General features: G+C 55.2%; 52 protein-coding genes and 1 pseudogene (1 of these 53 only partly in view). 28 read left to right on the plus strand and 25 right to left on the minus strand.

Annotation, left to right across the window (positions count from 1 at the left end; all coding sequences use genetic code 11):
- The first annotated feature begins 99 nt into the window (after positions 1-99).
- Together ACCW71_RS08205 and ACCW71_RS08210 are read left to right on the plus strand one after the other, a co-directional pair.
- Positions 100-1,164: an SDR family oxidoreductase gene (locus ACCW71_RS08205; protein ID WP_436370692.1), complete on the plus strand. Its 1,065-nt coding sequence runs from the start codon at positions 100-102 to the stop codon at positions 1,162-1,164.
- A gap of 92 nt (positions 1,165-1,256) precedes the next feature.
- Entirely contained in the window at positions 1,257-1,916 is a 660-nt protein-coding gene (locus ACCW71_RS08210; protein WP_436370693.1) for an SDR family oxidoreductase, read from the plus strand.
- A gap of 188 nt (positions 1,917-2,104) precedes the next feature.
- Here the strand turns inward: ACCW71_RS08210 and ACCW71_RS08215 are convergent, their stop codons facing one another.
- The 4 genes and pseudogenes from ACCW71_RS08215 to ACCW71_RS08230 all read right to left on the minus strand — a co-directional run bounded on the left by ACCW71_RS08215 (position 2,105) and on the right by ACCW71_RS08230 (position 6,519).
- Positions 2,105-2,596 (minus strand): hypothetical protein, encoded by a 492-nt coding sequence (locus ACCW71_RS08215; RefSeq protein ID WP_436370694.1) that lies wholly within the window; start codon positions 2,594-2,596, stop codon positions 2,105-2,107.
- Positions 2,593-2,856: pseudogene (locus ACCW71_RS08220) on the minus strand (tlde1 domain-containing protein); the annotation flags it as partial. The pseudogene ACCW71_RS08220 and the gene ACCW71_RS08215, both read right to left, overlap by 4 nt.
- A gap of 352 nt (positions 2,857-3,208) precedes the next feature.
- Positions 3,209-4,855, minus strand: a complete 1,647-nt coding sequence (gene fumA, locus ACCW71_RS08225; RefSeq protein WP_436370695.1) for a class I fumarate hydratase FumA — start codon at positions 4,853-4,855, stop codon at positions 3,209-3,211.
- A gap of 155 nt (positions 4,856-5,010) precedes the next feature.
- Positions 5,011-6,519, minus strand: coding sequence for a DASS family sodium-coupled anion symporter (locus ACCW71_RS08230; RefSeq protein ID WP_436370696.1), 1,509 nt, complete (start codon positions 6,517-6,519; stop codon positions 5,011-5,013).
- 589 nt (positions 6,520-7,108) lie between these two features.
- Here ACCW71_RS08230 and ACCW71_RS08235 point away from each other — a divergent pair.
- Positions 7,109-9,886 carry a flavocytochrome c gene (locus tag ACCW71_RS08235; RefSeq protein ID WP_436370697.1) on the plus strand — a complete coding sequence of 926 codons (2,778 nt, stop codon included), beginning with the start codon at positions 7,109-7,111 and terminating at the stop codon, positions 9,884-9,886.
- Positions 9,887-9,951: 65 nt separating this feature from the next.
- Positions 9,952-10,926 carry an FAD:protein FMN transferase gene (locus ACCW71_RS08240; RefSeq protein WP_436370698.1) on the plus strand — a complete coding sequence of 325 codons (975 nt, stop codon included), beginning with the start codon at positions 9,952-9,954 and terminating at the stop codon, positions 10,924-10,926.
- Here ACCW71_RS08240 and dcuR read toward each other — a convergent pair.
- Both dcuR and ACCW71_RS08250 read right to left on the minus strand, forming a co-directional pair.
- Positions 10,907-11,626, minus strand: a complete 720-nt coding sequence (gene dcuR, locus ACCW71_RS08245) for a two-component system response regulator DcuR (RefSeq protein WP_436370699.1) — start codon at positions 11,624-11,626, stop codon at positions 10,907-10,909. The genes ACCW71_RS08240 and dcuR overlap by 20 nt on opposite strands.
- The gene (locus ACCW71_RS08250; RefSeq protein ID WP_436370700.1) at positions 11,623-13,257 is read right to left on the minus strand and encodes a sensor histidine kinase; all 1,635 of its coding nucleotides are present in this window, start codon (positions 13,255-13,257) and stop codon (positions 11,623-11,625) included. Before ACCW71_RS08250 ends, dcuR begins: the two co-directional genes overlap by 4 nt.
- 308 nt (positions 13,258-13,565) lie before the next feature.
- Between ACCW71_RS08250 and mqo the strand changes: the two genes are divergently transcribed.
- Entirely contained in the window at positions 13,566-15,209 is a 1,644-nt protein-coding gene (mqo, locus tag ACCW71_RS08255; RefSeq protein WP_436370701.1) for a malate dehydrogenase (quinone), read from the plus strand.
- Between the two features lie 73 nt (positions 15,210-15,282).
- On the opposite strand, the gene ACCW71_RS08260 is transcribed toward mqo, so the two are convergent.
- The gene (locus ACCW71_RS08260) at positions 15,283-15,582 is read right to left on the minus strand and encodes a VF530 family DNA-binding protein (RefSeq protein ID WP_436370794.1); all 300 of its coding nucleotides are present in this window, start codon (positions 15,580-15,582) and stop codon (positions 15,283-15,285) included.
- Positions 15,583-15,767: 185 nt separating this feature from the next.
- Here ACCW71_RS08260 and ACCW71_RS08265 point away from each other — a divergent pair, with 185 nt between their 5' ends.
- Positions 15,768-17,084: an MFS transporter gene (locus ACCW71_RS08265; protein ID WP_436370702.1), complete on the plus strand. Its 1,317-nt coding sequence runs from the start codon at positions 15,768-15,770 to the stop codon at positions 17,082-17,084.
- 90 nt (positions 17,085-17,174) lie between these two features.
- Here the strand turns inward: ACCW71_RS08265 and ACCW71_RS08270 are convergent, their stop codons facing one another.
- From ACCW71_RS08270 to ACCW71_RS08280, 3 genes are all read right to left on the minus strand, one after another.
- Positions 17,175-18,641 carry a pyridoxal phosphate-dependent decarboxylase family protein gene (locus ACCW71_RS08270; RefSeq protein WP_436370703.1) on the minus strand — a complete coding sequence of 489 codons (1,467 nt, stop codon included), beginning with the start codon at positions 18,639-18,641 and terminating at the stop codon, positions 17,175-17,177.
- Between the two features lie 14 nt (positions 18,642-18,655).
- Positions 18,656-20,041, minus strand: a complete 1,386-nt coding sequence (locus ACCW71_RS08275) for a diaminobutyrate--2-oxoglutarate transaminase (RefSeq protein ID WP_436370704.1) — start codon at positions 20,039-20,041, stop codon at positions 18,656-18,658.
- Between the two features lie 472 nt (positions 20,042-20,513).
- Positions 20,514-21,089, minus strand: coding sequence for a TetR/AcrR family transcriptional regulator (locus ACCW71_RS08280; RefSeq protein ID WP_436370705.1), 576 nt, complete (start codon positions 21,087-21,089; stop codon positions 20,514-20,516).
- A 94-nt stretch (positions 21,090-21,183) separates the two neighbouring features.
- On the opposite strand from ACCW71_RS08280, the gene ACCW71_RS08285 reads away from it, so the two are divergent.
- From ACCW71_RS08285 to cspE, 4 genes are all read left to right on the plus strand, one after another.
- Positions 21,184-22,077 carry an ABC transporter six-transmembrane domain-containing protein gene (locus ACCW71_RS08285; RefSeq protein ID WP_436370706.1) on the plus strand — a complete coding sequence of 298 codons (894 nt, stop codon included), beginning with the start codon at positions 21,184-21,186 and terminating at the stop codon, positions 22,075-22,077.
- Positions 22,078-22,332: 255 nt separating this feature from the next.
- Positions 22,333-23,880 carry a UbiD family decarboxylase gene (locus ACCW71_RS08290; RefSeq protein ID WP_436370707.1) on the plus strand — a complete coding sequence of 516 codons (1,548 nt, stop codon included), beginning with the start codon at positions 22,333-22,335 and terminating at the stop codon, positions 23,878-23,880.
- Between the two features lie 205 nt (positions 23,881-24,085).
- Positions 24,086-25,285: an MFS transporter gene (locus ACCW71_RS08295; RefSeq protein WP_436370708.1), complete on the plus strand. Its 1,200-nt coding sequence runs from the start codon at positions 24,086-24,088 to the stop codon at positions 25,283-25,285.
- A 435-nt stretch (positions 25,286-25,720) separates the two neighbouring features.
- Positions 25,721-25,933, plus strand: coding sequence for a transcription antiterminator/RNA stability regulator CspE (gene cspE, locus ACCW71_RS08300; RefSeq protein ID WP_031374430.1), 213 nt, complete (start codon positions 25,721-25,723; stop codon positions 25,931-25,933).
- A 201-nt stretch (positions 25,934-26,134) separates the two neighbouring features.
- On the opposite strand, the gene ACCW71_RS08305 is transcribed toward cspE, so the two are convergent.
- Positions 26,135-27,151, minus strand: coding sequence for a lipoate--protein ligase A (locus tag ACCW71_RS08305; protein WP_436370709.1), 1,017 nt, complete (start codon positions 27,149-27,151; stop codon positions 26,135-26,137).
- A 356-nt stretch (positions 27,152-27,507) separates the two neighbouring features.
- Here ACCW71_RS08305 and ACCW71_RS08310 point away from each other — a divergent pair, with 356 nt between their 5' ends.
- Together ACCW71_RS08310 and ACCW71_RS08315 are read left to right on the plus strand one after the other, a co-directional pair.
- Positions 27,508-28,413 (plus strand): DMT family transporter, encoded by a 906-nt coding sequence (locus ACCW71_RS08310; protein WP_436370710.1) that lies wholly within the window; start codon positions 27,508-27,510, stop codon positions 28,411-28,413.
- 216 nt (positions 28,414-28,629) lie between these two features.
- Positions 28,630-29,355 (plus strand): pirin family protein, encoded by a 726-nt coding sequence (locus tag ACCW71_RS08315; RefSeq protein WP_436370711.1) that lies wholly within the window; start codon positions 28,630-28,632, stop codon positions 29,353-29,355.
- Between the two features lie 39 nt (positions 29,356-29,394).
- Here the strand turns inward: ACCW71_RS08315 and ACCW71_RS08320 are convergent, their stop codons facing one another.
- A complete protein-coding gene (locus tag ACCW71_RS08320) occupies positions 29,395-30,216 on the minus strand; it encodes an alpha/beta fold hydrolase (RefSeq protein WP_436370712.1) in 822 nt (273 codons plus the stop codon).
- Between the two features lie 50 nt (positions 30,217-30,266).
- A complete protein-coding gene (locus ACCW71_RS08325; protein ID WP_436370713.1) occupies positions 30,267-30,395 on the minus strand; it encodes a hypothetical protein in 129 nt (42 codons plus the stop codon).
- 509 nt (positions 30,396-30,904) lie between these two features.
- On the opposite strand from ACCW71_RS08325, the gene fdhF reads away from it, so the two are divergent.
- Together fdhF and ACCW71_RS08335 are read left to right on the plus strand one after the other, a co-directional pair.
- The gene (gene fdhF / locus ACCW71_RS08330) at positions 30,905-33,877 is read left to right on the plus strand and encodes a formate dehydrogenase subunit alpha (RefSeq protein WP_436370714.1); all 2,973 of its coding nucleotides are present in this window, start codon (positions 30,905-30,907) and stop codon (positions 33,875-33,877) included.
- The gene (locus tag ACCW71_RS08335) at positions 33,877-34,362 is read left to right on the plus strand and encodes a DUF1641 domain-containing protein (RefSeq protein ID WP_436370715.1); all 486 of its coding nucleotides are present in this window, start codon (positions 33,877-33,879) and stop codon (positions 34,360-34,362) included. The genes fdhF and ACCW71_RS08335 overlap by 1 nt, the downstream gene beginning before the upstream one ends.
- A 5-nt stretch (positions 34,363-34,367) precedes the next feature.
- Here ACCW71_RS08335 and ACCW71_RS08340 read toward each other — a convergent pair whose 3' ends face one another.
- The 5 genes from ACCW71_RS08340 to ACCW71_RS08360 all read right to left on the minus strand — a co-directional run bounded on the left by ACCW71_RS08340 (position 34,368) and on the right by ACCW71_RS08360 (position 37,947).
- Positions 34,368-34,775 (minus strand): GFA family protein, encoded by a 408-nt coding sequence (locus tag ACCW71_RS08340; protein WP_436370716.1) that lies wholly within the window; start codon positions 34,773-34,775, stop codon positions 34,368-34,370.
- A gap of 108 nt (positions 34,776-34,883) precedes the next feature.
- Entirely contained in the window at positions 34,884-35,522 is a 639-nt protein-coding gene (locus ACCW71_RS08345) for a DUF1109 domain-containing protein (RefSeq protein WP_436370717.1), read from the minus strand.
- Positions 35,509-36,060, minus strand: coding sequence for a sigma-70 family RNA polymerase sigma factor (locus tag ACCW71_RS08350; protein WP_436370718.1), 552 nt, complete (start codon positions 36,058-36,060; stop codon positions 35,509-35,511). The genes ACCW71_RS08345 and ACCW71_RS08350 overlap by 14 nt, the downstream gene beginning before the upstream one ends.
- Before the next feature lie 63 nt (positions 36,061-36,123).
- Positions 36,124-37,365, minus strand: coding sequence for a protein-disulfide reductase DsbD family protein (locus ACCW71_RS08355; protein ID WP_436370719.1), 1,242 nt, complete (start codon positions 37,363-37,365; stop codon positions 36,124-36,126).
- A gap of 24 nt (positions 37,366-37,389) precedes the next feature.
- Positions 37,390-37,947 (minus strand): peroxiredoxin, encoded by a 558-nt coding sequence (locus ACCW71_RS08360; protein ID WP_436370720.1) that lies wholly within the window; start codon positions 37,945-37,947, stop codon positions 37,390-37,392.
- 366 nt (positions 37,948-38,313) lie between these two features.
- Between ACCW71_RS08360 and ACCW71_RS08365 the strand changes: the two genes are divergently transcribed.
- The 4 genes from ACCW71_RS08365 (at position 38,314) to ACCW71_RS08380 (ending at position 40,866) form a co-directional block, all read left to right on the plus strand.
- The gene (locus tag ACCW71_RS08365) at positions 38,314-39,522 is read left to right on the plus strand and encodes an aldose 1-epimerase family protein (protein ID WP_436370721.1); all 1,209 of its coding nucleotides are present in this window, start codon (positions 38,314-38,316) and stop codon (positions 39,520-39,522) included.
- Positions 39,523-39,619: 97 nt separating this feature from the next.
- On the plus strand, positions 39,620-39,961 hold the full coding sequence (locus ACCW71_RS08370; protein WP_436370722.1) for a cupin domain-containing protein: 342 nt from the start codon (positions 39,620-39,622) through the stop codon (positions 39,959-39,961).
- Between the two features lie 121 nt (positions 39,962-40,082).
- Positions 40,083-40,394: an antibiotic biosynthesis monooxygenase gene (locus ACCW71_RS08375; RefSeq protein WP_436370723.1), complete on the plus strand. Its 312-nt coding sequence runs from the start codon at positions 40,083-40,085 to the stop codon at positions 40,392-40,394.
- Positions 40,395-40,491: 97 nt separating this feature from the next.
- Positions 40,492-40,866 carry a VOC family protein gene (locus tag ACCW71_RS08380; protein ID WP_436370724.1) on the plus strand — a complete coding sequence of 125 codons (375 nt, stop codon included), beginning with the start codon at positions 40,492-40,494 and terminating at the stop codon, positions 40,864-40,866.
- 141 nt (positions 40,867-41,007) lie between these two features.
- On the opposite strand, the gene ACCW71_RS08385 is transcribed toward ACCW71_RS08380, so the two are convergent.
- The 3 genes from ACCW71_RS08385 to fetA form a co-directional block, all read right to left on the minus strand.
- On the minus strand, positions 41,008-41,757 hold the full coding sequence (locus ACCW71_RS08385; RefSeq protein ID WP_436370725.1) for a 2-phosphosulfolactate phosphatase: 750 nt from the start codon (positions 41,755-41,757) through the stop codon (positions 41,008-41,010).
- A 101-nt stretch (positions 41,758-41,858) separates the two neighbouring features.
- Complete coding sequence (gene fetB, locus ACCW71_RS08390; RefSeq protein WP_436370726.1) at positions 41,859-42,623, minus strand: iron efflux ABC transporter permease subunit FetB; 765 nt, start codon at positions 42,621-42,623, stop codon at positions 41,859-41,861.
- Positions 42,610-43,278 carry an iron efflux ABC transporter ATP-binding subunit FetA gene (fetA, locus tag ACCW71_RS08395; protein ID WP_436370727.1) on the minus strand — a complete coding sequence of 223 codons (669 nt, stop codon included), beginning with the start codon at positions 43,276-43,278 and terminating at the stop codon, positions 42,610-42,612. The genes fetB and fetA overlap by 14 nt, the downstream gene beginning before the upstream one ends.
- 251 nt (positions 43,279-43,529) lie before the next feature.
- On the opposite strand from fetA, the gene ACCW71_RS08400 reads away from it, so the two are divergent.
- Both ACCW71_RS08400 and ACCW71_RS08405 read left to right on the plus strand, forming a co-directional pair.
- Complete coding sequence (locus ACCW71_RS08400; protein WP_436370728.1) at positions 43,530-44,582, plus strand: ABC transporter substrate-binding protein; 1,053 nt, start codon at positions 43,530-43,532, stop codon at positions 44,580-44,582.
- A complete protein-coding gene (locus tag ACCW71_RS08405) occupies positions 44,582-45,265 on the plus strand; it encodes a molybdate ABC transporter substrate-binding protein (RefSeq protein WP_436370729.1) in 684 nt (227 codons plus the stop codon). Before ACCW71_RS08400 ends, ACCW71_RS08405 begins: the two co-directional genes overlap by 1 nt.
- Positions 45,266-45,309: 44 nt before the next feature.
- Here the strand turns inward: ACCW71_RS08405 and ACCW71_RS08410 are convergent, their stop codons facing one another.
- On the minus strand, positions 45,310-45,696 hold the full coding sequence (locus tag ACCW71_RS08410) for a cupin domain-containing protein (RefSeq protein WP_436370730.1): 387 nt from the start codon (positions 45,694-45,696) through the stop codon (positions 45,310-45,312).
- Positions 45,697-45,945: 249 nt separating this feature from the next.
- Between ACCW71_RS08410 and ACCW71_RS08415 the strand changes: the two genes are divergently transcribed.
- A complete protein-coding gene (locus ACCW71_RS08415) occupies positions 45,946-46,743 on the plus strand; it encodes a MetQ/NlpA family ABC transporter substrate-binding protein (RefSeq protein ID WP_436370731.1) in 798 nt (265 codons plus the stop codon).
- A gap of 99 nt (positions 46,744-46,842) precedes the next feature.
- Here the strand turns inward: ACCW71_RS08415 and ACCW71_RS08420 are convergent, their stop codons facing one another.
- Positions 46,843-47,550, minus strand: a complete 708-nt coding sequence (locus tag ACCW71_RS08420; RefSeq protein WP_436370732.1) for a phage antirepressor KilAC domain-containing protein — start codon at positions 47,548-47,550, stop codon at positions 46,843-46,845.
- A gap of 360 nt (positions 47,551-47,910) precedes the next feature.
- On the opposite strand from ACCW71_RS08420, the gene ACCW71_RS08425 reads away from it, so the two are divergent.
- Together ACCW71_RS08425 and ACCW71_RS08430 are read left to right on the plus strand one after the other, a co-directional pair.
- Positions 47,911-48,345, plus strand: a complete 435-nt coding sequence (locus ACCW71_RS08425; RefSeq protein ID WP_436370733.1) for a 6,7-dimethyl-8-ribityllumazine synthase — start codon at positions 47,911-47,913, stop codon at positions 48,343-48,345.
- 86 nt (positions 48,346-48,431) lie between these two features.
- Entirely contained in the window at positions 48,432-48,905 is a 474-nt protein-coding gene (locus tag ACCW71_RS08430; protein ID WP_436370734.1) for a DUF1348 family protein, read from the plus strand.
- A gap of 37 nt (positions 48,906-48,942) precedes the next feature.
- On the opposite strand, the gene ACCW71_RS08435 is transcribed toward ACCW71_RS08430, so the two are convergent.
- The gene (locus ACCW71_RS08435) at positions 48,943-49,338 is read right to left on the minus strand and encodes a hypothetical protein (protein WP_436370735.1); all 396 of its coding nucleotides are present in this window, start codon (positions 49,336-49,338) and stop codon (positions 48,943-48,945) included.
- A 362-nt stretch (positions 49,339-49,700) separates the two neighbouring features.
- Here ACCW71_RS08435 and ACCW71_RS08440 point away from each other — a divergent pair, with 362 nt between their 5' ends.
- The 3 genes from ACCW71_RS08440 (at position 49,701) to ACCW71_RS08450 (ending at position 52,718) form a co-directional block, all read left to right on the plus strand.
- A complete protein-coding gene (locus tag ACCW71_RS08440) occupies positions 49,701-50,471 on the plus strand; it encodes a MerR family transcriptional regulator (protein WP_436370736.1) in 771 nt (256 codons plus the stop codon).
- 118 nt (positions 50,472-50,589) lie between these two features.
- A complete protein-coding gene (locus ACCW71_RS08445; RefSeq protein WP_436370737.1) occupies positions 50,590-50,979 on the plus strand; it encodes a DUF1090 domain-containing protein in 390 nt (129 codons plus the stop codon).
- Positions 50,980-51,443: 464 nt separating this feature from the next.
- Positions 51,444-52,718 (plus strand): Glu/Leu/Phe/Val family dehydrogenase, encoded by a 1,275-nt coding sequence (locus ACCW71_RS08450; RefSeq protein ID WP_436370738.1) that lies wholly within the window; start codon positions 51,444-51,446, stop codon positions 52,716-52,718.
- A 42-nt stretch (positions 52,719-52,760) separates the two neighbouring features.
- Here ACCW71_RS08450 and ACCW71_RS08455 read toward each other — a convergent pair whose 3' ends face one another.
- Positions 52,761-53,930, minus strand: coding sequence for an ROK family transcriptional regulator (locus tag ACCW71_RS08455; protein WP_436370739.1), 1,170 nt, complete (start codon positions 53,928-53,930; stop codon positions 52,761-52,763).
- Between the two features lie 298 nt (positions 53,931-54,228).
- On the opposite strand from ACCW71_RS08455, the gene ACCW71_RS08460 reads away from it, so the two are divergent.
- Together ACCW71_RS08460 and ACCW71_RS08465 are read left to right on the plus strand one after the other, a co-directional pair.
- Positions 54,229-55,476, plus strand: coding sequence for an extracellular solute-binding protein (locus ACCW71_RS08460; RefSeq protein WP_436370740.1), 1,248 nt, complete (start codon positions 54,229-54,231; stop codon positions 55,474-55,476).
- A 9-nt stretch (positions 55,477-55,485) separates the two neighbouring features.
- Positions 55,486-56,352, plus strand: partial view of a carbohydrate ABC transporter permease gene (locus ACCW71_RS08465; protein ID WP_436370741.1) — the 5' portion only. Its footprint extends 42 nt past the window's final position; 867 of the gene's 909 nt are visible here — the first part of the coding sequence; it begins with the start codon at positions 55,486-55,488; the stop codon falls past the right edge of the window.

A 56,352-nucleotide genomic window follows, 5' to 3' on the forward strand; every position in this document is an offset into this window, starting at 1 on the left:
GATTGATGAACTCAGGTTGAGAATGCTGTGAATTAATGCCAGAGATAAGAACTGAATTCTCTATTAGGCTTAGCATTACGCAAATCGAGGAGAAATCAAATGAAAAAGCAGGCTTTGATTGTAGGCATCAGCGGCGTTATTGGTCGTGCACTGGCGGATAAATTACAGCAGGAGGGCTGGCAGGTCACCGGTCTGTCACGCGGACGCGGCGCGGTGCCGGAGGGGGCAACCAGCCTGACCGCCGATCTTACCGACGCCGACGCCGTGCGTGACGCGCTGCAAACGGTAAAACCGGATGCGCTGTTCTTCAGCGTCTGGGCGCGTCAGGAAACTGAAAAAGAGAACATCCGCGTCAACGGCAACATGGTGCGCAATGTGATCGAAGCGCTCGGCGACCGTTTACAGGGTTCGCACGTGGCGCTGGTGACCGGGCTGAAGCACTACCTGGGGCCGTTCGAAGCCTACGGTAAAGGTGCCGTACTGGTCACGCCGTTCCGTGAAGAGCAGGGGCGTCAGCCGGTCGATAACTTCTACTATGCGCAGGAAGATGAAATCTTTGCGGGTGCAGAGAAATATGACTATCGCTGGAGCGTGCACCGCCCTCACACCATCATCGGCTATGCGGTTGGCAATGCGATGAATATGGGACAGACGCTGGCGGTCTACGCCACCTTGTGTAAAGCACAGGGCTGGCCATTTATTTTCCCTGGCTCCCCTGAGCAGTGGAACGGCGTGGCTGATATGACCGATGCGGGTCTGCTGGCCGAACAGCTGCACTGGGCGGCGACGTCACCGAATGCCGCGAATCAGGATTTCAATGCGGTAAACGGCGACGTGTTCCGCTGGAACTGGATGTGGCCGAAGCTGGCGGAATATTTTGGCATTGAAGCGGCGGACTACCCGGCACAGATGATGCCGCTGGAAGATCGGATGCAGGACGCGGCCAGCGCATGGCGGGAGATTGCTGAGCAGCACCAGCTGCGTGAGGCGGATATTACCCGACTGGCCTCATGGTGGCACACCGATGCCGACCTGGGACGTCCGATGGAAGCCTTTACCGATATGAGTAAAAGCCGTAAGGCGGGCTTCACCGGCTATCGCAGCACGCTCGACTCCTTTACGCAGCTGTTCGATAAGCTGAAAGCGGAAAAGGTCATTCCGTAATCAGTTAACCAGGCGCCGCATCAGGCGCCTGGTCTGTTATGGGCTGATGGCTATACTCTGGCACTCGCGCTTTTTACAGAGGATCTCAATCTATGGCGACATGTTTTATTATCGGGGCGGCGGGCAAAGTTGGCCTGCATCTGACCCGTCAGCTGAGCAACAAAGCACACGCGGTGACGGCGCTGCATCGTAAACCGGAGCAGGCCGCAACGTTGCAGGCTGCCGGGGCGCAGCCGCTGGCAGGGGATATTCAGCAACTCAGCGTAGCGACGCTGGCGCAGATGATGGCCGGGCATGATGTCGTCGTTTTTAGCGCTGGCGCGGGCGGGGCCGGTATCGAACTGACCAACGCCATCGACGGTGAAGGGCTGAAACTGGCGGTCGCGGCGGCGGAGCAGGCGGGCGTGTCGCGTTTTATGCTGGTCTCCGCGTTCCCGGATGCGGGGCGCGGCAAAATCTCCCCCTCTGAAGGATTTGAGAACTACATGCGGGTTAAACGGCTGGCGGATGCCGCGCTGGTGGCGAGCAAACTGGAGTGGGTGATCCTGCGTCCGGGGACGCTGACCGATGAACCCGGCACCGGTCTGATTCATGCCGATCTGGCGATTCCCTATGGTGTCATACCGCGTGAAGATGTGGCGGCTACCCTGGCTGGCCTGATCGAGAACCCGGCGATCAAATATCAGATCATCGAACTGACCCAGGGTGAGGATCAGGTTGATGCGGCTCTGCGGCGGTTGCAGCGCGGCTAGAAACGATGATGAACTGCACCTGAAAAGCTGAATAGTCAGCTAAGTAGGGCGCAGTCCAATGGGCAGTACGGATTTTAACCGGAAATATGTAGGGTAGTCTTTTGCTTACCTTATCCGGCAATGATTACTAAGTCATTGAAAGGACGTGAAAGATGACTAATCTGTTTAATTAAATCATCCCGATTACATTACGGCAGATTTTCAGCTGAAAAACGCCGGTTCAGGAGATTGATGCATTGCACTTTCCAGTAGCCTCCGGTCTTTACTTTACCTATCGCTACTATTGTTTTTTGAATATAGTTTCTGATTTCATCCGGGGCAGGTTCGATGAAGGGTAAACCACATATCTCATTAACGTTCTCTCCATCAACAAACTTTAATACAGCAACCGGATTTTCAGGTAACGCATAAGCCATAGCGATATTAAGTCCTTCCTGAAAAAAGGTAACGCCGCGAAAAGGATCTTTATGCAATATGGGATAAAGTTCTATCCAGCGTGACTTGCCCTGAGAGAGGTATTCAGAGACGCGCGCGTAATCCTTATCTGACAACCCCCTGCGATTACTGCTTTTTGACGCTTCGATAACCTTATTAAAAAGGATTTCTTCAGCAGATATGCCGTTATATGACAGGCAGGAAGAAGAAAGAGCTATAAATGCGATAGCAATGATCCATTTCATTTAACGATGAGTTCCCTGTCGTTACTGTCGGCTATTTTTTTGCGGCTATCGAAAGAGGCGACAATACAACCGTTCGACGCTGTTCCATGGCCATTATCACTGTGAATAAGAAAGCCATCGCGACCACACATGTTATTGCCTGCATAGGCTGTCAAACGCAGAACAAATCTTCCGGCGGTGGGATGTTTTGCTATAGGGTTTCCGATCTTATACTTCCCTCGCGGTAGCGGGCCTTTGTCTATCTCACATTCCGGTTCAGGGTCGTCTTTGTATTAACTATATAGATAAACTTTCCTATAGCGTTAAGAGTGTGATTCTGACGGGGTCGACATTTATGTGACTTGATTTAAATCAAGACTGAATACTTTTTCAGCATCAGGTGGTAATGAAAGAGTATTTCTTCGGTGATGTAAAGTGAAACTGAGGATTTATGTTGAGTTAAATTGATAAATGACGAAAGGAAAAAGCTGATTTTGATGGAGCCTTTGCGGGAGAGTGTTTTTTACGATTGGATAATTATTGCTCCTGCCATTAAAGCCTGGCAGGAGCAATTTTAATGGATATGAACCCGGTACAGAATAATATTCAGTTCATTTCCATTAAATGTTCCATTTACTTAACGCATTTCGCGCAGTGCGCGCGCTCAATGTGCTGGAAGAAGTCATTGCCTTTGTCATCGACCAGGATAAAGGCAGGGAAGTTCTCCACCTCAATTTTCCAGATCGCTTCCATTCCCAGCTCGGCATACTCCACGCATTCCAGACTCTTAATGCTCTGCTGCGCCAGAACCGCCGCCGGTCCCCCGATGCTGCCGAGATAGAAGCCGCCATGTTTATGACAGGCATCCGTCACCTGCTGGCTGCGGTTGCCTTTCGCCAGCATGATCTTACTGCCGCCATGCGCCTGCAACAGATCCACGTAGGAATCCATCCGGCCTGCGGTCGTCGGGCCGAGCGAACCAGAGGCATAACCCTCTGGTGTTTTAGCCGGACCCGCATAGTAGATCGGATGATCTTTGACGTATTGCGGTAATCCTTCACCGTTATCGATGCGCTCTTTGAGTTTGGCATGGGCAATGTCGCGCGCCACAATAATGGTGCCGGTCAGCGACAGACGGGTTGAGACCGGATGCGCGGAGAGCTGGGCCAGAATCTGCTCCATCGGACGGTTCAGATCGACCTGCAAAACCTCACCTTCACCCTGCTGACGCAGCGCTTCCGGGATCAGACGGCCTGGGTTGCTCTCCAGCTTCTCAATCCAGATCCCTTCACGGTTGATCTTCGCCTTGATGTTACGGTCAGCCGAGCAGGAGACGCCCATGCCGATTGGGCAGGAAGCACCGTGACGCGGCAGACGCACCACGCGAATGTCATGCGCGAAATATTTACCGCCAAACTGAGCGCCGAGACCGAGCTGCTGCGCCGCCTCCAGCAGTTCCTGCTCCAGCGCAACATCGCGGAACGCCTGGCCGTGCTCGTTGCCTTCGGTCGGCAGTCCATCGTAATAGTGGGTCGAGGCCAGCTTAACCGTTTTCAGGGTGCTTTCTGCTGAGGTGCCGCCAATCACAAAGGCGATATGGTAGGGCGGGCAGGCCGCGGTGCCGAGGGTACGCATCTTATCCACCAGGTAATTTTTCAGCTTGCCTGGACTGAGCAGCGCTTTGGTTTCCTGATAGAGATAGGTTTTGTTGGCGGAGCCGCCGCCTTTGGCGATGCAGAGGAATTTGTACTCATCGCCATCCACGCTGTAGAGGTCAATCTGCGCCGGCAGGTTGGTGCCGGTATTCACCTCTTTATACATATCCAGCGCGGCGTTCTGGGAATAGCGCAGGTTATCTTCGATGTAAGTGTTATAGACACCCTGTGACAGCGCGGCTTCATCACCGCCGCCGGTCCAGACGCGCTGGCCCTTTTTGCCCATGATGATGGCGGTGCCGGTATCCTGGCAGGTTGGCAGTACGCCTTTGGCGGCAATCTCAGAGTTTCTTAAAAATTGCAGGGCGACATATTTGTCGTTGTCGCTGGCTTCCGGGTCCTCAAGGATTGAGGCCACCTGCTGCTGATGCGCGGTACGCAGCATGAACGAGGCGTCATGAAATGCCTGCTGCGCCAGCAGGGTCAGCGCCTGCGGAGCGACTTTCAGGATCTCCTGACCCTCAAATTCCGCCACCGAGACGTGGTCACGGCTCAGCAGATAGTATTCAGTGTCATCGTGGGCAAGGGGAAAGGGGTTCTGATAGGTAAAAGGTTTGTTCGACATTTTTTCTCACTTAATGACCGGCTGTCGCACCGCGGTCGGGCTGCGGAGCACAACATCATAGGCGAATTAATCATTTATTATGCTTACCCGCCGCGGCGCAGCGGGTAAGTGCAGGAATGGTATCTTATAACACGTTGATCCGCATGTTATATCCGTCAGAACATCCAGACCATCCACGGATAGGCGATCAGCATCATCGCGCCCAGGAAGATGGCACCGAAGATAGTACCAAGACGCCAGTAGTCTTTGGTGGGCAGATAGCCGCTACCGTAATAGATCGGGCTTGGACCGGTGCCGTAAGGGGTAATGATGCCCATCACACCCAGCGAGGTACAGAGCATCAGGCAGAAGACTGGCATATTGATGCCTGGAATCGATGCGGCAATAGTCAGCATGGCCGGTAACAGCGCGGTGGTATGCGCAGTGGTACTGGCGAACAGGTAGTGCAGCAGGAAGAAGGCGATTAACAGCACCACGGCTGAAACCTGTGGGTCATAACCCTGCAACAGCATGCCGCCCTCTTTACCCAACCAGGTAATAAAGCCAACGCGCGCCAGGCCATCGGCCAGTGCTACCAGGGTGGCGAACCAGGCGAAAGTATTCCACGCCGCTTTGTTACTGGTAATGTCATTCCAGCTAAGTACGCCGGTCCACAGCATCAGCACTACCACCAGCAGCGCGGCCATAGCCGGTTCAATCCAGGCGGTGGCGAAAATCCACATCAGCAGGGCGCAGACCACAAACACCAGCAGCAGGATCTCATTACGGGTCAGTTTGCCCAGCTTTTGCAGTTCAGCAATCGCCCATTTTGGCACTTCATCGTTGATTTTGACTTCAGGCGGATAGAACCAGTAGGCCAGCAGCGGCATGGTGAGAATCAGCAGCAGCCCCAGCGGCAGGAAGGCCAGGAACCACATACCCCAGGAAATATCGAAACCGATCACGCTTTTGACCAGCGCCAGCGCCAGCAGGTTAGGTGCCAGTGCAGACAGGAACATTGAGCTGGTAATACAGGCCGCGGTAATCGCCACCCACATCAGGTAGGAACCGATTTTACGGGCGCTCGGGTCATTGGGTTTAGAGCCGTAGAGCGGAGGCAGGTTGGCAATAATCGGATAGATGGTGCCGCCACTGCGCGCGGTGTTCGATGGGGTGAAGGGCGCGAGTAACAGGTCGGCAAAGGTAATCGCATAACCCAGCGTCAGGCTGCGGCGTCCCAGATACTTCACCAGAATCAGCGCCAGGCGACGACCAAACTGCGTTTTGTCATAACCGGCCGCGAACATAAAGGCCCCGAAGATGAGCCAGACCGTGGAGTTGCCGAAGCCGCTGACCGCCCATTTAAATGACGCGCTGGCGACTTTGAAACCCGGTGCAGCCAGTTCGGCCGGGCTGAACAGCAGAAACTGGCTGAACAGCGCGATGACTACCACGCCGGTCAGGCCAATGACCGCGCCTGGCAGCGGCTCAAAGATCAGACCGACGATGACACCAACGAAGATAGCAAAGAAGTGCCAGGCGTAAGGTTCGAGGCCCGCCGGGACCGGCACCAGTAACAGCAGCACCGCGACCAGCACCGGTAACGCCAGCATAATGGCTTTCTTTTTGCCTGCCGCGGCGGGTGCCGCTTTAGGGGGTTCTTTTACTGTTGAGAGTGTTTTCATAGTATTTATCTGCAAGTTAAGAAGAATGCGATTTGCGCCCCGGAGCTTCACTGGTAACTTTCTTAATTATTCTTTCTGGTGTGAATAAACCGCGATGCACTATTTTTTCTGAACGCTGCTGCTTAATCAGTCAGCTGTTTTTTTAAACCATGTAAATATGATGCGATTTCTGGAAATATAAATTTTGATCCAGATCAATAAACCCAATTCATTATTCCCGTTTTTTAACATTTATTTTCTATTTATTTATTTCTACTGGAATATTTGACATTTTTGTGAATCCGATCACCCAAAACCTGACAGCGACTGACGGGGTGTATAATCTTAACTTCATGATAATCATAAAGTTATTTTTTGTGTAAATCAATGGTTGATTTTTAGTTAAGCATAGTTAACAATTAATATAACTTCACTTTGATTTTTCATCAAATAAAATCTCCAAATCATTTAAAAGTTAAATAAGTAAATTTATCGCTTATGTAAGCAAAGAAAAGAGTATATTAGCAGCATGACATCGGACCACTTAATTAAGCGATATTTCGCCTCCGATAAAAAATTTCCAGACTTTTAAATCTTGGAGTTTATCTCGATGAATACTCTCACTCCCATCCTCAATCCCCTCACCCTTCCTAACGGTGCGGTATTAAAAAATCGCCTGGTGATGGCACCGATGACCACCTGTACTGGTTTTTATGACGGAACCGTCACCAGCGAGCTGGTTGAGTACTACCGCGCCCGCGCAGGCAGCATCGGTACCGTGATCGTCGAGTGCTGCTTTATCGATAACCGCGGCCCGGCTTTCCCTGGCGCTATTGCTATCGACAGCGACAACAAAATTCCCGGTCTGAAACGCATCGCGGACGCGATCAAATCTGAAGGGTCCGTGGCGATTTTGCAGATCTATCACGGCGGCCGCATGGTTGAGCCTGAGCTGATTGGCGGCAAAACCCCGGTCGCGCCGAGCGCTATCGCGGCACCCCGCGAGGGAGCGACCACACCGCAGGCGCTGAGCGCGGAAGAAGTGGAGACCATGATCACCAAATTTGGTGATGCGGTGAACCGCGCGATCAAGGCGGGTTTTGACGGGGTCGAGATCCACGGTGCCAACACCTATCTGATCCAGCAGTTCTATTCACCCAACTCTAACCAGCGCGATGACAAGTGGGGCGGCAGTCGCGACAATCGCGCCCGTTTCCCGCTGGAAGTGCTGGAAATCACCCATAAAATGGCGGCGCGCTTTGCGCACAACTCTTTCATCATCGGCTATCGCTTTTCACCGGAAGAGATCGAAGTCCCCGGCATCCGTTTTGACGACACGCTCTATCTGCTGGAAAAACTGGCCGCGCGTGGACTCGACTATGTGCACTTCTCGGTGGGACAGTTGCTGCGTCCGTCGATTGTCGATACCCAGGACCCGACGCCGTTAATCGATAAATTCATCGCAATGCGTTCACCGGAGCTGGCAAAAGTCCCGGTGATTGGCGTTGGTGGCGTGGTCAACAAAGCCGATGCCGAACTGGCGCTGGAAAAAGGGTACGATCTGGTGGCGATTGGTAAAGCCTGTATCGCTTACCCGGACTGGACCGACCGTATCATCAACAATGAACATCTCGATCTCTACATCGACAGCAACAAACGCGAAGAGCTGCAAATCCCGGAACCGCTGTGGCGCTTCTCGCTGGTCGACGCGATGATCCGCGACATGAGTGAGTCTGGCCGTAAGTACAAAGCGGGCGTCTATCAGGAGAAAGTGGAAGCCGAAGCGCTGAAGCTGAAAATCAACGTCACGCTGGATACCGACCGTATTACTGATATTTCGCTGGTGCCGGATGACTCACTGGATGTGGACTTCACCACCACCTTTGAAAGTCTGCGTAACCGCATTCTGGTAGCGAACAGTCCACATGTGGATGCGATTACCGGCGCGACCACCCAGAGTGAAGCACTGAAGAAAGCGGTTTCCCGCGCGCTGACCACCTCAAGTAAAGCGCATGTGATTGATGAAGGCGGCAACCCTAACGCGCCGCAGAACTACGATGTGGTGATTGTCGGCAGCGGCGGGGCCGGTCTGGCCGCCGCGATTCAGGCGCACGACGAAGGTGCGCGGGTGGTGATCATCGAGAAGATGCCGACCATTGGCGGCAACACGATCAAAGCCTCGGTAGGCATGAACGCCGCCGAAACCCGCTTCCAGAAACTGAAAGGCATTGAAGACAGCAAAGAGCTGTTTTATGAAGAGACGCTGAAAGGCGGTAAATTCAAAAACAACCCGGTGCTGCTGCGTGAGTTTGTTGACCTGGCACCTGAGGCGATTGAGTGGCTGGCGGATCATGGCATTGAGCTGAACGACATTACCATCACCGGCGGGATGAGCATCGACCGAACCCACCGTCCGGCTGACCGCTCAGCGGTGGGTGGCTTCCTGATCAGCGGACTGGTGAAAAACATCAACAGCCGCAACATTGAAGTGCTGCTGGAAACCTCGGTTGCTGAGATCCTCTATGAGAATGGCGCGGTCACAGGCGTGAAAGTGGTTGATGAGTACAACGACAGCCGTATTCTTAACGCGAAAAGTGTGATTGTGGCGACCGGCGGATTCAGTGCTAACCGTGAGATGGTGGTGAAATATCGTCCTGAACTGGATGGCTTTGTGACCACTAACCACAAAGGCGCTACCGGCAGCGGCATCGCTATGCTGCAAAATATCGGGGCCGATACCGTGGATATGGGCGAAATTCAGATTCACCCAACGGTTGAACAGACCACCTCTTATCTGGTCTCGGAGTCGATTCGTGGCGGCGGCGCTATCCTGGTCAGCCAGGCGGGACATCGCTTCTACAACGAGATGGAAACCCGCGACAAAGTCTCGGCGCAGATTATCGCCCTGCCAGAGAAGAGTGCCTGGATTGTGTTTGACGAGCAGGTGCGGATGAACAACAAAGCGGCTGACGAATATATCGCCAAAGGCTTTGTGGTCAGCGCGCCCACCGTGCCCGAACTGGCGGTGAAACTCAATATGGATCAACAGGCTCTGGAAGCGACGCTGGCCCGCTATAACGGCTTCGTCAGACAGCAGAAGGATGAAGACTTTGGCCGCCAGACCGCGCTGCGTCATCCGCTGAGTGAAGGTCCGTTCTACGCGATTCGTATCGCACCCGGCGTGCATCACACCATGGGTGGCGTCACCATCGATACCACAACCGCGGTGCTGGATAGTCAGAAACAGGTGATTAACGGTGCCTGGGCCTGCGGTGAAGTGGTTGGCGGCATTCACGGCGCTAACCGTATCGGCGGCAACGCGGTAGCGGATATTATTATCTTCGGTATTCTGGCAGGCGGTAACGCCGCCGCCTACGCGAAACGTTAACCGTTCTCTCCGGCATCCGCAGGCAGCGGGTGCCGGTTTTTTTCCTCTTTTAAGCAGAGTCGCCTATGTCAACCGATGCGCGTGTCTATGCTTACTCCGCCGTTTTAATGGGTTCGCCCATTCTGCTCAAACTCTTCGACCACGATGAAAATCTGGCCCGCCAGGTGTTTCGCCTGATCAAACAGCAGGAGAACCTGTTCACCGTCAATCGCGCCGAATCTGAAGTGATGGCAATTAATCACGCGGCGGGGCAGCATCCGGTGGTGGTGAGCCAGCCGGTGTTCGATCTGATCGCCTGTGCGCACGAGGTGAGCCTGCTGCCCGATAGCCTGTTCAACCTGGCTATCGGTCCGCTGGTGAAGTGCTGGAAGATTGGTTTTCAGGGGCACGCTGTGCCCTCTGCGTCGGCGCTTGCGGCACGGCTGGCCTTAATCGATCCGCGAGAGGTGAGGCTGGATGCCGCCACCAACAGCGTGATGCTGGCCCGCGCGGGGATGGAGATCGATCTGGGAGCCATCGCTAAAGGCTACATCGCCGACTGCGTGCAGGCGTTTTTACGCCAGCAGCAGGTGAGTCGCGCGCTGATCAATCTGGGCGGCAACGTCCAGACGCTGGGTGCGCCACCGGAAGAGGCGGGCTGGGCAATTGGTCTGAAAAAACCCTTTGGCCAGGCTGATGAACTGATCGGCGTTATCGGGGTGAATAACCGCTCGGTGGTGACCTCCGGGATCTACGAGCGCTACTTCGAGCTGGACGGGGTCTGCTATCACCATATTCTCGACCCACGCACCGGCTATCCGCTGGATAACGCGCTGCTCAGTGTCACCGTGATCGCTGAGCGTTCACTGGATGGTGACATCTACACCACGCTGCTGTACGGCTTAGGTGTTGAACAGGGCATCGCCTGCCTGGCGGATAAACCGGGTATTGAAGCGATCTTCGTGACCCGTGACCGGCAGGTGATCTGCTCGTCACAACGTCACTTTTCTTTTCAGCTCCTCGACCCCGATTACCGGTTGATCACTGACAATACTGCCTGAGCAGGGTGTGATATTCCGGCTGTAAGCGATAGCGGTAAACCGGTCGTCCGGTAACGCCATAATGGATGCTGGTAAACAGAATATTAATCTGTGCCAGCCAGATCAGATATTTGCGGCAGGAGACACGTGAGATATTGACCTCTGTCGCCAGCTCATCGGTGGAGAACTCGGTGCCGGGGTGGGCATCGATCCACAGGCAGAGCGTCCTCAGCGTCTGAGGCGTCAGGCCTTTCGGCAGCCGCTTCTGCTCACTGGCGCCCGGCGGATTGCCATGCAGCAGCTGATCGACGTCCGACTGCTGATAGAACTGCTGGTTGTCCATCAGCGACTTTTTCTGCCGCCAGCCGGTCAGCGCCTCTTCGAAGCGGGCAAACTGGAAGGGTTTGATCAGATAATCGACCACGCCATAGTTGAGCGAGGTTTTGATGGTGGCGGCGTCGGCGGCGGAGGAGATTATAATCACATCCACCGGGCGTCCGGCACTGCGCAGCTCCGGTAACAGATCGAGACCGTTCTCCTGCTGCATATAAATATCCAGCAGGATCAGGTCAACCTGCGGTTCAGCCTGCGCCAGCAGCTCTTTCGCCTGCTGTAAGGTTGACGCGGTGCCGCAGCAGATGAAGCCCTGGATCTGACCGATATAGCAGCGATTCAGCTCGGCTACCATGGCATCGTCATCAACAACTAACACATTGATCATTGGGTAATCATTCCTCTCTCCCAGGGAATCTGTACTAAGAATTGGGTAAACACGCCCGGTTCTGACTCGACGCTGACGTTACCGCCCAGGCTTTCCGTCTGCTGCTTCACCAGAAACAGCCCGACACCGCGATCGTCTCCCTTCGACGAGACGCCGCGCTCAAAAATGGCGCTTAACTGCTCGCCGTCAATGCCCGGTCCGTCATCACTCACTTCGCAGGCCAGCCAGCCGTTCTGATAGTGCAGCATCAGGTGGATTTCCCCTTCGGTTTCCGGGTCCAGCGCCTCAAGGGCATTTTCAATTAAGTTGCCCAGCACGGTAATCAGCACCGCGCTCTGCTGTTCACTGCCGCAGTCGGGCAGATAGCTGGCTTCATCGAGGATCAGCTGATGGCCCTCATCCGTCACCCGATTCATTTTACTCAGCAGGAAACCGGCAATGATCGGTGATTTGATCTTCTGCACCAGCGAACCGATTTCGGTCTGGTAGGCGTTGGCGGTTTTGAGTATGTACTCTTCCATCTGCGCATAATTTTTCATATGCAGCAGGCCCAGGATCACATGCAGCTTGTTCATAAACTCATGCGAGCGTTCCCGTAACGCATCCACATAGTTTACCATGCCGTCCAGACGCTGCATCAGCTGGCTGATTTCGGTTTTGTCCCTGAAGGTGGTCACTGCGCCGATAATGCGGTCACGACTGCGCACCGGTACGGTGTTGCTGATCAGAATGCGATCACCAAGATTCAGCTCCTCATCATACCAGGCTTTACCGCCGTAGAGCGCATCCTGCTGATGACGATGCATCACGCTCTCTTCAGGCAGATGATCGCCGGTTAACGGCATCTTTCGGGTGGTCTCATGCAGCAGCTGCTGCGCTGCCTGGTTAATCAGGCTGACGCGCGAATGATCATCGACCGCAATCACGCCTTCTTTAATCGAGTTCAGAATCGCCTGGCGCTGTTCAAACAGGCTGGAAATTTCATGTGGCTCCAGCCCCAGCAAAATGGTTTTCAACCGTCTGACCAGAATAAGAATACCGAGTAAGCCCACCAGCCCGCCAAATAAGCCGGTCCAGACAATATTCCAGCGGCTTTTGGCGATCTGCGCCGCCACATCATTCAGCGCGATGCCAATCGCCACCACGCCAATCTGCTGATGCTGCGCGTTATAGACCGGGGTAAACACCCGCAGCGCCTCGACCAGCACACCGTGATTAACCGCGACGTTCTCCCGGCCGCTCAGTGCGGGGTAGATGTCATTGCCGACAAAATGTTTACCAATCACCTCGGGATTGGGGTGTGATAAACGTATGCCGCGCATATCGGTCACCACCACAAACAGCAGGCCATTTCGCTGGCGCGCGGCTTCAGCCAAAGGCTGGATCTGGCCGCTCTGATCCGGTGACAGCAGCCCGCGTTGTACTTCGGGACTGTCCGCCAGGGTGCGGGCCACGGCCATCGCTTTATCTTTAAGATGTGACTGAGCGAAGTTATCGATCTGCACAAAATAGAGTAAATGAACTGCCACCAGCACCGTGAAAATAACCGCGGTCATCATCAGGGTGGTGAGCGTACTGAGTTTCATTGGTCGTTTATTCACGGCGTATCGGTTCTGTGATTGGCTTGTCATGGGCGTTCAGCACGAAGAGGAGATCGCCGGGAAACATACGCTAACTCGCTGCCTCAGTACAGTTCGGCTGCCTGAAATGCGGGAAATGCCGCAACAGGAATATTTGCGTTAGGGGATTGTATAATTCATCTTCCCCCCTTACTGTGTGGTTAAAATATCTGATCATTTTAGTATGCCTTTTGTAATTAAATTAAGGAAAAATTGCTATTTTTAATTTTATAACTATTTTAGCATTAACTCATAAATAACATTATTTTAAACTTTGAGGACTTTTTTTAACCAGTACCGTCTGAGCTGTAAATTATAAAATGATGAAATCATCCAAAGTTATTCCTTCACTTTCCCTCGCGGCATTGTTAGTTTCTTCAGCGCTTCACGCTGAAACTTCACCAGAAAAAACGGATGTCCTGTTAATTGGCGGTGGCATCATGAGCGCCTCGATGGGCACCATGCTGGAAGAGCTTCAGCCTGGCTGGAAACAGATCATGGTTGAGAAGCTGGATGGGGTGGCGCTGGAATCCTCCAACGGCTGGAACAACGCCGGTACCGGTCACTCCGCCAACATGGAGCTGAACTATACGCCTGAGCGTAAAGATGGCTCGATTGATGTCGCAAAAGCGCTGGAAATTAACGAAGCCTTTATGGTGTCACGCCAGTTCTGGAGCGCACAGGTTAAAGAGGGCGTCATGCACGATCCCCGCACCTTTATCAACTCTACGCCACACATGAGCTTTGTCTGGGGCGACAACGTTGATTTCCTGACTAAACGCTATGCGGCGTTGCAGAAAACGGCGCTGTTCCAGGGCATGAAATTCTCCACCGATCATCAGCAGATCGCGCAGTGGGCACCGCTGGTCATGGAAGGCCGTGATCCCCAGCAGAAAGTGGCCGCGACCTGGACGCCTGTCGGCACCGACGTTAACTACGGTGAAATTACCCGTCAGCTGATCGGCAGCCTGAAGAAAAATGAGAATTTCCGTCTGGAAACCTCTTCTGAAGTGACCGATTTCAAACGTAACGGCGACAACTCCTGGCACGTCACTATCAAAGATGCCAAAAACGGCAACGAACGTGCGGTTGACGCGAAATATGTCTTTATCGGCGCAGGCGGCGGCGCGCTGAAGTTACTGCAAAAAACCGGTATCCCGGAAGCGGACAACTACGCGGGCTTCCCGGTGGGTGGCTCCTTCCTGGTGACAGAGAACAGCGCTATCGCCAATCGTCACCTGGCGAAAGTCTACGGTCAGGCGTCAACCGGTGCACCACCAATGTCAGTTCCGCATCTGGATACCCGTTATCTGGATGGCAAACGTGTCGTGCTGTTTGGACCGTTCGCGACCTTCTCCACCAAATTCCTGAAAAACGGTTCGCTGTTTGACCTGCTGAGCACCACCACCACACACAACGTTGTGCCAATGGCCGACGTAGGTATGGACAACTTCGATCTGGTGAAATACCTGATCGGACAGGTGATGCTGACTGATGAAGATCGCTTTGAATCGCTGAAAGAGTACTACCCGGACGCGAAGAAAGAGGACTGGAAACTGATTCAGGCTGGTCAGCGCGTTCAGATCATCAAGAAAGATGCGGATAAAGGTGGCGTGCTGAAACTGGGTACCGAAATCGTGACCGATCAGCAGAAAACCGTGGCTGCGCTGCTGGGTGCTTCTCCAGGCGCGTCAACGGCGGCACCAATCGCGTTAAGCGTGATGCAGAAGCTGTTCCCGGAAGAGTTCAAGTCAGCAGAATGGCAGGCGAAGATCCATAAAATGATCCCAGGCTATGGCCAGAAGCTGAATGACAACGTTCCGATGCTGCAACAGGTCTGGGACGAAACTGCGGCAACCCTGCAACTGACTAAGCCACCGGTAATTAACATGGATGGCAAAGCGGCGCCGGCGCCGGCGGCGCAGGCGGATAAACCGTCAGCCCAGCACGACATGGCGCTGTAATCGCGACCTGATGTGCAAAAGCCCGCGCCGGTTAACCGACGCGGGCTTTGTTTTTTTACAGTGCTGAACCCGTTTATTCCGGCGTGTTACCGCGCCAGTTTCCCCAGGGATCGTCATCCGGCAGGGCATCCGGCGCTTCACGACTCTCCGGTTTCGCTGTCAGCGAGGCCAGATAAAGCGCTTCCACTTCCGCCCGCGCCCAGGGCGTGCGCCGCAAAAACTTCAGGCTCGACTTAACGCTGGGATCGCTTTTAAAGCAGTTAATGTTGATCCGTTTACCCAGCTCAGACCAGCCATACCGGGCGACTAAATGGTTTATCTGCATCTCCAGCGTGACGCCATGCAGAGGATCTTTTGAGTGTTGCGCGTTCATCATCGTTCCGCCTGTTTATTTACTGCCGCACATCCTGACGATCGCCAGGCTGATGTGCAAGGGCCGGGGACGAAAAAGGTCTTAATAACTGTCTGAGTTAACGTGCCGGGCAGAAGCCTGCGCAGAGGGTCGGTGATTGTGCTAATCATAAACATCTGATGAAGCGATAAACAGGACCCTGCGCCATGTCTGCACCCCGCGATAGTCTGCTCAGCGCTGCCAGCCGTAAACGTGCCCTGATTGCCGGTTCGGTCGGCAATTTCATTGAGTGGTATGAGTTTGCGGTCTATGGCTTTCTCGCCACCGTGATTGCCCGGAATTTCTTCCAGCTTGAGGGGGAGTCGGCGCTGACCGGGATTCTGCTCACCTATGCCTCTTTCGCCATCGCCTTCTTCTTTCGTCCGCTCGGCGCGATCATTTTTGGGCGGATGGGCGATCGCATCGGCCGCAAGCCAACCCTGATTTTTGTGCTGATCATGATGACGCTGGCGACCGCCGCGATTGGCCTGGTGCCGACCTACGCCACGCTGGGAGTGTTCGCGCCGTTGATCGTCACCGGGCTGCGTATTTTGCAGGGGCTGTTCGCCGGCGGTGAATATGGCGGCGCTGTGTCGCTGATGACCGAGTTCGCCCCGCGCGGCAAACGGGGCATCTACGGTGCCTGGCAATCCTTTACCGTGGCGCTGGGGCTGCTGGCGGGCGCGGGCATCGTGGCCCTGCTGTCGCAGCTGCTGAGCCCGGAACAGATGCTGAGCTGGGGCTGGCGTATCCCGTTCTTTGTTGCGCTGCCGCTGGGTATGCTGGCGCTCTGGCTGCGGGTGCAGATGGAGGAGACCCCGGCGTTTATTCAGCAGCAGACGCAACCCCAGGCGGTCCGGGTTAATGCCAGCCTGCGCGAGACGCTGAAGACCATTCTGCTCGGCATCTGCCGCCTGATGGTCTGGTCAGCGGCGGGCTACACCTATCTGGTGATTATGCCGACCTACCTCCAGGCTTCACTGCATACCGGTTTTAACCAGGCGCTGCTGATTGCGGTCATATCCAATCTCGGCTTCGCGGCCACCATTATTCCGGCAGGCTGGCTGAGCGATAAGGTGGGGCGTCGGGCGGTGATGGTGTCAGCGGCGGTGTTACTGCTGCTGCTCGCGCTGCCGCTGCTCAAGGTGCTACAGGCGGAGAGCGCCGGGCTGCTGCTGAAGGCGCTGGTGGTGTTTATCGCGGGCGGACTTGTCGGCCTGCTGGCCGGACCGGGGCCGGCGATGCTGGCGGAGATGTTTCCGACCCAGGTGCGTTACACCGGTCTGGGTCTGGCTTATTCGCTCTCCAACGCGGTCTTTTCCGGCTGCGCCGGTTTGATCATCACCGGCCTGATTAAACAGACCGGCAATCCTGACATCCCCGCCTGGTATGTGATGGCGACAGCGCTGGTCAGCATTGTCGCCCTGATGACGCTGAACCGGGATGACCACCTGCGGCTGCTGGATGAGCCGCCGTCCCGCTGAGGAAGGCGAGCGATCGCACCGTCACTGTGCAGGCATAAAAAAAACCAGCCGATCGGCTGGTTTTTTATCAGAGGCTTCAGAGCGGTGGGGTTACACCAGCTGTTGCGCCGTGGTTTCCACCAGCGTCAGCAACACTTTGATGTCTTCCAGCGTCACCGTCGGGTTCAGCAGGGTCATCTTCAGGCAGGTGACGCCATCGTGCTCGGTTACGCCGACGTTAGCGCGACCCGACTCCAGCAGCGCATCACCGATGCGCTGGTTCAGCAGCCCAATCTCAGCGGCAGTGAAGTGCGCCAGATTCGCCGGACGATAGCGGAACAGCACGCTGGCCAGCTGTGGTGTCATCACCAGTTCCAGCGCGGCCTGCTCTTCAACGTACTGCGCCACCTGCTGCGCCAGAGTGACACCGTGATCGATGATCGCGGCATACTGCTTCTGACCCAGCGCTTCCAGACCCATCCAGAGTTTCAGCGCATCAAAACGACGGGTAGTCTGAAGCGATTTCGACACCAGATTCGGCACGCCCTGCGCTTCATCAAACTCTGAGTTGAGATAAGCCGCCTGGTAGCGCATCAGCTCATAGTGACGCGCTTCCTTCAGCAGGAATGCGCCACAGCTGATGGTCTGGAAGAACTGCTTGTGGAAGTCCAGGGTGATGGAGTCCACCAGCTCAATGCCATCCAGATAGTCACGGTACTTCTCTGAGAGCAGCAGCGCGCCGCCCCAGGCCGCATCGACGTGCACCCAGATGTTCTCTTCTGCTGCCAGGGACGCAATCTCACGCAGCGGATCGATCGCACCGGCATCGGTGGTTCCCGCGGTGGCAACAATCGCCAGAATGTTTTCACCGTTGGCTTTAGCCGCTGCCAGCTTGTGGCGCAGGTCGTCCATATCCATGCGGGCAAAGCGATCGGTTTTCACCTGGGTCACTGACTGATAACCCAGACCCAGCAGCGCCATGTTCTTCTGCACTGAGAAGTGTGCGTTTTCCGAGCAGAAGACTTTAATCTTCTTCAGATCGCCGGTTAAGCCATCCTGCTGTACCGAATGTCCCTGACGGGCAAACCAGGCGTCACGCGCCAGCATCAGGCCCATCAGATTGCTCTGGGTGCCGCCGCTGGTGAAGACGCCCGCATCGCCAGGCTGATAACCGACCTGGGTCCGCAGCCACTCAATCAGCTTCATCTCAATCAGGGTGGCCGACGGCGCCTGATCCCAGGAATCCATGCTCTGGTTGGTGGCGTTGATCAGCACTTCCGCCGCCTGGCTGATCACCAGGCTCGGGCAGTGCAGGTGCGCCACACATTGCGGATGGTGCACCGACAGGCTGTCTTTCAGGAAATATTCAATGGCGCGTTCAATCGCGGCCTGGTTGCCCAGGCCCTCAGGATTGAAGTCCAGCGTGATACGCTCGCGCAGTTCCGCGACGGTTTTTCCCTGATACATCTCAGGTTGTTCCAGCCACTTAACGACCGCCGCGCTGCTCTGGGCAATCGCCTGCTGGTAGGCCTCGGTGCTCTGCGCGGAGGCCGCCAGAATCGGGTTTAACCGGGACATTGCTTTCACTCCACTCAAACTGGTTTCACGCCAGCGGACAGCAGGGCGTTTTCAAATTTATCCATAAACACGTCCAGTTCTGCGTTGGTGATCAGCAGGGAAGGCAGCAGACGCAATACGCTGCCGTGACGTCCGCCACGCTCCAGAATCAGGCCGTTCTCAAAACATTTTTTCTGCACCAGCGCAGAGAGCTCGCCGTCTGCCGGGAAGCTGCCCATATGATCGGCGGCTTCGTCAGGTTTAACCATCTCGATACCGATCATCAGGCCCAGGCCACGCACGTTACCGATCACCGGATAACGCTGTTGCAGTTCGCCCAGCTTGCCCTTCAGCCATTCGCCCTGTGCGGCGACTTTATCGGCGATGTTGTTCTCTTTCAGCAGACGCAGCGTGGTCAGGCCGGTCGCCATAGCCAGCTGGTTGCCGCGGAAGGTGCCGGTGTGATGGCCCGGAGACCAGGCGTCGAACTCTTTTTTGATGCCCAGTACCGCCAGTGGCAGACCACCGCCCACCGCTTTCGACATCACGATGATGTCTGGCTCAATGCCGGCGTGTTCAAAGGCGAAGAATTTACCGGTCCGGGCAAAGCCCGCCTGCACTTCATCCAGGATCAGCAGAATGCCATGTTCCTGAGTCACTTTACGGATGCGCTGTAACCACTCAACCGGAGCCGGGTTAACGCCGCCTTCACCCTGAACCGCTTCCAGAATCACCGCCGCCGGTTTGCGCACGCCGCTCTCAACGTCGTTGATCAGGTTTTCGAAGTAGTAGGTCAGCGCTTTCACGCCCGCTTCGCCGCCAATGCCCAGCGGGCAGCGGTAGAGGTGCGGGTAAGGCATGAACTGGACTTCCGGCATCATGCCGTCAACCGCTTCTTTTGGTGACAGGTTGCCGGTCACAGACAGCGCGCCGTGCGTCATGCCGTGGTAGCCACCAGAGAAGCTGATCACGCCCGCGCGGCCGGTGTGTTTTTTCGCCAGCTTCAGCGCCGCTTCAACGGCATCTGCGCCCGACGGACCGGTGAATTGCAGGCAATACTCTTTGCCCTGGCCCGGTAATAACGAGAGCAGGTACTCAGAGAACTCATCTTTTAACGGCGTGGTTAAATCAAGAGTATGTAACGGCAAGCCGCTGGTAATGACATGTTGAATGCTTTGCAGAACGTCTGGATGGTTATGGCCCAATGCCAGCGTTCCGGCACCAGCAAGACAGTCAAGGTACTGATTGTTCTCGACGTCGGTGATCCAGACACCCTGAGCTTTCGCAATCGCGAATGGCAATTTGCGAGGATAACTTCGAACGTTTGATTCAAATTCAGCCTGACGGGCCAAATAGCTTTCATTGGTTGCGTTTAAGGTCTGTGCATTCAAACTATCAATACGGACTTTATCCGTCATCATATCTCTCCTACAACCGGGGCGTGTGTAACGTCGCGGTTGAATAAATGAATTAAAAAGGTAATGGCAGTGCCAAAAGCGCGGCCAATATAGGGGTTTTTAAGGTCCGACTCAATGATTAATTTTAACCGGGATTTCTGAATTCTTTGTTATAGGAATCAACAGGTTGATGGCTTAGTGACCATGTATATCGGGACGCCTGCTTGCGGCTGGGCTTAATAAATGGCGTAAAAACACCAGCTTACCCGGTCTGAAGTCGATTAAGCTGGCGATAATAATCTATGTAAACAGCTGTTTCGGGGCAAATCGGCTATCAGAACCGCGCCTTCTCAGAGAGAAAAAGCATAAGTGCGATTAGCTGAACGATCGGCATTAATAGCGGCAAAAAAAAGCATTCCTGGTAATTTAATAAACCTTTTATTAACATTTAATTAAAATACGCTTCGGTTAACTCCTTTAGAATTACCTTCAGACGTTATGCCAGAAACTGATCGATAAAATGATTCAGGTCGGCCATCGCTTCCTCAACTTTCTCATCCGAAGGGTTGATGGTCAGCAGATCGGCATAGCCATTCAGCATGGCGCTCAGCTGCCGGGCAGTACGCGGGATGTCACAGGCCCGTAAAGAACCGTCAGTGACGCCGTCACGGATTATCTCCTCCACCAGCGTCTGCCACCGGGCGGTCATGGTTTCAGCCAGCGCCGCGTACGCCTCGTTATGGCCCGCCATCTGCCAGAAAGAGGCATAGAGCTGCCAGCTGGCGTCGGGTGCGCCTGGCAGATGGCTGGCAAACAGGGTCGTCAGGCGCTGATGCGGCGTCAGCGGCGCAAGCGTTTCAGCGAAGTGGGTGAAATCGAGCTGCATAAAGCGCTCCAGCGCCGCCAGACAGAGCGCCTGCCAGTTACTGAAATAGTGATAAATATGGCTGCGCGAGATCCCCACCGATTCGGTTAACTCGCGGGTGGTGACTTTCTCAATCCCTTTGCTGATAAACAACGCTATCGCGGCATCCAGAATTTTTGTTCTTAACGCTTCTGCTGACTCTTTCATCCTGACTCTCACATTGACTTTGAGCAACTGCTCAAATAGACTGCTTTTCGTACTTGAGCAACCGCTCAAGTTTATCTTAGCAGAAACAGAAATTATGCATTCCCCAAAAACGATCCTGCCGGTTGCGGCCCCGCGCAGCGCCATTGTGACATTAAAAATGCTCGGCCGTCGCCATAGCCGCAAGCTGTTCCTGACGCTGCTGCTGGTGGTGGCTGAAAATGTTATGTACCTGCTTTATCCGCTGCTGGCGGGTTTTGCCATCAATGCTATTGTCGCCGGGCAGCGCTGGCATGCGGTGCTCTACGCGGTGATGGTGTTTACCATGTGGGCGATTGGCGCGGCGCGGCGTAGCGTCGACACCCGTACCTTTGCCCGCATTTATGCTGAACTGGCGGTGCCGGTGATTGTGGCACAGCGCCGGGAAAACCATAACGCTTCGACGATTGCTGCGCGCGTGACCCTGTCGCGGGAGTTTGTCGACTTCTTTGAGATGCATCTGCCGGTGCTGATCACCTCGCTGGCCTCCATGACCGGCGCGGCGGTGATGCTGCTGGCGATTGAGTTCTGGACCGGCGCGGCCTGTCTGGCGATCCTGCTGTTCTTCGCCTGTTTTCTGCCGGGGTTTACCCGCAAAAACGACGCACTTTTTGGTCGTCTGAATAACCGGCTGGAGAAGGAGGTGCAGTTTGTCAGCAGTGCGAATAGTGCATCGTTAGGACGCCACTACGGCGTGCTGGCCGGGTTACGGATTCGGCTTTCTGATCGCGAGGCGTGCGGTTATCTGGCGATCGGCACGATGGCGGCGCTGCTGTTTGCGATGACCATCGCCATGATGACCGGCCGGGGCGGAACCGATGCGGGACATATCTACTCGGTGATGACCTATATGTGGATGTTTGCCATGAGCCTCGATGATGGTCCTCAGCTGCTGGAGAAATATTCTCAGCTGAAAGATATTGGACGGCGGGTCAGTACCGATTCGCACTAGCTGCTCAGGCGACGCTGTTCGCTGATTCCGACATCACTCTTTACCTTTGCTGCCTGAATCTTTACCCGTCCCGCCAGCCGGGCCGGGGGCTGGCCTGACGCTGTCACTCCCTTCCTGATGATGCCGGTTGCCGGGGTGAGATCAATACTCACCTCAGACTGACCGGTATATGTTGTTCTGTTGCGCGTTGTCACCGCAAAGGTGTACGGCTACCGCATCTGAAACGCTGGGCGAAAGCCTGATAAGGAGGAAGTCATGGTGCAAAAACGGCCGGAAAGTTATCGCGAACTGAAACCGGGAGAGGAACATCCGCAGGGCTGGCAGGTGCCGCCGGTTAACGATCTGCGCTCGGCGATAGCCCTGCTGCAAACCCTGCCAGGCCACTATATTGAAACCGATCGGGAAGTGGACCCGATAGCTGAGCTGGCGGGCGTCTACCGCTACATTGGTGCCGGTGGCACGGTAATGCGTCCGACCCGTATCGGCCCGGCAATGACCTTTAATAAGATCAAAGGTTTTCCCGCGTCGCGGGTGCTGGTGGGGCTGATGGCCAGCCGCGAACGGGTCAGCGCGCTGCTGGGTGCGCCGGTGCGTGAACTGGGGATCCAGATGGCGCAGGCGCGAAAAAATGTTACCCCGCCGGTACTGGTGGCGCAGAGCGAGGCACCCTGCCAGCAGGTGGTCTATCGCGCAGAAGATCCCGATTTTGATCTGCGCAAAATCCTGCCCGCCCCGACCAATACGCTTGAGGACGCCGGGCCTTACTTTTGTCTTGGTCTGGTACTGGGCAGCGACCCGGACGACGCTGACAATGCCGACGTCACCATTCATCGGTTGTGCGTGCAGGGCAGGGATGAGATGTCGATTTTCTTCGCCCCTGGCCGCCACATTGACGCCTTCCGGCAAAAAGCTGAAGCCGCGGGCAAACCTCTGCCGGTGTCGATCAATATGGGCCTCGATCCGGCGATTACCATCGGTGCCGGGTTTGAAGCCCCGACCACGCCGTTTGGCTTTAATGAACTCTGTGTGGCGGGCGGTCTGCGCGGGCGTCCGGTCGAGCTGGTGAACTGCCTGACCATTAAACAGCGCGCCATCGCCAGGGCGGAGATTGTGATAGAAGGGGAGATCCTGCCGGGTGTGCGGGTCGCGGAAGATCAGCATAGTCACAGCGGCAAAGCGATGCCGGAATTTCCGGGTTACACCGGCGACGCCAATCCGTCACTGCCGGTGATTAAGGTGAAGGCGATTACCACCCGCCATAACCCGATTTTGCAGACGCTGGTCGGGCCGGGTGAAGAGCATGTCAGTCTGGCCGGTATCCCGACTGAGGCCAGCATCTATTTGCAGTGTGAAGAGGCACTGCCTGGTCTGGTGAAAAATGTTTATGCCCACAGTGCGGGCGGCGGTAAATTTCTGGCGGTATTGCAGGTGAAAAAACGCAACGCGGGTGACGACGGGATGACCCGTCAGGCGGCGCTGATTGCTCTGGCGGTCTACCGTGAACTGAAGAATGTCATCCTGGTGGATGAAGATGTCGATCTGTTTGATACCAATGACGTGATGTGGGCGATGCAGACCCGCTTTGTCGGGGATCTGGATACGCTGTTTGTGCCTGGCGTGGCCGGACATGTACTCGATCCCTCACAGCAGCCTTTCTATGATCCCCGCATCAGCGACAAGGGCACCACCACCAAAACCATTTTTGACTGTACCGTTCCGTTTAAACTTAAACCGCATTTCGTGCGTGCCCGGTTTGCCGAGGTCGACCCCAGCCTCTGGGCGCCGTCGCTGTTCCCACGCTGATTTCATTCGCCGCCGGATAACGGCGGCTCATCACTTCCCGGACCGCTCTGACCCTGCCATACCAGGCTCAAAAATGTGCGCTGGATCACAAACCAGCTTGCCATGTTCCCGCTTCCTTCCTATAGTCTGCCCGCTGTTTTAGCGCGTTAAATCATTGTTATCCGGCCTGGCTGGTTCTGTTGACTGTTTAATCCATTGGGAAATTATGTTGTTAAAAAATAACCGTGACGCCGGTGACGCCAGCCTGGTGCGCTGGGCGCTGCTGGCACTTGCGCTGGGCGGATTTGGCATTGGCACCGGTGAGTTCATCATGATGGGGCTGCTGCCGGATGTCTCACTCTCTCTGGCGATCACCGAACCGCAGGCGGGGAATGCCATTGCCAGCTATGCACTGGGTGTGGTGGTCGGCGCACCGATTATCGCGGTGCTGGCCGCGCGCATGGCGCGTAAATCGCTGCTGCTGATCCTGATGGCGCTGTTCAGCGTGGGTAACGTCGCCAGCGCGATGGCGGAGAGCTATCACGGATTGATCGTGGCGCGTTTCCTGACCGGCCTGCCACACGGTGCCTATTTTGGGGTGGCGTCACTGGTTGCCGCCTCCCTGGTGTCGGCGGAACGACGCGGCCGGGCGCTGGCGTCACTGATGCTGGGGCTGACGGTAGCAACGCTGATTGGGGTGCCACTGGGCTCCTGGATAGGGCAACTGTTCAGCTGGCACGTGGTCTTTACCTTTGTCGGTGTGATAGGGGTGCTGACCTGCCTGCTGATTGGTCGCTATGTGCCTTATACGCCCGGCGATGCGGATGCGCATCCGTTACGGGAACTGGGCGCGCTGAAAAATTCACAGGTGATGCTGACGCTGCTGGTGGGCGCGGTGGGGTTTGGCGGGATGTTTGCCATTTTCAGCTACATCGCCCCTACGCTGATTAATATTGCTGGCATGTCTGCTGCGCTGATCCCCTGGGCGATGGTGGCCTTCGGACTGGGGATGATTGTGGGTAATCTGGTTGGTGGCCGACTGGCTGATGGTCCGGTGCTGAAGATCATCGGCTGGACGCTGTTATGGAATGTCCTGGTGATGATGGCGTTTCCGGTGCTGGTCCAGCATGTGGCGACCGGCCTGCTGGCCACCTTCCTGATCGGCACCTGCTCGGTGCTGTTGCCCGCCTTGCAGATCCGCCTGATGGATGTGGCGAATGAGTCGCAGACTCTGGCGGCGGCGATGAACCATTCGGCGCTGAACATCGCCAATGCGATGGGCGCTTATTTTGGGGGCCTGACGGTGTCGCTGGGCTATGGCTGGATCTCAACCGCCTGGGTGGGTGTGGCACTGGGACTCGCCGGTTTGATGGTGTTTGTTATCACGGCGCGGCATGCCGTCCGCCAGCAGGCACAACTGGCCTGACAGCGGTGCCATCGCGCAGCGAGAGGCTCTTTTTGACGAGCTTATCGCTGCGCTTTATTTTTGCCGCGCATGACCCTGGCTTTTCTTTTTACCGCAGCGCCAGCCATTATTATTTTATGATGCTTCAGTAAAAATGCGCATTTTGCTAAAGCGCGAAATAAAAAGATAAATAAAATCAGTGAGGGCGCTCCGGACGTCTGGATGTTAAAATTAAATTTAAATAATGTTTGCTAAAGTCAGTCAGGCATGACTTAATAGCGTCATCGGTTTGGAACACAGACCTTATCAAAGCAGTTTTAGTAAAGCAGTCCTCAGTGCAAGCGATATCTAAAGATACCCCTTCTTCGTGAGTCTTCTCCTAAAAGCCTGGTAAGTAACCTTCTGAAAGACAGGCCATCTTCGCCACGTAGTGGCTCATAAATTAAGGAAGTATCGATGTCTAATAAAATGACTGGTTTAGTAAAATGGTTTGACGCGGGTAAAGGTTTTGGTTTTATCTCTCCTCAGGATGGCAGCAAAGATGTATTCGTACATTTCTCTGCTATTCAGGGCAACGATTATAAAACCCTGGATGAAGGTCAGCAGGTCGAATTCACTATTGAAAACGGCGCTAAAGGCCCATCAGCAGCTAACGTCAGCCCGCTGTAAATTCTGATTATCAAACAGCCTTACAATCGCGATGACGGTAATAACCTGAGCAGATAAGCCTGAAATTGATAATTAATAAAAACCCGCCCTGTGCGGGTTTTTTGCTTTTTATTATTTAGCGGCCAGTTGCGCGGTTATTTTATTTGCTGCCTCGCTCTCTTATATATTTTCTCATGCAGGCAAATTAACCGTGCGAGAGCATTAACGCACGCTGGCGACCAGCCACTGCTGTAACTCCGTTATCTCCCCGCTTTGTGCTGGAAAATCGGCGACCAGTGTTGTGATGACTGCCTCCAGCGCATCCGGCCGATAAACGATGCCCTTTAACCGCTGCGCCAGCGCTTCCAGCGGTGCCGGGTTGAGGCTATCACTGAAAATCTGACAGCGGGTGATCCGTCCGCGCTCCACGTCAAAGTGGATCTCTACACCGCCCCATGCAAAGCGCTGATCCAGCAGGTGGGAGAAATCGGGGGCCTGGCCAAAATTCCATTCCCAGCTACTCTGTCGCGCAAACTGCTGCTCAAAGCCGGGCAGATCGGGCAGGGCGTCGGGCGAAATATATTCCGGCTCACACCGGGCACTGAAGTGTTCGAAAAAGGCATCAGTGACGGCGGAGCAGATCGCCTGATAGCTGATGCCAGGGATTAGCTCCACCAGATTGGTCACCCTGGCGCGTACCGAGGTGATCCCTTTGGCCTGCAATTTTTTCGCATCGGGATTGAGGTAATCTGCCAGTCGTGACAGATCGGCATCGAGCAGAATCGTGCCGTGATGAAAGCCGCGATCCGGGGTTTCCCGGTAGGCCGAACCCGAAATCTTACGCGCTCCGTCAGCGGTCGGGACTACCAGATCATTGCGTCCCGACGCTTCGGCAACCACACCAAGCGACGCCAGAGCGCGCAGAATAATGGCCGTCGAAACGCTTTTATCATATTCCGGTTTGCCCGCCATAAAAGTAAAACAGCAGTTACCGAGATCGTGAAATACCGCGCCACCCCCACTGCTGCGACGTGCCAGCCGGATGCCATCTTCCGCCATGCGCCGGGTGTTGCACTCTTTCCACGGGTTCTGCGCCCGCCCGATAACTACCGTTTCCGCGTTACGCCATAAAAACAGCACCCGCTGCGTGGCAGGCATCTGACGAAAAATGCACTCTTCCACCGCCAGATTAAACCAGGGATCGTTCGATTCAGATAACAGTAAACGCAAGGTGGACATCAGGACTCCCGTTCCTTCAGAGACAGCGCCCATAGCACAGGGCAGCAGGCAGAGTGTAGCAGCAGAGTGGGGTGAGATTAAACGGATGGCTGGCCGCGTGAAAGAGAGGAGGGTAAGGCCGGGGATTCACATCCACTCAGCTGCGGTTGGTTAAAGAACAGAAGCAGCCCGGATAAGCCCCTCACCGCGCCCGCGAACGCATCATGCTGTCATGGCGCGGCAAAAAAAAATTTAATGCCGCCGCTCCTTTAATCGCGGTACATCGTGGCACGCCATTATGCCACTATGGATATTCGCGCCGCCTGAGCGCTGATTCTGTTACTTATTCTGGATCTCAACCTGAAGGTACTGCCGTTATGAATGCCTCTGCTGGCATAGCGATGAAAATCATGGCTGCGCTGAGTTCCACTCTGATGCTGGCGTGTGTGAAAGCGCTGGATGGCGCGATCCCGGTCGGTGAAGTGATATTTTTCCGGTCGGTGCTGGCACTGGTGCCGCTGCTGATCTGGCTACGGTTCCAGGGCAGCGTGCTGGAGGGGATCCGCACCCGCAACATACGCGGCCATTTCGTGCGCGGGCTGGCCGGCACCGGCGGGCTCTATTTCAGCTATCTGTCGCTGCTCTATATCTCGCTGACTGACGCAACCGCCATCAACTACGCCGCACCGCTGTTTACCGTGCTGCTGGCCGCGCTGCTGCTGCGGGAAAAAGTACGTCACCACCGCTGGGTGGCGGTTTGCACCGGTTTCAGCGGCATTCTGGTGATGTTCTCTGGCCATCTCTCCCTGACGCGACAGTTCTCTTTCTCCGCGTCGGCGGGCATCCTGCTGGCGCTGATGGCGGCGTTCTGCACCGCCTGCGCGCTGGTGCAGATTCGCTTTCTCAACGGCAAAGAGAAGCCGGGAGCTATCGCATTCTGGTTCGCCATCACCACTGCTTTAACGTCGCTGGTAACCATAATCGGCGGCTGGAAAGTCCCGCAGGGGACCGAGCTGGCGCTGCTGGTGGGATGCGGACTGCTGGGTGGGATTACCCAGATCCTGATGACCCTGAGCCTGCGCTACGCCGAAGCCTCGCTGCTCGCCCCGTTCGACTACACCACCCTGATCTGGTCGGTGGCGGTCGGCTACCTGCTGCTCGGCAACCTGCCGGAGTCGACGACGGTGATGGGAGCCATTCTGGTGGTGCTGGGCGGTTTGTACTCGGTGCTTTATGAGCGCTATCGGTTCCGCAAAGCGCAGGTGATTAACGCCAGCAGCTGAGTCGCTTCAGAGATGATTGCCTGCTCACTCCCCTGACCCGCAACGCCTGGTATCAATGATGGCGGAGGAGGGTGCGCGCGACAGTCACACTGTTATTGTCCACTAAATCGTGACACTGATTGCTTTTCTGCGCCATTGTTGGGTGATCCGGTTTACTTATATGCTGTCTCTATCGAAGGGCATCCGCACTTCACCAGGTCGATTAAGGGGCAGAATATGATTGAGCAAAGATTGTCAGAACAACGCGGTGTCGGCGATCACGGCTGGCTGAATTCCCGTCACACTTTCTCCTTCGCCAATTACTGGGACCCAAAGCAGGCTGGCTTTTCCGACCTGCTGGTCATCAACGATGATCGGGTGGCGAAAGGGCGCGGTTTTGGCGCTCATCCTCATAGCAACATGGAGATTATCTCCTATGTGCTGGAAGGCGCGCTGGCGCACAAAGACTCAATGGGAACCGGTTCAGTTATCGTCCCCGGTGATGTGCAGCTGATGAGCGCCGGTAGCGGGGTAACGCACAGCGAGTTTAACCACTCAGGTACCGAGGGGGTGCACTTCCTGCAAATCTGGGTGGTTCCCGCCGAAAAGAATACCCCGCCGGGCTATCAGCAGGTTTCGGTGAGTGAAGCGGATAAACGTGGCAACCTGCGGCTGATTATTTCACCTGAGGGCGAAAACGGAGCGCTGCGGGTGCGTCAGGACATCCGTATTTACGCCGGGTTATTCCAGGGCGACGAGCAGCAGACGATCACGCTGCCGGATAATCGCTACGCCTATATTCACGTTGCGCGCGGCAGTGTCCGGGTCAATGGCCTGCAATTTAATGCCGGTGACGGAGCGCGTGTCCGTAATGAGAAAACATTGTCATTCAGTCACGGGGAAGGGGCGGAAGTGCTGCTGTTTGACCTTCGGCCGAATGAAGTGAATCATCCGACCCGTTAATATCAGTACTGCGCGGCAGACGCCGCGCAGTTTTTTGCCTTAGTGCGCGCTGAGAAATGCCAGCAGATCCTGATTCAGCTGATCCTGATGCGTCACGGCAAAACCGTGTGGCGCATTGTCATAGACCTTCAGTTCCGCTCCCTCAATCATCTCCGCCGCCACTTTACCGGTCGACTCAAACGGCACCACCTGGTCGTTACTGCCGTGGATCACCAGCGTCGGCACCTTCACTTTCGCCACGTCAGCCCGGAAATCGGTTTCGGCGAAGGCGGTGACGCAATCCACCGTACTTTTCAGCGAGGCCAGTAGCGCGATATTCAGCGTCTGGGTCAGCACGCCGTCGGATACTGTCTGTCCGGCATTAAGACCATAAAAGGGTGTCGCAAACTCTTTAATAAACTGGGCGCGATCTTTCAGCAGGCCATCACGAATGCCCTCGAACACAGACATCTCCACACCCTGCGGATAGTCGGCGGTTTGCCCAAAGATGGGGGTCACGGCTCCCAGCAGTACCAGCGCGGCGACCCGGTCGCTGCCGTAGCGGCCAATATAGCGTGTGACATCGCCGCCGCCCATTGAGAAGCCGACCAGCGTCACCTGCTGCAAATCCAGATGGGTGATCAGATCGTTGATGTCAGAGGCAAAAGTATCATAATCATTACCGGTCCACGGCTGGTCAGAGCGACCAAAGCCACGGCGATCAAAGGCGATGACCCGATAGCCGCGCTCCGCCAGGAAATTCATCTGGCTATCCCACATATCGGCATCCAGCGGCCAGCCGTGGCTGAACAATACGGGCTTACCGGTGCCCCAGTCTTTAAAGTAGATGGTCGTGCCGTCGATGGTCTTGAATGTGCTCATGGTATTGCCCTCTGTCTGTCGTGATGGATAAAAGGATGGCGGATCGCCGTTCAGCCTGGCGCCACCAGATACCGGACCTCAGGCGGATGGTCGCCCTGATCAAACCCGCCGTCAGCTTGCTCGTGCAGGGTAAAGGCAGGCGTATCATCAATAGTAATCTGGTATTTATAATTCACCATTACCTTGATGTTTCGTAGAGGATAAACGGGGCTAGCGGTTTAACCGTGCCATCGTACATCGCGGAATGCTTCTGATCAGGGGGCAGAGGGTGGGGCTGGCTAATGGCAAGCCTGTTCCTGGGGCTGATTGATAAAGGGACAGAACAGGTGTGCGAAGCCGTTAAGGTCCCTGTTTATAGTTACAACATACTAATTTTTCTTCAACTCCGCTTCAACCACAGCGGCGGACTTGCTACGTAATAAAATTCACGGGCTGCTTACCAGCGTTCCGTTCCCGTTCGCTTATCAGAGCAATCGTGTTGCCAGTAAGCAGAACCTCGTGTGTAAAGGCGGCAGCTGTTCCACACGGTAAAAAGTCATTACATTTTAAAAAAATATTAACATTCAATCAGTAACGCAGATAAGCGTAGCGGTATCGATGGCGGGGCTGTTAATCCTCACTAAGCTGAAGTGTCAACCCTATTTGAAACAGGGATATTTTTCAGCCGGATACACCTCAAGAGGCTTATATGAGCGAAAATTACTGCACCATTATTTACAATGGTGAGCGGTTAAAAGGGTTAGCCGATCAGCCCCTGATTGATTTTCTTGATGCACAGGGAAAAAAGTTACCTCATGTTTGCTACCACCCGGCGTTAGAACCTCTGCAAAGCTGCGATGTCTGCTGGGTTGACGCCAACGGGGAGCGGGTCAGGGGGTGCACACTGCGGACGCAGGAAGGCTTGTCGGTGCAGAGCGAGGGCGTGGAATTAAAGGCCGCGCAGCAGGAAGGGATGGATCGCCTGCTTAACCGCCATGAGCTTTACTGCACCGTCTGCGAACACAATACCGGCGACTGTACCCTGCATAACGCCGTGGCAGATATGCACATCCCGATTCAGTATTATCCGCATCAGCCCAAACCTTACGCGAAAGATCACTCCAACCCCTTTTATACTTACGACCCTGACCAGTGCATTTTATGCGGCCGCTGCGTCGAAGCCTGTCAGAATGTCGAGGTCAACGAAACGCTGTCGATTGACTATACCCAGGCGCATCCGCGCGTCCTGTGGGACGGCGGCACTGAAATCGCCGGTTCCAGCTGCGTCAGCTGCGGACATTGTGTCACGGTCTGCCCCTGTAACGCGCTGCTGGAAAAAACCATGCAGCCAGACGCCGGTCCGTTCACCGCGATGGATGAGGGGCTGAAACGTCCGCTGATCGACTTTGTGAAAACGCTGGAAAACAGCATCGGCATGGAGCCGATCACCGGCGTATCAAAAATTGATGTCGCGTTGCGCCAGGCTGAAATCAAACGAACTAAAACCGTCTGTACCTACTGCGGAGTGGGGTGCAGTTTTGAAATCTGGACCCGCGATCGCCATATTTTGAAAGTTCAGCCGGTCGCCGAGGCACCGGCAAACGGCATCTCTACCTGCGTAAAAGGCAAATTTGGCTGGGATTTCGTCAACAGCCCGGAGCGCCTGACCACGCCCCTGATCCGCGAGAATGGCCGGTTCCGGCCTGCCAGCTGGGATGAAGCGTTGCAGCGCGTAGCCGACGGATTGCAGGCTGTCGCCCGGCAATATGGCGGCGACGCCATCGGCTTTATCGGCTCCAGCAAAGGAAGTAATGAAGAAGCTTATCTGACGCAGAAAATCGCCCGACTTATCTTTGGCACCAATAACGTCGATAACTCCTCGCGCTACTGTCAGAACCCGGCGACAGAAGGGCTTTTCCGCACGGTGGGTTATGGCGGCGATGCCGGGACGATAGAGGATCTGCAACAGACGGATCTGATCGTGCTTGTGGGCAGTAATCTCAGTGAAAACCATCCGGTTATCGCCTCGCACATCAAACAGAGCCACAAGCACAAGGGGCAGAAACTGCTGGTTGTTGATCCCCGCCGCCATGAGATGGCGGATCGGGCTGACTGCTATCTGCGTATCCGTCCCGGCTCCGACCTGGTCTGGGCCTCGGCGATGGCGAAATATATGTTCGACCAGGGTTACGCCGATGACGTTTTCCTGGCGCAGCGGGTGAATCAGGTTGAGGAGTACCGCGCATCACTCGCGCCCTTCACGCTGGCCTTTGCCAGTGAGATCTGCGGCCTGAGCGAAACTCAACTTACCGAAGCCGCGGAGATGATCGGCCAGGCGGGTAGCGCCTGTATCTTGTGGGCAATGGGGATCACGCAGCATAGCCACGGTGCCGACACCAGTACGGCGCTCTCCAATCTGCTGCTGGTCACCGGCAACTATGGCCGACCCGGCACCGGCGGCTATCCGATGCGCGGGCATAATAATGTGCAGGGCGCGAGTGATTTCGGTTGCCTGAGTAATCTCTATCCGGGCTATGAGAAAGTCAGCGATACGGCAGTGCGGGAGAAATGGGCGCGCGCCTGGGGTGTGTCACCTGAAGCGTTATCTGATAAGCCAGGTGCGGATAACTTTAAAATGGTGCAGCACGCCCATGAGGGCAAAATTCGCGCGATGTATATCACCGGTGAGGAGACCGCCTTTGCCGATGCGGACTCCACCTCAGTGCATGAAGCCTTCAGCCGGCTGGATTTTATGGTGGTGCAGGATATTTTCATGACCCGCACCGCTGAGTTCGCCGATGTGGTCCTGCCCGGTTGCCCGAGCGTTGAGAAAGAGGGAACCTACGTCAACACTGAGCGACGCATCCAGCACTTTTCACCGGCGATGTCACCGCTGGGAGATAGCCGCCCGGACTGGCAAATCTTCACCGATCTGGCGGCCCGACTCGGTCATCCGTGGCGCTATCCTAATCCAGGCGCGATCATGGCTGAGGCGGCGGGCATCGCGGAAATCTTCGCTGGCGTCAGTTATGAGCAACTGGTCGGCTGGCAGTCGCAGCTCTGGCCGGTCAGCGCAGACGGAAAAAGCACGCCGCTGCTCTATACCGAGCGCTTCAATTTCCCGGATGGCAAAGCGCGACTCTATCCGCTGAGCTGGCAGCCGCCAGCGGAGCAGGAGGATGCAGAGTTTAACCTGCTGCTGAACAATGGCCGGATGCTGGAACATTTCCAGTCAACCAACCAGACCGGGCAGGGCGGGCGCATGATGTCGCTGTCGCCCAACGCTTTTGTTGAAATCTCACCGGAGCTGGCCGCTACGCGCGCGCTGAACGAAGGGGAGTGGGTGCAGATCACCTCACGGCGCGGTTCGCTGGATGTGCCGGTGGTGATTACCGATCGCGTGGCCGGGAACGTGCTGTTTATGCCGATCCACCACGGCAAAGAGGGCGTCAATGCCCTGACCGGGGAACATCACGATCCCGACGTGAATACGCCTGCCTATAAAGAGATCGCCGTCAACATGAAGCGCGTTGACCGCCGGCCTCAGCCCGACCCTATTCCGCGCCATAACTTCCGCTATGGCAACCGTACTCCGCTGGACCATCTGCCGGTTGAGCAGAAATGGCAGCAGGAGGGGTATCGTGAGCCGCCTGAACACGTTGAAAAACCGGAGAAATTCTAATGGCAGAACGGATGAAATATCAGGTCACGCCCACGCGGACTGAACCCACCGCCAGAGAGGCGATGGATGAGCTGATTGAAAATCTCCACCAGCATGGCTTTCTGCGGCTGGCCAACGACCTGGTGAAGTCCAACAGTGAGGTGGGTAAGATTCTGGTTTCCGGCCTCAATCAGCCGGGAACGCAGAGCGCGTTACAAAACCTCTCACTGCTGATGATGACGCTGGGCAGCGTGCCGCCGGAGCGGTTTAACCATCTGCTGCTGGCGCTGCGTGACGCGGCGATGGCGGTGAAGCCAGAGCGCGATGAGGCCCACAAAGATAAAGCCGCGCCAGGGATCCGCGGCATTATCCGCTTACTGAATGATGAAGAGCTATGGCGTGGTCTGCGACCGATCTTTGCTGCGCTGGAAGTTTTCTCGCAGCAAATCGATCGTGAAGAACAGAAGCCAATTACCCGCTTCAGCGGCAAACCCAGCCGGGAGTAGCGGGCTTATCGGCTTGGGGTGTAGACCAGATGACCGGCTACACCCCCGGCACCGCCATCTTTGGGATGATTAATGCCATCAGAGACTGGCACATCGGGGAAATCGAAGGGGGAGATGCCCTCCAGGCAGGCGACGTTAACCCCAAACTGATCGGGTTGCGAACGGCTCTGATGAAAGGTGTAGATACCGCAGACTGAGCAGAAGTAGTGGCCCACCGCCTTACTGTTAAAACGATATTCTGTCAGCTGCGCTTCGCCCTGGGTCACTTCAACCTGAGTAGCGAATACCACCACCGCGCCGCGCATCCGGCAAAACGAACAGTTGCAGCGACGCACCGTGTTAAAACCGTCTTTCAGCGTCACCCTGAATGCCACTGCACCACAGTGGCATTGTCCCGTCATTTCATCTTGCATTGCGATCTCCTGAAGAAGTGGATTATGCCTCCTTTCAGCCTGGGCCAGAGTCGGTGATTTGTCAGCAGCAGGGCGGATTCACGCTGATGCACACCTATGCCCGCGCCACTAAACCCGTCTGACCCAGCGCCGTCCGGCAATCACCGTCAGCGCCACAATGGTCACACCGGCCGCCAGATGCATTGAAAAATCGATCATATGCAGATGCGTGTCGTGGCATAACGACAGCAGCATGGAGGAGGCAAAAGCACTGCCGCAGCCCGACAGGGCCAGCGTCCGCGCCGGATGGAGCGAGCGGGTGCGGCTAAGTGCGATCACTGAGATCAGCACCATCGGCAGGCTGGCCGACAGCATAAACAGATAGCAGTGAATCCCCTCACCAAACCGGCTGGAACCGATAGGTGCGGTTGTAAAAGACATATTAACCAGATTCAGCGCCAGCCAGCTTACCGCCAGCAACAGCGGCCAGCGCAGGCCGGGCGGCTTTCTTCCCGCGATGCTGAGCGTAAAAGCTGCCGCCAGCGCGCTGCCGGCAATCAGCAAGGAGAGCAGCAGGGCAATTAACGCCGTCACCGCGCCAGGCTGAGACCAGTCGGTCAGGCTGCTGTGAAACGCCCAGCTGCTGAATGCACCGCCCGGCAAGGCCACGGCGAGCCAGCCCGCGACACGCCAGGCGGTCGGCCAGAGACGCCGCACCGGCAGCGCCGTCTCGCTGAGTTGATCAATTAACAGATCATGACTTCTCATGATGACCCCTGCCATATTTACGAAGATTAACCATTGCGCGATGCAACAGCGCTTTGACCGCAGAGAGAGACTGATTGGTTTCCGCCGCGGCCTGGGCCAGACTCTGCTCACGCAGATGAACTGATTCAACGATCTCCCGCTGGCGCAGCGGCAGATGCGCTAAATAGCCGGAGAGCGCATCCGGGTCGGTGAGTTCGGGCTGTTCCGCGGTCTGCCGCTCCAGCTCCTCCTCAGCCTGCACCTCCTGACGCCGCCCCTGTTGCCGCAGGGCGTCAACGGTCCGGGCTGAGGCGATTGCGCTGATCCACGGCATGATGGGGCGCCGGGGATCATAGGTGTGTCGTACCCGATGTATTGCCAGCAACGTCTCCTGGATCACATCCTCAACCAGCACTTCGTCACGGATTTTTTTGCACACCAGTGCCCGGATGGCCGGAACCATCGCTTTCAGTACCTGGTTATAGGCCGCTCTGTCACCCGCCTGGGCACGCGCCATTAATGCTGGCCACGGCCGGGCGCGTGGATCAGTTTCTGACATCGCGCATCAGCACGCTGACAGGTTGCGCCGGAGAGATGCCATCAAATCGTCTCATCAGTAGCCTCAGATTTTCTTTCCTTTTTCCGTTGCCTGATCCAGCGCCGAAATCACAATGCCCGGTGTCAGCACCTGTGGCAGCACCACCGGCTTGCCACCATCGGCGGGATAGACCACATAGAGCGGTAATCCACCGCGGCCGAAATCACTCAGCGCCTGCTCAACATCGGGATTGTATTTGGTTGAATCGGCGACCATGTAAATGGTGCTGGTTCGCGCCATCGCCGCTTTCACCGCCTGCGTCGATAATGATGTGCGATCGTTTACCTGGCAGGTAATGCACCAGGAGGCGGTAAAGTTCACCAGGATAGGCTTGCCCTGGCCTTTAATCGCATCGACATTCTGCGGTGACCAGGCCACCGCCGCAGCCGCCTGCGCAGCGGCATCCGTTTCCGGGGCTTCGGCCGCAAAGCGATCCAGGTTGATCAGCGGCAGAGCGACCAGCGCCAGGAAGAGGGCGGTGGCGGCGTGCAGCCAGCCATGACGCTGGCCCATCATACGGCGTTTCTGCGCCATGCCATACAGCCAGGCCGCGAAGCTCAGCAGCAGGCAGCAGGCCAGAATCGCCGCCAGCGCCGCCGATCCTGCCTGACGCTCCAGCACCCAGATTAACCAGCCGACCGCGCCCAGCATCGGAAAAGCCAGGCCCTGTTTCAGCGTGTTCATCCAGGCTCCCGGTTTCGGTAAAATCCGCGCCAGCAGCGGGAAAAAAGAGATCAGGGTAAAGGGCGCGGCAAAACCCAGCGCCAGCGCTATAAAGATCACCAGACTCACCAGCGGAGGCTGGGTCAGGGCGTAGCCCACGGCGCTGGCCATAAAGGGCGCGCTACAGGGTGTGGCGACAATGATCGCCAGCGCGCCGGTCAGGGCTGAGCCTGCCAACCCGCCGCGATCGCTTCCTACTTCGCCGACCCGCTGAATCGACAGTCCGACTTCAAACAATCCAAGCAGATTCAGTGCTGAGCCCAGCATCACCAGGATTAGCGCGGCGATCACCAGCGGGGACTGGAGCTGGAATCCCCAGCCAACCGATGCGCCTCCGGCCCTGGCGAGCAGCAGCACTGCCGTCAGGGCAACCATGGTCACGACGACGCCCAGCAGAAACGCCAGGCCTTCAGCGCGTGCCTTTGAAGGTGTGTCATGATGGCGGATCAGGCTCAGCGCTTTCAGCGAGATCACCGGAAAGACGCAGGGCATAAGGTTGAGAATAATGCCGCCGAGAAAGGCGGCCGCAATGGCTGTCAGCATGGTGAACCTGCTCAGAAGATGAAGTTATGCCGGATTGGCCTGACGATATTTTTTAACGGCATCCATCGCTTTCTGGATATGCGCGTCGGGGTTTTTATCGGTGTAGCTGAGCAGGATTTTGCCATCCGGTGCGATGACATAAGAGGTACGGTCTGACAGCTTCTGACCTTTCATCTCCATGGTGCTTTTGTACTCGGCAGCGACTTTCGCGCCCGGATCGGCGGCGACGGTAAATTTGTCACGGCATTCGAGTTTCGAGAATTTAGCAATCTGATCGGTATTACCGGCGGTGACACCAATCACCGTCGCCCCCTGTTTGCTGAACTCATCGGTCGCTTCAGCAAAGTCATGGGCTTCCAGCGTACAGCCTGCACTGAAAGCGGCGGGGAAAAAGTAGAGCACCACCGGACCTTTCTGCAGGGCCTGTTTCAGGGAGAACGTGGTCGCTTTACCTGCCAGTGCCGCGTCCAGTTTAAAGTCTGGTGCTTTCTCACCAACCTGTAAGGCAGCAAAGGCGGAGGTAACCGGCACGCTCAGGGCCAGCAGCGTCGCGACGGCCAGGGTTTTCAGGGTGTTTTTCATTGGCTTTACTCTCTCCATTGACGATCAGACGGGGTTGTCTGACGTCCCTGATAACAGGTTCGTTTAAAACGCCAAAAAGTTGCGCTTTTTTTAGAATTTTTTTAACGATTTTTTCGTAATATTTTGTCGCAATGTTACTGCGGCTGACCGGGCTTTAAAGCTGAATCGAGTTAGCTTGGGGCGATAGATCTCACAAAAACAGCGGTAATATTGCGTTTCATGACACGCTATCTGTGAGTTATCTCGCAATATCACCGCTAAACAGCGGTCATTTCCCGGCAGGTGAGCCTCATCACGTTTCTTTTTGACCCCATTCAGTAAATTTCCCTTATGGAATGAAAAAACGATTCAGCTAATGGGGTAAAAATGAAAACTAAACTGGCATTAACGGCGATAGCTTTACTGGTTTCAGGTTCGGCCGCGGCAAAAACCTGGGTGCTGACCAGCGCTGAACAGGGCATCGAGCAAGGAAACTGGCAAATCTCCAGCAGTGAGCTGAAGTTGCAGGGTAAGCCGTTCAGCATCGAGCAAAAAGTACTGCACGGTGGCAAACAGGAAGGCAGTAAAATTCTGGTGATCCGCAGTCAGGAAGGGCTGACGATCACCCTGAGTCCTACCCGTGGCATGAATTTACTGCGGGTTGAAGGATTCGGCACCCGGATGGGCTGGGATTCGCCCGTCAAAGAGGTGGTCAATCCGGCGTTCATGAACCTTGAAAGCCGTAACGGCCTGGGCTGGCTGGAAGGTTTCAACGAAATGATGGTGCGCTGCGGCTACGAATGGACCGGTCATCCGGTGACCGATGAGGGCAGGATCTATACGCTGCATGGCAAAGCCGGTAATACGCCGGTCTCTCAGCTGGAAGTCGAGGTCGCCGATGCCGCCCCACACGAAATTCGCGTTCGCGGCCTGATTAAAGAGAGCACGTTCAAAAAGGCTGATTTACAGACCATGACCGAGCTGCGTTATATCCCTGGCAGCAACAGTTTCAGCCTGCACGATGTGTTAACCAACCACGCTGACTATCCCCACGATTATCAGATCATCTATCACAGCAACTTCGGCACGCCGATTCTGGAAGAGGGCGCACGCTTCCTGGCACCGATGTCCGCTATCAGCCCCTTCAACGATTACGCCAAAGCGGGCTTAAAAGAGTGGCAGACCTATAAAGGCCCGACCAAAGATTTTGATGAGATGGTGTTTAACATCAAGCCGCTTTCCGACAGCAATCACCAGACGGTGGCCGCGGTGGTCAACAAGGCCGGGAACAGCGGGGCGTCGATTCAGTTCGACACCCGTCAGCTACCGCTGCTCACCTTATGGAAAAACACCGACACCCTGAAACAGGGCTACGTCACCGGCATTGAGCCTGGCACCAGTTACGCCTATCCGGTCACGGTCGAACGTGAACAGAAGCGCGTGAAGCAGTTACAACCCGGTGCCAGTACTGAATTTGATTTGACCTATACCCTGCTGCACAACAGCCAACAGGTGAATGACGTTGAGAAGCGGATTAAAACAATTCAGGGCGACACCAAAATTGATGAGAGCGAGACGCCAATAGCCAAAGAGTAATCGCCGGGATAAAAATCCTGATTAACGTCCGCCGGGCGTTTCAGGATTTTTATCTGACTGATACTCTTCAGTTTTGCTGATTGATCTGAGGTGAAGAGTGATTTCAAAAGAGAGTGCTGAGCACTATAACTGGGGTGAGGCCTGCGACGGCTGGTATCTGATGAAGCGAGAGGACATGCTCATCATCCATGAAAAAATGCCACCCAATACGCAGGAGCAGCGCCATTTTCATGCCGTTTCCCGTCAGTTTTTCTTTGTACTCGAAGGCGTGCTGACCATGGAACTGGAGGGGAAAACCCATCAGATCGCCGCCAGGCAGGGGATCGAGATCCCGCCAGCAGCCAGACACCAGGCCAGGAACGACGCTGAAGTGCCGGTTGAGTTTATCGTTATTTCTCATCCCAGCACGCGCGGCGACCGCACCGATCTGCCGGCATAAGGTAAACAGACCGTCATGACGGTTGATGTGACGGTCTTTTCCCTGTGCCTTTTGTCGCTGCTGCTGTTTTCGGTCATATCCTGTTATGGTTTAAATCCCTTTATTACATGAGGATAGCGAGATGATAGTCAGGACATGGCATGGGTGCGTACCGCTCCGGCACGCAGAAGATTTTGCACGCCATTTGCAAAAAACTGGCGTGGAACATTCCAGGGGGACACCGGGGAATCTGGGAGCCCTTGTACGCAGAGAGACACAGGGCGATTGGGAGCATTTCTTTCTGGCGACCTACTGGCGGGATCTGGCGGCGGTAAAAGCTTTTGCAGGCGAACAGTATCAGGTCGCAGTCACTTATCCCGATGATGAGCAATTTGAATTACTGTCTGACCCCTACGTCTTTCAGCACCAGGTTGAGAAGGTCTCTCCTTTATAGGGATGGGTAAGCTGTTGCTACAAAACGACCTTACCACACCTAAAAAACTGGCCTATGCTGTAAAACCATTACTTTTCAGCCACAAGGATTTAAGACCATGTATAGCCATGTCGTTGTTGGTGCCAAAGATATGAATAAGTCAAAAGGGTTTTACGACGCGATTTTTGCTTATGTTGAGCTGGATGATCAAGGTTATGACCAGCTGGAGCGGCCTTTCTACCGACAAGGAAAACAGCGGTTCATCATTACCAAGCCGATTAATGGTGAGGAAGCGACATATGCTAACGGTGGCACCATCGGTTTTGAGTTACCCAGCGCCGAAGCGGTTCATGCCTGGCATAAAGCCGGTGTGGAGAACGGCGGTACGTCAGCAGAATCTCTGCCTCATACCCGCCCGGATGGCAAATGCATCGCTTATCTCCGGGACCCGGTTGGAAACAAACTCTGCGCCTTTGCCCAGACCGCTGTCTGACGCGGCTGCCCCGGCGATTGTTACTGCCGGGGTTCTCCTTAGTCCAGGGGGCGTTGCTGAAAGCACGTGCCTGGTAACGGCAGAATAAAGCAGGGGGCTGACACTCTCTTAGTCTTCGCATTATCGAATGTAAGAGTTCTGTTATGAACTGCTTTTCTTAGCCAACGCTGACACATAAGCATCGCCCCACAGGCGACACTCCTTTTTGGATTTGTCTATCTCAAGGCAGAGATTTACATCCTCGTCGAATCCACGCTGCGTCAGCTCTAACGCAGACGAACATTCCCGAAGAAGCTCCAAGTTTTGCTTGTGGTGATGCTGCCAGGCTGCTACCGCAGCCTGAGCTTCTGGTGAGCAATCTTCGCGCGCCATTGCAGCAATAATTCCGCCTGATGCCACGTAATCCTCAATACAGGGACGGAGACTGCCATCGGGCCAGAGTTCTCCGCATGGGATAACCAGAACACGCCTGAACGAGCGGCAGGCATTCGCAGTAGCAGACAGGTTTCTAAAACAACCGCTAAAAACTGCTATCCCTGCGTCCCTTGCCTTGAACGAAACGGCAGATCCGTTAGGCGATGGGAGTACCAGCTTTTCACCATTGCTTATGTTCCTGATCGAAGCTGGCGACAAAGTGTAGCCTTCACCACTGAATCTTCTGTCCGGGCTCGCTGTACTGGCTCCGATCTTCATACCATATTCAATGGCGGACGCATCTTTCCATGGATACGGATAGATACAGGCACCATTATTGACAGCCAGACTGACGCACGTTGAAAACGACATAACGTCCACAACGACAGCACAGTCGACTTCCCCGGCAAGATGCTCTACAGCGGATAGGCCCCACTCAAGACGAACTTCAAATTTTCCCTGACTGAACCACTGCACAATGCTTTCTCCGTGATAGGTTACCGGTGAGATTAATTTAACATAAGATAGATTATGCGCACTAAAAGTATGCCCCCCAGTAAGCTACGCCCGGCACACACTCAACTGATTTTCAGCTGCGCCCGCGCAGTATAAAAACGGCGGTACGACAAATAGGCCGCGATAATGGTTGATATGCTGGCGGTTCCCATCAGCATAAAGGTCACCATAATCTGGTATTTGATCGCCTTAACCGGATCGACACCCGCAAAAATCAGCCCCGACATCATGCCGGGTAAACTCACCAGCCCCACGGTTTTCGCCGCATCAACCGTGGGGATCATGGCTGCCCGGATGCTGTCTCGTATTAACCGCGCGGAGGCCCGTTTCACGGATGCCCCCAGGCTCAACATCTCCAGAATCTTTTGCTGATTGTCGCTGAACCGCTGATTCAGGTTGCTGTAGCATAAACCCACCGCCACCATCGCGTTACCGGCGATCATGCCAGAGATGGGGATCACCTGCATGGGAATAAACTCAATGGCACCACTCAGCACCAGAATCGTCAGCGTCAGTGCCGTTCCGCTGGTAATAGCGACAAAAGAGATCATCAGGGCATGATCGATATTGCGGCTGCGTTTACGCGCGTTAAGCGCCGCATTAATGCAGATAAACAGCACCATCAGGATGGTCAGCCAGCGATTGTTGAGATCAAAAATCGACTTCAGCACATAGCCGACGATGACTAACTGCACTATGGCCCGACATACACTCCAGATAATATCTTTGCTCATGCCGAGCTTCTCTTTCTGGCTGATAAGCAGCGCTATCATCACCAGCATCAGGGAAAGTAACAGTGAACTATCGGTAATATTATACTGATTCATCGGTTTCTCTTCGTTCCGGGGCCGTAAGCTGTAACACGTTTTCAGCCTGGCGTATCTCATTCACGTCGTGGCTGATCCACACTACCGCCAGCTGCTGTTGCTGCACATGATGCTGAATCAGTTGCTGGATCAGCCGCTTATTCTCTTCATCCAGCGCGCTGGTCACTTCATCCAGCAGCAAAATTTTTGGCATAAATTGCAGGTTACGCAGCAGCCCTACCCGCTGTTTCTCCCCACCCGACAGCTGCCCGACCTTTTTATCCAGCATCCCGGCGTCGAGATTCACGCTCTCTAACGAAGCGATCAGCGCCTCGCGTGCGGGATGCTGCTGGCGAATCTGCCACGGCAGCGCGAGATTGTCGTATACCGTGTCACCGAACAGTTGTGGCGTCTGAAAGACGTAGGAGACCTGCTGGCGATAGTGTTCAGCTTTTATTTCCGCGATATTGCGGTTTTCAAAGCGGATCTCTCCCGCTGTCGGCGCCAGCAGTGAGGATAAAATCTTTAACAAGGTACTTTTGCCACTGCCGGAAGGTCCGTTGAGCAGCAAAAAATCACCGGCATTTAATTGCAGTGAAACAGGTGCCAACAGGGTCTGGCCTTGCAGAGCATAGGTTACTCCCTGCACATCAAGCAGGGGAAAATCGCTGGTCATTATGGGTTCCATCATAGCGTCATGAGGTGGTGGCTTTACGCGCCCCGTACCGCGCAAGGCGTGATAGATTGCGTGAGCTTTCACATAAACCCGCCGATCATCTCATCTCTTTTCAGGGTTCACATCTCTTCTTTTCACCCCTTCAGCAATCCTCTTCTGGGACGCTTTAAAACCCTTGCCTGCTGACAGGCTTAGTGACGTACTTCACTTATCGCTATATAATCCAGTGCATATCGAAATGTGAGGACATAATGATCAAACGCTTCTGGCAGCTCTGTACGCTCGCTTTACTGATACTCCTTCCGCTTACGTCGCAGGCATCACGCCAGATCACCGACCAGACTGGCCGCCAGGTGACGATCCCTGACCGTGTCGATCGCGTCGTTGTACTTCAGCATCAGACGCTCAACCTGCTGGTCCAGATGAATGCCACAGACAGGATTGTCGGCGTCATGGCTAACTGGAAACAACAGCTTGGTGAGGGTTATGCCCGGCTGGCACCGGAACTGAATCAGAAGGCGGCGCTGGGCGATCTGACCCATGTCGATCCTGAGAAACTGGTGGCGCTGCATCCGCAGGTAGTCTTTGTCACCAACTATGCGCCACAGGAGATGATCGACAGCATCAGCGCGCTGGGTATCCCGGTGGTGGCCATCTCTCTGCGGCATGACGAACCGGGCGATAACAGAAAAATGAACCCGACCCTGACCGATGAAGAGATCGCTTATGACCGGGGTTTACGCGAGGGAATCACGCTTATCGGTGAGATCGTCAACAAACCCGCAGAAGCGCAGGCGCTGATTAAGGCAACCTTTCAGGGGCGCAAACGGGTCAGCGACCGCCTGAAGGATGTGCCAGCGAATCAGCGTGTACGTGCTTATATGGCAAACCCGGCGCTGACTACCTACGGCTCCGGTAAATATACCGGCCTGATGATGGCGCATGCCGGTGCGGTCAACGTCGCGGCAGCGACCGTGACAGGCTTCAAAAGCGTGTCGATGGAACAGGTTATCGCCTGGGACCCGCAGGTGATTTTCGTGCAGGATCGCTATCCGTCGGTGGTTGATGAGATCAAAAACTCACCGCAGTTGCAGACGATTAATGCGGTAAAAAACCATCGGGTCTATCTGATGCCGGACTACGCCAAAGCCTGGGGCTATCCGATGCCGGAAGCGATGGGTCTCGGTGAATTATGGATGGCGAAAAAACTCTATCCGCAACGGTTTCAGGATATTGATATGCGCAAGCTGGCCAATGACTGGTATCAGCGCTTCTACCGCACCACCTATCAGGGAACCGACTGATGCGGGTGCTGGCAGCAGGCAGTCTGAGGCCGGTATGGCCAGCGCTGATGGCACACTTTCCTGAGCCGGTGGAGAGCTGTTTTGCTCCTGCCGGGCTGCTGCGTGAGCGAATTGAAGCTGGTGAGTACTGCGATCTCTTTGCTTCAGCCAGCGATGAGCATCCGAATAAATTGCTGGGTGATGGGCGGGCGCGTTCCGTTGTGCCCTTTGCCACCAATATTCTCTGTCTGACAGTACGCAGCGATCTGCCTGAGCCGGATGATGACTGGCACAGTCTGCTCACTCGCCCTTCGCTGCGGATAGCCACGTCAACGCCGGGAGCCGATCCTTCCGGTGACTACGCCCAGGCTCTTTTCAGCCGGATGGGAAAGGCCGGTGAGGCCGTTCGCCAGCGCGCACAGCCCCTGGTCGGTGGACGGGACTCCGCTCCGATTCCGGCGGGCAAACTGGCGGCGGAATGGATTATTCAGCAGGATCAGGCGGATATTTTCATCGGCTACGCCAGCTATCGTGCAGCCCTGTCTCAGATTGCCGGGCTGTCGGTAATGACCATCCCGGCAGCCTGGAACCCTGTTGCTCACTACGCCTGTGCCGTTATTACGCCACAGGCAGAACGGCTGGCCGCGTTCTTAGGCTCAGAGCAGGCAAAAACGCTGCTGCGAAAAGCGGGATTTGGCTGTTAGCCGCAATCCGCTCTGGCTTTGCTGCACTGCCGTTGTGGCTGGCATCAGAACTCTTCCGGCTCGCCCGGCAGCGGCTCGGTCAGCTCCTGCCCTTTGACACCGGCATAGGTAATCACCAGTTCCGCTGGCTCCTCAAGGGTATAACCGCGATGGGCACTGTTAACCGTTTCATTCAGTGCTTCACCAGCGTGAAAAGTCTGCTGTTCGCCACTCTGTTTGTCCTCAACAATCAGCGTGCCGGAAAGAACAAACGCCGCGTTCGGCATCGGATGGGTATGCCAGGGCAATGAGGTATGCGCAGGCAGTGACAGACGCATCACGGTGAGTTCCGGCTGACCCGCCGGATAAGATTCAATCCGTTCGCCGTTCCATGCCTCGCTGCTGCGCATCACTTCAACGGCGGTAATCTGGTTCTCATCTTGCTTCGACATAGTGAATCCCTGTTAATCATCAATGAAATGCCCTAAGAGCGGGCTCTGAAGTTTAGAAGAGAATTGTCTGGCTGGCCGCCGCATTTGTGGTGGATTGATTAATTAACCGGTTGCGACATAACAAAACACAGTGGCTGTTTAGTGACCAATATTCTGCATGTAGTTATAAGTTATATCTGTCAGTGAGTACGCATCAGCGTCATTCTGTATTATCTTTGATGCCATCTACTATCTGAGGGATTTCTGATAATGAAAGGTCTGTTCACGGCGTTACTCGCCAGTTCTGTTTTATTATTATCTGCCTGCTCGAAAGACGACGATAACAAAGTCAAAGTCGCAATTAACACCGGGCCGGATGAAGCGATCTGGCAGGTGGTACAGCAGGTCGCTAAAGATAAATATAAACTTGATGTGGAAGTGCTCAACTTCAATGATTATGTGCTGCCTAACGAAGCACTGAATAATAAAGAAGTGGATGCTAACGCATTCCAGAGCCTGCCTTATCTGGAAGCGCAATCAAAGGAGCGTGGCTACAAATTTGCCGTCGTCGGTAAAACCTTTGTATTCCCGATTGCCGCCTATTCACACAAAATCAAGAACATCAGCGAGTTGCAGGATGGCTCGACCATCACCATCTCTAATGAAGCCACCACTCTGGGACGCAGCCTGCTGCTGCTTCAGCAACAGGGACTGATTAAACTCAAAGATGGCGTTGGCTATTTACCGACCTCACTGGACATTACCGAAAATCCAAAGCATCTGAAGCTGGTTGAAGTGGATACCCCACAGCTGACCCGTACGCTGGATGATCCCAATGTCGTGCTCTCGATCATCAATACTAACTTCTCGGCGCAGGCGGGATTATCCGCTCACCGCGACGGTTTATTTATGGAAAGCGCCTCTTCACCTTATGTCAACGCGCTGGTATCCCGTGAAGAGAATAAAGACAGCGATAAAATTCAGAAGCTGAAAGCCGCATTACAGTCACCGGAAGTGGCGGCGAAAGCGGAAGAAGTTTACAAGGGCGATGCCATTAAAGGCTGGTAACCGCTAACGGTAATCCATCGTCAAAAGGCCGCATCGTCAATGATGCGGCCTTTTTTGTCCCCGCTTTTCACTCTTTAGCCATGTGTTGAGGCTGAACGCTTACGCGGCCGCACCCTTTGGCTGAGCGGACAGATGCCCGGCCCACAGGCTGGCTACCCACTTCACGCCTTTCGAGGTGAAACGTGCCTGAGAGAAAGCGTGCTGGTTTTCACCTGTACCGGTATGCAGCGTGAAATAGCCCGCCTGCAAATGATAGTGCTGCGGCGTCAGGATCCCTTTGGCACGGTACATAATGTTCCGTTCCAGCAGAAACTGGCGGAACTCCGGCTCTTTCACTTTCAGCATCTTGCAGAGCTGACGAAAGCCCAGCGAATCATTGACCTCGACATAGCTATCAAAAAAGGCCGCCTTGGGTGCCGAGAGCGCCAGCTGCTGCTCCGCGGCCTGACGCTGTTCAAACTGCTCAGCCCAGGCGCGCGCCGCTTCCGCCGGATTGGTAAAGTCAGGCAGATGAGAGGTTTTTTCACGATCCTGCCAGCGATCCAGCACTTCTGCGGTAAAGCCCGGTGATAAACGTGCCACAGCCAGCAGTGAGTCACGTTTGTTCAGACGGTACTCCTGACGCAGCTCCCCTTCCCGCTCATAGTCATTAACGTTGATCGGTTGGGAGAGACGCTGAGCCGTCTCAAGGCTTTTGATTAACCGCTTAACTTCTCCATGCGTGATGCCGGTTATCTGAGCCAGCTCACGGCTGCTCATGGTGACCGATTGTTCCAGAGATTTGAGGCTTTGAGTCGAAATCATCATGGGTTCACCCCTCACTAACGCTACCAATACCCAACGGGCAGTAGATTAATTATACAAATACCTGTTCAAATATCCAGTATTTTATTTAAGCAATCGCTTAACTGGAACCGGTCTCGTAATCAGGCACTATCCCGCAGGATTAACAGCCATGCTGCGGTTTCGGAGGGAGGGGCATCGGTGAAACTCACAGGCTGCCGGTCATAGCTTATTCACATAAAATCACAATGATGGACACAGACCCTTTACATTACAGTATAGTAATAACGATCAGCGGCTTAACGGCCTTCTGAACTCAACCTATTGATTCGGGGAGCGGCGATGGTCGCTACCGCCGGATGTTATCTTTTACTGGAGTAAGTCATGCAGCCGTTAAAAGTCGCCTTTATTAAAGCCAACTGGCACAGCGAAATTGTGTCCCAGGTTCTGGTCGGATTTGAGCAGGAGCTTGAGAACCGCGGTACACCCTATGAGATGAAAACCTGGGATGTGCCGGGTGCATTTGAGATGCCACTGCTTGCACAGCGTCTGGCACAGACCGGTAACTATGATGCGATTGTCTGCGCCGCACTGGTGGTCGATGGCGGCATCTATCGCCATGACTTCGTGGCGCAGGCGGTGGTAAGTGGCCTGATGCAGGCGCAGCTGGCGACGAACGTGCCGATCTTTTCCGTCTCGCTGACGCCCCATAATTTCCAGCCAGCGGCAGAGTTTATCGATTTCTATACCCAGCACTTCGTGAAAAAAGGCCAGGAAGCGGCGCGCGCGGTCAGTCAGATCCACGCACTCGAACTCTGATCCGCTACGGGCGGCTCCTGTGCGAGCCTCTTTGCATGAATGGTTTCAGATTTCGCCTTGGTCTCTGAGCTGCTAAGGAGCAGAAGATGGAAAAATCCCGTCCGCCTTTACCGCCGTTTACCCGGCCAGAACAGGCGATTGAAAAAGTGCGGCTGGCGGAAGATGGCTGGAACAGTCGCGATCCTGAGCGGGTATCGCTGGCCTATTCGGTTGAGAGTGAATGGCGTAATCGCGATACGTTTCTCACCGGACGCGCGCAGATAAACACCTTTTTGCAGCAAAAGTGGCAGCGGGAGCAGCAATACCGGCTGATCAAAGAGCTGTGGAGTTTCCATCAAAACCGGATTGCGGTGCGGTTTGCCTATGAATGGCATGATGAGCAGCAGCAGTGGTATCGCTCATACGGCAATGAGAACTGGGCGTTTGATGAAGCGGGTCTGATGACGCAGCGCTTCGCCAGTATTAATGATTTGAAAATCAGCGAGGCGCAGCGGCTCTTTCACTGGCCGCAGGGGCGTCGTCCTGACGATCATCCGTCGCTCAGCGAACTCGGATTATAACCTTCAGCGGAGAGCAGTGCTCTCCGCTGCTCATGCCTTATCCCTGCTGGTCTTTATTCTCGACAAAAGTCGCTTTGTTGCGGGTCACGGTGTAAGCCACTTTTTTAACATCGTTAGGTGACGTGGTCACTTCTACCGGCGCAATGGTCACGCGACCAATACCAAACAGTGTCGGAACATAACCGCCAATCTGATGCTTACCGGCTGGCACATGCAGCAGCATGCTTTTGCCGTTGGGCAACTTACCGGCTTCTTTACCGTCTACGGTCAGGAAAACGCTGGAGCCGTCATCGGCGCGGGTCTTGATATGTGACACATCAATCTGGGTCGGGCCAGCAGCAAATTCATCGGGCGCATCGGTGGCGGTGTGTTTAGCACAACCGGTCAATAACGCAGCAGCCGTCGCAACGGCAAGAGTAAAACGATAAGGCATGGGGGCACTCTTTCTCCTGATGTTAAGAACCCTCTATTTTAGCGCTTTGCCTGGCGGATGTAAGGGGCCTGACGGTCGGTATGCTCTTAAAAAAGCGCCGAAACACCCCCTGAAACAGGTATATTTATGTAAAGAATATTTACTGAATAAATACACAGTCTTTTTGTCTGCTGACCGCAGAGTTTTAACTCACTGAACTGCCTGGATTTAAGCCTGTAGCGGCCTGGAATAAGCGCAGCGTCAGGCTGGCCCGCCGTGAGTTTATCCCGGTTTACCCCCTGTTAATTTGTTGTTATCAGGTTCATAGTAGTCACTCATCCCCGGTCAACACCGGCGGCCTTTCCCTCACCAGAGGGCACGATATGCATTCTCATACTACCGATACTGTTTGTGCGATAACCGGCACCCATCCCGCGAATCTGAAACGCTGGATGAAGCAGGGTTTACTGACGCCGCAACAGAGTCTCAACAGCTGGAGTGACGATCACCTCAGCGAAATCCGTAACCTGGTTGGATTAACCGCAACCGGCGCCACTCTGGATGAAATTCGCCAGGGTCAGCAGTCTGCCACCACGGTGTCTACCTATGGCTGGGCGGCGCGCAAAGGCGATATGCTCTGGCAACTGGAGTTTGGTACGCCGTTATCGCTTTCACGGCATATGCACCATATGTCCAGCGACTACAGCGGCGACGATTTCGTTATCAACCTGCTGCGTCCGTTAAGCATCTGGCTCCATGCCGATCATCGTCAGGGCTCGTCACGACGCCTTGATCGTTTTGAGCATATGGTTCAGCAGCAGGCGGATAAAGTCATGCGCCTCTCATCACGCAGTGGCTCTGCGATACCGCTGTTTCTGGAAGCGGTCAGCGTGCGTGACAAAACGGAAATCTGGCTGGAAGCCATTCGCCTGACCGCAATGGGTTTTCATGTTGAAGTGGACACCGGCATTAACGGGCAGCCTGCATCGAAGGCTGAACTCCATCAGCATCATGTGATGTGGTGTGGTGCGGGTATCAGTCAGCTGATGCAGGACTATTTTGAACAGCAGCGTCATGCCGGTCATCCGGTGATGCTGAGCGGCCCCGATTGTAAACTGCACTATAGCGAAAGCGGCGCATCTTCCGCTGCCTGATAGCAGGCAGCCCCCTTCTCCCGCTGTTTCCCTGACCCGCTGATTATTTTCCGTTAAGAATCTCTTAAGATGAGTCCGTATACTGGTGCTTCAAATCTGACTCATTGACGAGACTATTATGAAAAAGCACTTACTGACACTCAGCCTGTTCCTGCTGCCACTGACCTTTACCGCGGCTCAGGCTGCCCCTGCTCCTGGCGGTTGTGCAGCGAAAAAGCAGGAGATTGAAACTCAACTCGCCTTCGCCCGCCAGCACCATAACGCCCATCAGGTTGCGGGCCTGGAAAAAGCACTGCGTGAAGTCGATCAGCACTGCACCGAAAGCGGCCTGCTGAAGCAGCGACAGGAAAAAGTGTCCGAGAAAAAATTCAAAGTGCAGGAACGCGAACAGGAGCTGGCGAAAGCCAGGGCTGAAGGACGCAGCGCCAGTAAGATCCAGAAGCGTGAGGCTAAGCTGGCTGAAGCGCGCCAGGAACTGAAAGAAGCTGAACAGGCTTTACAGCACTGATTTCAGCGGGCCCGCTGACACCGCGGGCCCGCCTGTTTTACCCTGCCGCCCCTTTACTGACCCTCCACTGCTAACCCTCTGATAAGCCAGCTCTATTCTCAGCCAATTCATTACTTAATGTAATCCTTTGATTACTTATTCTCATGCACTTAATTGGTGCAGCAAAGTCAATATCGTTGAGATCAATTATTTAACTTTTTGAACGTCTTCAAAGATTTGAAAGATAGCGATATTTTGCTTCTATGCAGAAACCAGGCACTCAGAATGCATTTTTATTCGATAGCTGGCCTGATTTGGCGGCAGCTATTCACTCCGGCGGCGCTGAATCGGGGGCGGCGCGCGTTTTAGCGTGCCTGCATCACCATCTAATTTGTTTCAGGAGTGTTAGATTATGTCGGCACCAAACAAGGTGCTCTCTCTCCACGGTTGCACACAATAAATAACTTCATTAAGAAAGGTTTGTTATGGATAAGTTATCTTATGCGTCTGAAAGCAGTACATCTGCCTGGTCCACCTACTTACAACAAATCGACCGGGTTGCGCCCTATTTAGGCGATCTTTCACGTTGGATAGATACTTTGCGTCATCCAAAACGTGCACTGATTGTCGATATTCCTCTCCAGATGGATGATGGCTCGATTCGCCATTTCGAAGGCTATCGCGTTCAGCACAACCTTTCGCGCGGGCCGGGTAAAGGCGGTATCCGTTATCACCCGGATGTTGACCTTAACGAAGTGATGGCGCTCTCCGCGTGGATGACCATCAAATGTGCGGCGGTAAACCTGCCCTATGGCGGTGCCAAAGGCGGCATCCGGGTCGATCCTTTCAAACTCTCCGACGGTGAACTTGAGCGTCTGACGCGCCGCTATACCAGCGAAATTGGCATCATCATCGGGCCGCAAAAAGATATTCCTGCGCCAGACGTCGGCACCAATGGCAAAGTGATGGCGTGGATGATGGACACCTACTCCATGAACCACGGCACCACCATTACCGGCGTTGTCACCGGTAAACCGATCCACCTTGGCGGCTCACTGGGCCGTGAAAAAGCCACCGGTCGCGGCGTATTCGTTACCGGACGTGAAGTGGCGCGCCGGGCCGGTATTGAGATTGAAGGCGCGCGTGTGGCGGTTCAGGGCTTTGGTAACGTGGGCAGCGAAGCCGCCCGGCTGTTTGAGGAGGCGGGGGCGCGCGTGGTGGTGATCCAGGATCATACCGCGACGCTGTTTAATGCCGACGGCATCGACATGGCGGCACTTACGGAATGGCAGATCGCCAACAAGCAGATCGCCGGTTTCCCTGGCGCGCAGAACATTGATAAAGAGGCGTTCTGGACCACCGACATGGATATTCTGATCCCGGCGGCGCTGGAAGGTCAGATTACCCGTGAACGCGCTGAAGTGCTGAGCTGTAAAATTGTGCTGGAAGGCGCTAACGGCCCCACCTATCCCGATGCGGATGACATGCTGGCGACACGCGGCATTATCGTGGTGCCGGATGTGGTCTGTAACGCAGGCGGCGTCACCGTCAGCTATTTCGAATGGGTGCAGGACATGGCGAGCTTCTTCTGGAGCGAAGATGAGATCAACCGTCGCTCAGATAAGATCATGACCGACGCGATGGTGCATGTCTGGGAGAAATCGAAAGAGAAATCGTGCTCACTGCGCACCGCGGCCTATATCGTGGCGTGTGAGCGTATTCTGATGGCGCGTAAAGATCGCGGTATCTATCCGGGCTAATCTCTGCGGCGCTGTTGCCTGCAACAGCGCCCTTTCCCTCACCTACTTCATCAACACCTGAAACTGCGGGTTAAACTCATCAAAAATCGGCAACGCGGCTGCGCCCAGTGCGGCTGTATCACTGCCGGTCATGCCAATCTTCAGCCGCATCGCGTTGAGATAGCGTCCGCGCACCGACTGATAGAGCGGCGGCAGACGTTGTACAATCTGCTCCAGCAATGGCGCAGGCATCATCCCGCCAATGATCACCGCTTCAGCGTCGAACACCGACTCAAGAATATTAATCGCCTGGCGCAACGGCGTCAGTACGCTCTCAATCCATTCGGCAAAGCGTGTTGGTTCAATCTGCAACAGATCGTCGGGTAAGGCCCGCATCGGGTCCAGCCCGCAGAATTCATAGGCGGCCTGGAGTGAGACATAGCGCTCAAGGCAGCCCTGATTACCGCAGTAGCAGGCGCGACCGCCTGGCTCCACCACAATGTGTCCGACTTCGCCGGCGTTGTGGGCGTGACCAGTGTAGATATGCCCATCGGTAAAGATGCCCGCGCCGAGGCCGGTGCCGATATAGAGATAGATAAAGGAGTTAAGCTGGCGCGCAATGCCATGAAAACGTTCACCGATCGCCGCAACCGTCGCATCGTTTTCCAGCGTCACCGGCAGGCCGCTGATGGCATGGAGTTCAGCTTCAATATCGACCTGCTCCCAGCCATTCAGGGTCGTCGGTCCAACCGATGAGATCCCCTCCACGCCAAAAGGTCCCGGCATCACCACGCCAATCCCCAGGACTTTCTGCCAGTGGCTGCCCAGGAAAGCGCGCATCTCCGCCAGTACGCTGGCGATGCACGCCAGGGTGGCAGCCGGCTGGGGCTTTTGCACCAGCACGAGGCTGCGGAAATGCACCTCTCCGCTGAGATCGACCAGTACCAGCAGCAGCGTCTGGTGATCCAGATGAATGCCAATCGACCAGGCACTGGTGGGATTAAGCGTGATCGGTATCGAGGGCTGACCGCGTCCGCTGCGGCGCGGCTGGCGGCTGGTCAGTAGTCCGGCCTGCTCCAGTTCCGCCACGATGTTGGAGACGGTCTGTGGCGTCAGCGCCGTCATGCGCGCCAGCTCGGCGCGGGTCAGTTCGCCATGCAGACGAATCGCTTCAATCACCACGCGCCGGTTGTGCGCCCGCGCATGTTCAAGGTTAGTACCCGACGTTTTCATGTTGTTTTCCATTACAGCGGGACCGCCAGTATTGGTGCCCGGAGCGGTCGGAGCAAACAATATCTTTGAGGCGGCACACAATTTTCAGCCATCAGGATAGGCAGTTTTGCCATAAAAGCGCAGTCTGAGTTTCAGCGTTGTTACGGCAATGTTTCAAAGTAATCCCTATTTTGTGGCACGCCGTTTGCTTGTTTCCTCTCAAGTCAGTGCGCGCACTGGCTAAAATTTCGCCCCTGATTAAGTCAATCAAATTGATTTAATTAACCGGCACCCCTGTTGCTGCATAGTGGAGAAGACCATGTCACAGCGTTATACCCCCCAACTGAAAGCCGGTTTTGCCGCCTTACTGATGTTAAGCGCGGGCAGCGCAGCGGCGGCCAGTCAGATCAACGCCCTGTTTATGACCCAGGCGGCCTACAGCGAAAATGACATTCGTGCGATGACGCAGGACTTTCAGAAGCAGCATCCCGATGTCAGCGTCAATCTGGAGTTTGTACCCTACGAAGCACTGCATGACAAGATTGTGGCGGCGCGCGGTGCAGGCGGTAATGGCTACGATGTGGTGCTGTTCGACGCTATCTGGCCAGCTGAGTTCGCCCGTTTTGATCTGCTTCAGGATGTCAGCGCGCGCGTAACGCCTGAAGAGAAGGAGAAGATCTTCCCTGGCGCGATGAACACGGTGATCTACAAAGGCAAGACGCTGGGTATGCCGTGGATACTCGACACCAAATATCTCTATTACAACAAAGCGATGCTGGCAAAAGCGGGCATCAGCACGCCGCCACAGACCTGGCAGCAGGTGCTGGATGACGCGAAAATCATTAAGCAGAAGAATATCGTCAACTATCCGCTGGTCTGGAGCTGGGCACAGGCTGAAGCGCTGGTGTGTGACTACACCACGCTGGTGTCGGGCTTTGGCGGGCAATTCTACCAGAACGGCAAACTTAACTTCTCCAGCCCGGCGTCGCTGAAGGCGCTGAATCTGATGAAGAGCTCGCTGGATGAGGGGCTGAGCAATCCGGCTTCACGCGAATACCTGGAAGAAGATGTGCGCAAATCGTTCTCCAACGGCGATGCCGCTTTCGCGCTGAACTGGACCTACATGTACAACATGGCAAACGATCCGAAGCAGAGTAAAGTGGCCGGGAATGTCGGCATTATGCCCGCCCCTGGCGATGCGCCGGGTAAAGCGGGCGCGGTCAACGGCTCAATGGGGCTGGGGATCACCAAAGGCAGCACCCATCCTGAACAGGCCTGGCAATATATTCAGTACATGACTTCGCAGCCGGTACAGAATCACTATGCGAAGCTCAGCCTGCCGATCTGGAAATCTTCTTACCAGGATGCGGCGGTGAAAAAGGACCAGGAGAGCCTGATTGCCGCCGCGGACCAGTCACTGAATGTGATGCTGTCACGTCCTGAGACCGCCGACTATTCGCGTCTGTCGAACCAGCTTCAGCAGCAGTTGCAGCAGGTGCTGCTTGGTAAAATCCCGGCGCAGGATGCGATGGCGACGGTTGATAAAAGCGCCGCCCGGCTGCGTTAAGGAGTCATGATGCTGAGTTTGCGTCAACGCGAACAGCGTCAGGCATGGGTGCTGCTGGCACCCATGCTGCTGGTGATGCTGCTGCTTACCGCCTGGCCACTGCTGCGCACCATCTGGCTCAGTTTTACCGATGCTGCGCTGATTGGCAGCGGTGAAACGCCTTCCTGGATTGGGCTGGAAAACTATTTTTATGCGCTGAGCGATCCCGATTTCCGGGCGTCGATCTGGCGCACCCTCTATTTCACCCTGGTCTCTGTCACCTTTGAGGGGATTATCGGTGTGCTGGTGGCGCTGCTGCTGAACCAGAAATTTATCGGACGTAATGTGCTGCGGGTGCTGGTCATTTTGCCCTGGGCGCTGCCAACCATCGTTAACGCCATGATGTGGCGGCTGAACTTCAACCCCGATTACGGCAGCATCAACGCCCTGCTGAGTCAGGCCGGCATTATTGAGGGGTATCGCAGCTGGCTGGGGTCGCCCGACTCTGCGCTCAATGCGGTAATGTTCGCCGATATATGGAAAAACTATCCGCTGGTCACGCTGCTGGTACTGGCGGCGCTGCAATCGATCCCTGAAGATCTGTATGAAGCCGCCCGGCTGGATGGCGCCTCCGCCTGGCGGCGTTTCCGGGCTATCACCTTCCCGGCAATTGTCGCGCCGCTTGGCGTCGCGCTGGTGCTGCGCACCATCGATGCCTTTAAGATCTTCGACATCATCTACGTGATGACGCGCGGCGGCCCGGTAGACAGCACCAAAACCCTGAGCTTCTTTGTCTATCAGGAGTCATTCAGTTACCTGCGTGCCGGCAGCGGTGCCGCTTACGCGATCCTGATGACCCTGATGTGTGCCCTGCTGATCACCCTCTATCTGCTGATG

It is taken from the genome of Pantoea sp. C2G6, from assembly GCF_051336815.1.
Lineage (GTDB): Bacteria > Pseudomonadota > Gammaproteobacteria > Enterobacterales > Enterobacteriaceae > Pantoea.

Coding starts and splice junctions, on each gene's coding strand:
- ACCW71_RS08205 (WP_436370692.1), top strand. CDS start 100: ATGAAAAAGCAGGCTTTGATTGTAGGCATCAGCGGCGTTATTGGTCGT.
- ACCW71_RS08210 (WP_436370693.1), top strand. CDS start 1,257: ATGGCGACATGTTTTATTATCGGGGCGGCGGGCAAAGTTGGCCTGCAT.
- ACCW71_RS08215 (WP_436370694.1), bottom strand. CDS start 2,596: ATGAAATGGATCATTGCTATCGCATTTATAGCTCTTTCTTCTTCCTGC.
- fumA (WP_436370695.1), bottom strand. CDS start 4,855: ATGTCGAACAAACCTTTTACCTATCAGAACCCCTTTCCCCTTGCCCAC.
- ACCW71_RS08230 (WP_436370696.1), bottom strand. CDS start 6,519: ATGAAAACACTCTCAACAGTAAAAGAACCCCCTAAAGCGGCACCCGCC.
- ACCW71_RS08235 (WP_436370697.1), top strand. CDS start 7,109: ATGAATACTCTCACTCCCATCCTCAATCCCCTCACCCTTCCTAACGGT.
- ACCW71_RS08240 (WP_436370698.1), top strand. CDS start 9,952: ATGTCAACCGATGCGCGTGTCTATGCTTACTCCGCCGTTTTAATGGGT.
- dcuR (WP_436370699.1), bottom strand. CDS start 11,626: ATGATCAATGTGTTAGTTGTTGATGACGATGCCATGGTAGCCGAGCTG.
- ACCW71_RS08250 (WP_436370700.1), bottom strand. CDS start 13,257: ATGACAAGCCAATCACAGAACCGATACGCCGTGAATAAACGACCAATG.
- mqo (WP_436370701.1), top strand. CDS start 13,566: ATGATGAAATCATCCAAAGTTATTCCTTCACTTTCCCTCGCGGCATTG.
- ACCW71_RS08260 (WP_436370794.1), bottom strand. CDS start 15,582: ATGAACGCGCAACACTCAAAAGATCCTCTGCATGGCGTCACGCTGGAG.
- ACCW71_RS08265 (WP_436370702.1), top strand. CDS start 15,768: ATGTCTGCACCCCGCGATAGTCTGCTCAGCGCTGCCAGCCGTAAACGT.
- ACCW71_RS08270 (WP_436370703.1), bottom strand. CDS start 18,641: ATGTCCCGGTTAAACCCGATTCTGGCGGCCTCCGCGCAGAGCACCGAG.
- ACCW71_RS08275 (WP_436370704.1), bottom strand. CDS start 20,041: ATGATGACGGATAAAGTCCGTATTGATAGTTTGAATGCACAGACCTTA.
- ACCW71_RS08280 (WP_436370705.1), bottom strand. CDS start 21,089: ATGAAAGAGTCAGCAGAAGCGTTAAGAACAAAAATTCTGGATGCCGCG.
- ACCW71_RS08285 (WP_436370706.1), top strand. CDS start 21,184: ATGCATTCCCCAAAAACGATCCTGCCGGTTGCGGCCCCGCGCAGCGCC.
- ACCW71_RS08290 (WP_436370707.1), top strand. CDS start 22,333: ATGGTGCAAAAACGGCCGGAAAGTTATCGCGAACTGAAACCGGGAGAG.
- ACCW71_RS08295 (WP_436370708.1), top strand. CDS start 24,086: ATGTTGTTAAAAAATAACCGTGACGCCGGTGACGCCAGCCTGGTGCGC.
- cspE (WP_031374430.1), top strand. CDS start 25,721: ATGTCTAATAAAATGACTGGTTTAGTAAAATGGTTTGACGCGGGTAAA.
- ACCW71_RS08305 (WP_436370709.1), bottom strand. CDS start 27,151: ATGTCCACCTTGCGTTTACTGTTATCTGAATCGAACGATCCCTGGTTT.
- ACCW71_RS08310 (WP_436370710.1), top strand. CDS start 27,508: ATGAATGCCTCTGCTGGCATAGCGATGAAAATCATGGCTGCGCTGAGT.
- ACCW71_RS08315 (WP_436370711.1), top strand. CDS start 28,630: ATGATTGAGCAAAGATTGTCAGAACAACGCGGTGTCGGCGATCACGGC.
- ACCW71_RS08320 (WP_436370712.1), bottom strand. CDS start 30,216: ATGAGCACATTCAAGACCATCGACGGCACGACCATCTACTTTAAAGAC.
- ACCW71_RS08325 (WP_436370713.1), bottom strand. CDS start 30,395: ATGGTGAATTATAAATACCAGATTACTATTGATGATACGCCTGCCTTT.
- fdhF (WP_436370714.1), top strand. CDS start 30,905: ATGAGCGAAAATTACTGCACCATTATTTACAATGGTGAGCGGTTAAAA.
- ACCW71_RS08335 (WP_436370715.1), top strand. CDS start 33,877: ATGGCAGAACGGATGAAATATCAGGTCACGCCCACGCGGACTGAACCC.
- ACCW71_RS08340 (WP_436370716.1), bottom strand. CDS start 34,775: ATGCAAGATGAAATGACGGGACAATGCCACTGTGGTGCAGTGGCATTC.
- ACCW71_RS08345 (WP_436370717.1), bottom strand. CDS start 35,522: ATGAGAAGTCATGATCTGTTAATTGATCAACTCAGCGAGACGGCGCTG.
- ACCW71_RS08350 (WP_436370718.1), bottom strand. CDS start 36,060: ATGTCAGAAACTGATCCACGCGCCCGGCCGTGGCCAGCATTAATGGCG.
- ACCW71_RS08355 (WP_436370719.1), bottom strand. CDS start 37,365: ATGCTGACAGCCATTGCGGCCGCCTTTCTCGGCGGCATTATTCTCAAC.
- ACCW71_RS08360 (WP_436370720.1), bottom strand. CDS start 37,947: ATGAAAAACACCCTGAAAACCCTGGCCGTCGCGACGCTGCTGGCCCTG.
- ACCW71_RS08365 (WP_436370721.1), top strand. CDS start 38,314: ATGAAAACTAAACTGGCATTAACGGCGATAGCTTTACTGGTTTCAGGT.
- ACCW71_RS08375 (WP_436370723.1), top strand. CDS start 40,083: ATGATAGTCAGGACATGGCATGGGTGCGTACCGCTCCGGCACGCAGAA.
- ACCW71_RS08380 (WP_436370724.1), top strand. CDS start 40,492: ATGTATAGCCATGTCGTTGTTGGTGCCAAAGATATGAATAAGTCAAAA.
- fetB (WP_436370726.1), bottom strand. CDS start 42,623: ATGAATCAGTATAATATTACCGATAGTTCACTGTTACTTTCCCTGATG.
- fetA (WP_436370727.1), bottom strand. CDS start 43,278: ATGACCAGCGATTTTCCCCTGCTTGATGTGCAGGGAGTAACCTATGCT.
- ACCW71_RS08400 (WP_436370728.1), top strand. CDS start 43,530: ATGATCAAACGCTTCTGGCAGCTCTGTACGCTCGCTTTACTGATACTC.
- ACCW71_RS08405 (WP_436370729.1), top strand. CDS start 44,582: ATGCGGGTGCTGGCAGCAGGCAGTCTGAGGCCGGTATGGCCAGCGCTG.
- ACCW71_RS08410 (WP_436370730.1), bottom strand. CDS start 45,696: ATGTCGAAGCAAGATGAGAACCAGATTACCGCCGTTGAAGTGATGCGC.
- ACCW71_RS08415 (WP_436370731.1), top strand. CDS start 45,946: ATGAAAGGTCTGTTCACGGCGTTACTCGCCAGTTCTGTTTTATTATTA.
- ACCW71_RS08420 (WP_436370732.1), bottom strand. CDS start 47,550: ATGATGATTTCGACTCAAAGCCTCAAATCTCTGGAACAATCGGTCACC.
- ACCW71_RS08425 (WP_436370733.1), top strand. CDS start 47,911: ATGCAGCCGTTAAAAGTCGCCTTTATTAAAGCCAACTGGCACAGCGAA.
- ACCW71_RS08430 (WP_436370734.1), top strand. CDS start 48,432: ATGGAAAAATCCCGTCCGCCTTTACCGCCGTTTACCCGGCCAGAACAG.
- ACCW71_RS08435 (WP_436370735.1), bottom strand. CDS start 49,338: ATGCCTTATCGTTTTACTCTTGCCGTTGCGACGGCTGCTGCGTTATTG.
- ACCW71_RS08440 (WP_436370736.1), top strand. CDS start 49,701: ATGCATTCTCATACTACCGATACTGTTTGTGCGATAACCGGCACCCAT.
- ACCW71_RS08445 (WP_436370737.1), top strand. CDS start 50,590: ATGAAAAAGCACTTACTGACACTCAGCCTGTTCCTGCTGCCACTGACC.
- ACCW71_RS08450 (WP_436370738.1), top strand. CDS start 51,444: ATGGATAAGTTATCTTATGCGTCTGAAAGCAGTACATCTGCCTGGTCC.
- ACCW71_RS08455 (WP_436370739.1), bottom strand. CDS start 53,930: ATGAAAACGTCGGGTACTAACCTTGAACATGCGCGGGCGCACAACCGG.
- ACCW71_RS08460 (WP_436370740.1), top strand. CDS start 54,229: ATGTCACAGCGTTATACCCCCCAACTGAAAGCCGGTTTTGCCGCCTTA.